The 44,417-nt window shown below is 66.9% G+C and carries 44 protein-coding genes (1 of these 44 running past the window's edge); 24 read left to right on the top strand and 20 right to left on the bottom strand.

Annotation, left to right across the window (positions count from 1 at the left end):
• Nucleotides 1-43: 43 nt before the first annotated feature.
• The 5 genes from WAS25_RS12255 to WAS25_RS12235 are packed head-to-tail and all read left to right on the top strand — an operon-like array spanning nucleotide 44 to nucleotide 4,039.
• Nucleotides 44-613, top strand: a complete 570-nt coding sequence (locus WAS25_RS12255) for a DNA-3-methyladenine glycosylase I (RefSeq protein ID WP_422312480.1) — start codon at nucleotides 44-46, stop codon at nucleotides 611-613.
• A 59-nt stretch (nucleotides 614-672) separates the two neighbouring features.
• The gene (gene metG, locus WAS25_RS12250) at nucleotides 673-2,574 is read left to right on the top strand and encodes a methionine--tRNA ligase (RefSeq protein WP_422312478.1); all 1,902 of its coding nucleotides are present in this window, start codon (nucleotides 673-675) and stop codon (nucleotides 2,572-2,574) included.
• Nucleotides 2,571-2,915 (top strand): hypothetical protein, encoded by a 345-nt coding sequence (locus tag WAS25_RS12245; protein WP_422312476.1) that lies wholly within the window; start codon nucleotides 2,571-2,573, stop codon nucleotides 2,913-2,915. Before metG ends, WAS25_RS12245 begins: the two co-directional genes overlap by 4 nt.
• Complete coding sequence (locus tag WAS25_RS12240) at nucleotides 2,912-3,253, top strand: arsenate reductase family protein (RefSeq protein ID WP_422312474.1); 342 nt, start codon at nucleotides 2,912-2,914, stop codon at nucleotides 3,251-3,253. The genes WAS25_RS12245 and WAS25_RS12240 overlap by 4 nt, the downstream gene beginning before the upstream one ends.
• Before the next feature lie 9 nt (nucleotides 3,254-3,262).
• Nucleotides 3,263-4,039 carry an exodeoxyribonuclease III gene (locus WAS25_RS12235; protein WP_422312472.1) on the top strand — a complete coding sequence of 259 codons (777 nt, stop codon included), beginning with the start codon at nucleotides 3,263-3,265 and terminating at the stop codon, nucleotides 4,037-4,039.
• Between the two features lie 45 nt (nucleotides 4,040-4,084).
• On the opposite strand, the gene WAS25_RS12230 is transcribed toward WAS25_RS12235, so the two are convergent.
• Nucleotides 4,085-5,107: a carboxypeptidase regulatory-like domain-containing protein gene (locus tag WAS25_RS12230; protein ID WP_422312470.1), complete on the bottom strand. Its 1,023-nt coding sequence runs from the start codon at nucleotides 5,105-5,107 to the stop codon at nucleotides 4,085-4,087.
• Nucleotides 5,108-5,293: 186 nt separating this feature from the next.
• Between WAS25_RS12230 and WAS25_RS12225 the strand changes: the two genes are divergently transcribed.
• The 5 genes from WAS25_RS12225 (at nucleotide 5,294) to WAS25_RS12205 (ending at nucleotide 10,596) form a co-directional block, all read left to right on the top strand.
• Entirely contained in the window at nucleotides 5,294-5,581 is a 288-nt protein-coding gene (locus WAS25_RS12225) for a DUF1844 domain-containing protein (RefSeq protein ID WP_422312468.1), read from the top strand.
• Nucleotides 5,582-5,598: 17 nt separating this feature from the next.
• Nucleotides 5,599-7,458 carry a tetratricopeptide repeat protein gene (locus WAS25_RS12220; RefSeq protein WP_422312466.1) on the top strand — a complete coding sequence of 620 codons (1,860 nt, stop codon included), beginning with the start codon at nucleotides 5,599-5,601 and terminating at the stop codon, nucleotides 7,456-7,458.
• 1 nt (nucleotide 7,459) lies between these two features.
• Nucleotides 7,460-8,629, top strand: coding sequence for a DUF4388 domain-containing protein (locus WAS25_RS12215; protein WP_422312464.1), 1,170 nt, complete (start codon nucleotides 7,460-7,462; stop codon nucleotides 8,627-8,629).
• 9 nt (nucleotides 8,630-8,638) lie between these two features.
• Nucleotides 8,639-9,238, top strand: coding sequence for a thymidine kinase (locus tag WAS25_RS12210; protein ID WP_422312462.1), 600 nt, complete (start codon nucleotides 8,639-8,641; stop codon nucleotides 9,236-9,238).
• A gap of 167 nt (nucleotides 9,239-9,405) precedes the next feature.
• Nucleotides 9,406-10,596: an acyl-CoA dehydrogenase family protein gene (locus WAS25_RS12205; protein WP_422312460.1), complete on the top strand. Its 1,191-nt coding sequence runs from the start codon at nucleotides 9,406-9,408 to the stop codon at nucleotides 10,594-10,596.
• Nucleotides 10,597-10,666: 70 nt separating this feature from the next.
• Here the strand turns inward: WAS25_RS12205 and WAS25_RS12200 are convergent, their stop codons facing one another.
• A complete protein-coding gene (locus WAS25_RS12200; protein ID WP_422312458.1) occupies nucleotides 10,667-11,095 on the bottom strand; it encodes a universal stress protein in 429 nt (142 codons plus the stop codon).
• Nucleotides 11,096-11,211: 116 nt separating this feature from the next.
• Here WAS25_RS12200 and WAS25_RS12195 point away from each other — a divergent pair, with 116 nt between their 5' ends.
• Genes WAS25_RS12195 through WAS25_RS12185 form a run of 3 tightly spaced genes read left to right on the top strand, consistent with a single transcriptional unit; the run spans nucleotide 11,212 to nucleotide 14,415 of the window.
• The gene (locus WAS25_RS12195) at nucleotides 11,212-11,910 is read left to right on the top strand and encodes a pirin family protein (protein WP_422312456.1); all 699 of its coding nucleotides are present in this window, start codon (nucleotides 11,212-11,214) and stop codon (nucleotides 11,908-11,910) included.
• 10 nt (nucleotides 11,911-11,920) lie between these two features.
• Nucleotides 11,921-12,787, top strand: a complete 867-nt coding sequence (locus WAS25_RS12190) for a pirin family protein (protein ID WP_422312454.1) — start codon at nucleotides 11,921-11,923, stop codon at nucleotides 12,785-12,787.
• 53 nt (nucleotides 12,788-12,840) lie between these two features.
• Complete coding sequence (locus WAS25_RS12185) at nucleotides 12,841-14,415, top strand: methyl-accepting chemotaxis protein (RefSeq protein WP_422312452.1); 1,575 nt, start codon at nucleotides 12,841-12,843, stop codon at nucleotides 14,413-14,415.
• 3 nt (nucleotides 14,416-14,418) lie between these two features.
• Here the strand turns inward: WAS25_RS12185 and WAS25_RS12180 are convergent, their stop codons facing one another.
• A complete protein-coding gene (locus WAS25_RS12180; protein WP_422312450.1) occupies nucleotides 14,419-15,810 on the bottom strand; it encodes a replication-associated recombination protein A in 1,392 nt (463 codons plus the stop codon).
• A 55-nt stretch (nucleotides 15,811-15,865) separates the two neighbouring features.
• Here WAS25_RS12180 and WAS25_RS12175 point away from each other — a divergent pair, with 55 nt between their 5' ends.
• The 4 genes from WAS25_RS12175 (at nucleotide 15,866) to WAS25_RS12160 (ending at nucleotide 20,964) form a co-directional block, all read left to right on the top strand.
• Nucleotides 15,866-17,188: a hypothetical protein gene (locus WAS25_RS12175; RefSeq protein WP_422312448.1), complete on the top strand. Its 1,323-nt coding sequence runs from the start codon at nucleotides 15,866-15,868 to the stop codon at nucleotides 17,186-17,188.
• Nucleotides 17,189-17,241: 53 nt separating this feature from the next.
• The gene (locus tag WAS25_RS12170; protein WP_422312446.1) at nucleotides 17,242-18,429 is read left to right on the top strand and encodes an alanyl-tRNA editing protein; all 1,188 of its coding nucleotides are present in this window, start codon (nucleotides 17,242-17,244) and stop codon (nucleotides 18,427-18,429) included.
• A gap of 7 nt (nucleotides 18,430-18,436) precedes the next feature.
• Complete coding sequence (locus WAS25_RS12165; protein ID WP_422312444.1) at nucleotides 18,437-19,597, top strand: cysteine desulfurase family protein; 1,161 nt, start codon at nucleotides 18,437-18,439, stop codon at nucleotides 19,595-19,597.
• A gap of 110 nt (nucleotides 19,598-19,707) precedes the next feature.
• On the top strand, nucleotides 19,708-20,964 hold the full coding sequence (locus WAS25_RS12160; protein ID WP_422312442.1) for a hypothetical protein: 1,257 nt from the start codon (nucleotides 19,708-19,710) through the stop codon (nucleotides 20,962-20,964).
• Nucleotides 20,965-20,985: 21 nt separating this feature from the next.
• Here WAS25_RS12160 and WAS25_RS12155 read toward each other — a convergent pair whose 3' ends face one another.
• Both WAS25_RS12155 and WAS25_RS12150 read right to left on the bottom strand, forming a co-directional pair.
• Nucleotides 20,986-21,957 carry a YheT family hydrolase gene (locus WAS25_RS12155; RefSeq protein WP_422312440.1) on the bottom strand — a complete coding sequence of 324 codons (972 nt, stop codon included), beginning with the start codon at nucleotides 21,955-21,957 and terminating at the stop codon, nucleotides 20,986-20,988.
• A 25-nt stretch (nucleotides 21,958-21,982) separates the two neighbouring features.
• Nucleotides 21,983-22,531: a hypothetical protein gene (locus WAS25_RS12150; RefSeq protein ID WP_422312438.1), complete on the bottom strand. Its 549-nt coding sequence runs from the start codon at nucleotides 22,529-22,531 to the stop codon at nucleotides 21,983-21,985.
• 182 nt (nucleotides 22,532-22,713) lie between these two features.
• On the opposite strand from WAS25_RS12150, the gene WAS25_RS12145 reads away from it, so the two are divergent.
• Nucleotides 22,714-24,963, top strand: a complete 2,250-nt coding sequence (locus WAS25_RS12145) for an NADP-dependent malic enzyme (protein WP_422312436.1) — start codon at nucleotides 22,714-22,716, stop codon at nucleotides 24,961-24,963.
• A 47-nt stretch (nucleotides 24,964-25,010) separates the two neighbouring features.
• Here the strand turns inward: WAS25_RS12145 and WAS25_RS12140 are convergent, their stop codons facing one another.
• Genes WAS25_RS12140 through WAS25_RS12125 form a run of 4 tightly spaced genes read right to left on the bottom strand, consistent with a single transcriptional unit; the run spans nucleotide 25,011 to nucleotide 29,476 of the window.
• Nucleotides 25,011-25,601 (bottom strand): DUF4136 domain-containing protein, encoded by a 591-nt coding sequence (locus tag WAS25_RS12140; RefSeq protein ID WP_422312434.1) that lies wholly within the window; start codon nucleotides 25,599-25,601, stop codon nucleotides 25,011-25,013.
• Between the two features lie 34 nt (nucleotides 25,602-25,635).
• Nucleotides 25,636-26,430: a SirB1 family protein gene (locus WAS25_RS12135; RefSeq protein ID WP_422312432.1), complete on the bottom strand. Its 795-nt coding sequence runs from the start codon at nucleotides 26,428-26,430 to the stop codon at nucleotides 25,636-25,638.
• On the bottom strand, nucleotides 26,430-26,921 hold the full coding sequence (locus WAS25_RS12130; RefSeq protein ID WP_422312430.1) for a hypothetical protein: 492 nt from the start codon (nucleotides 26,919-26,921) through the stop codon (nucleotides 26,430-26,432). Before WAS25_RS12130 ends, WAS25_RS12135 begins: the two co-directional genes overlap by 1 nt.
• Entirely contained in the window at nucleotides 26,921-29,476 is a 2,556-nt protein-coding gene (locus WAS25_RS12125; protein ID WP_422312428.1) for a SpoIIE family protein phosphatase, read from the bottom strand. The genes WAS25_RS12130 and WAS25_RS12125 overlap by 1 nt, the downstream gene beginning before the upstream one ends.
• A gap of 25 nt (nucleotides 29,477-29,501) precedes the next feature.
• Between WAS25_RS12125 and WAS25_RS12120 the strand changes: the two genes are divergently transcribed.
• From WAS25_RS12120 to WAS25_RS12100, 5 genes are all read left to right on the top strand, one after another.
• A complete protein-coding gene (locus WAS25_RS12120) occupies nucleotides 29,502-30,236 on the top strand; it encodes an SDR family oxidoreductase (protein ID WP_422312426.1) in 735 nt (244 codons plus the stop codon).
• On the top strand, nucleotides 30,233-30,901 hold the full coding sequence (locus WAS25_RS12115; protein WP_422312424.1) for a radical SAM protein: 669 nt from the start codon (nucleotides 30,233-30,235) through the stop codon (nucleotides 30,899-30,901). Before WAS25_RS12120 ends, WAS25_RS12115 begins: the two co-directional genes overlap by 4 nt.
• Nucleotides 30,902-31,086: 185 nt before the next feature.
• Entirely contained in the window at nucleotides 31,087-32,706 is a 1,620-nt protein-coding gene (locus WAS25_RS12110) for a methyl-accepting chemotaxis protein (RefSeq protein WP_422312422.1), read from the top strand.
• Nucleotides 32,707-32,762: 56 nt separating this feature from the next.
• Entirely contained in the window at nucleotides 32,763-33,158 is a 396-nt protein-coding gene (locus tag WAS25_RS12105) for a hypothetical protein (RefSeq protein WP_422312420.1), read from the top strand.
• Between the two features lie 141 nt (nucleotides 33,159-33,299).
• Complete coding sequence (locus tag WAS25_RS12100) at nucleotides 33,300-33,749, top strand: hypothetical protein (RefSeq protein WP_422312418.1); 450 nt, start codon at nucleotides 33,300-33,302, stop codon at nucleotides 33,747-33,749.
• Between the two features lie 18 nt (nucleotides 33,750-33,767).
• Here WAS25_RS12100 and WAS25_RS12095 read toward each other — a convergent pair whose 3' ends face one another.
• From WAS25_RS12095 to WAS25_RS12060, 8 genes are all read right to left on the bottom strand, one after another.
• Nucleotides 33,768-34,628 carry a DUF2911 domain-containing protein gene (locus WAS25_RS12095; RefSeq protein ID WP_422312416.1) on the bottom strand — a complete coding sequence of 287 codons (861 nt, stop codon included), beginning with the start codon at nucleotides 34,626-34,628 and terminating at the stop codon, nucleotides 33,768-33,770.
• The gene (locus tag WAS25_RS12090) at nucleotides 34,621-36,549 is read right to left on the bottom strand and encodes a hypothetical protein (RefSeq protein ID WP_422312414.1); all 1,929 of its coding nucleotides are present in this window, start codon (nucleotides 36,547-36,549) and stop codon (nucleotides 34,621-34,623) included. Before WAS25_RS12090 ends, WAS25_RS12095 begins: the two co-directional genes overlap by 8 nt.
• 35 nt (nucleotides 36,550-36,584) lie before the next feature.
• Nucleotides 36,585-37,076 carry a hypothetical protein gene (locus tag WAS25_RS12085; RefSeq protein WP_422312412.1) on the bottom strand — a complete coding sequence of 164 codons (492 nt, stop codon included), beginning with the start codon at nucleotides 37,074-37,076 and terminating at the stop codon, nucleotides 36,585-36,587.
• A 7-nt stretch (nucleotides 37,077-37,083) separates the two neighbouring features.
• Complete coding sequence (locus WAS25_RS12080) at nucleotides 37,084-38,022, bottom strand: arginase family protein (RefSeq protein ID WP_422312410.1); 939 nt, start codon at nucleotides 38,020-38,022, stop codon at nucleotides 37,084-37,086.
• On the bottom strand, nucleotides 38,012-38,692 hold the full coding sequence (locus WAS25_RS12075) for a lysophospholipid acyltransferase family protein (protein ID WP_422312408.1): 681 nt from the start codon (nucleotides 38,690-38,692) through the stop codon (nucleotides 38,012-38,014). Before WAS25_RS12075 ends, WAS25_RS12080 begins: the two co-directional genes overlap by 11 nt.
• Nucleotides 38,693-38,701: 9 nt before the next feature.
• A complete protein-coding gene (locus tag WAS25_RS12070) occupies nucleotides 38,702-39,238 on the bottom strand; it encodes a GNAT family N-acetyltransferase (RefSeq protein ID WP_422312406.1) in 537 nt (178 codons plus the stop codon).
• 187 nt (nucleotides 39,239-39,425) lie between these two features.
• Nucleotides 39,426-40,442, bottom strand: a complete 1,017-nt coding sequence (locus WAS25_RS12065) for an inorganic phosphate transporter (RefSeq protein WP_422312404.1) — start codon at nucleotides 40,440-40,442, stop codon at nucleotides 39,426-39,428.
• 7 nt (nucleotides 40,443-40,449) lie between these two features.
• Nucleotides 40,450-41,097 (bottom strand): DUF47 domain-containing protein, encoded by a 648-nt coding sequence (locus WAS25_RS12060; RefSeq protein WP_422312402.1) that lies wholly within the window; start codon nucleotides 41,095-41,097, stop codon nucleotides 40,450-40,452.
• A gap of 194 nt (nucleotides 41,098-41,291) precedes the next feature.
• Between WAS25_RS12060 and WAS25_RS12055 the strand changes: the two genes are divergently transcribed.
• On the top strand, nucleotides 41,292-42,587 hold the full coding sequence (locus tag WAS25_RS12055) for a sensor histidine kinase (RefSeq protein ID WP_422312400.1): 1,296 nt from the start codon (nucleotides 41,292-41,294) through the stop codon (nucleotides 42,585-42,587).
• Between the two features lie 199 nt (nucleotides 42,588-42,786).
• Here the strand turns inward: WAS25_RS12055 and WAS25_RS12050 are convergent, their stop codons facing one another.
• The 3 genes in view from WAS25_RS12050 to pstB are tightly spaced (at most 7 nt apart) and all read right to left on the bottom strand, a layout consistent with a single transcriptional unit that may run on beyond the window.
• Nucleotides 42,787-43,491, bottom strand: a complete 705-nt coding sequence (locus WAS25_RS12050) for a response regulator transcription factor (RefSeq protein ID WP_422312398.1) — start codon at nucleotides 43,489-43,491, stop codon at nucleotides 42,787-42,789.
• 7 nt (nucleotides 43,492-43,498) lie between these two features.
• Nucleotides 43,499-44,164, bottom strand: a complete 666-nt coding sequence (gene phoU / locus WAS25_RS12045; RefSeq protein WP_422312396.1) for a phosphate signaling complex protein PhoU — start codon at nucleotides 44,162-44,164, stop codon at nucleotides 43,499-43,501.
• Nucleotides 44,164-44,417, bottom strand: the 3' portion of a protein-coding gene (gene pstB, locus WAS25_RS12040; RefSeq protein ID WP_422312484.1) for a phosphate ABC transporter ATP-binding protein PstB. It continues 493 nt past the right edge of the window; 254 of the gene's 747 nt are visible here — the last part of the coding sequence; its start codon lies beyond the right edge, outside the window — the gene reads right to left on this strand; its stop codon occupies nucleotides 44,164-44,166. The genes phoU and pstB overlap by 1 nt, the downstream gene beginning before the upstream one ends.

Genomic DNA, 44,417 nt, shown 5'->3' with positions numbered 1-44,417 from the left:
CCCCCCGATTCTGCGTGATGAAGGATGGTTGGACGAGGGAATCATGGCTGTGATTGAGAAACCCCGCTGTGGCTGGTGTGGCAGCGATCCGCTCTACATCGCCTACCACGATGACGAGTGGGGCATTCCCCAGCACGATGACCGACGGCTTTTCGAGAAGCTGATCCTCGAGGGGGCCCAGGCGGGCCTGAGCTGGATCACGGTCCTGCGCAAGCGGGAGGCCTATCGGAAGGCCTTCCACTGCTTTGATCCGGTGAAGGTCGCGGCGATGACCGATGCCGAACTCGAGACAGTCCTCCTGGATCCGGGCATCGTGCGGAACCGGCTGAAGGTCTTCTCGGCCCGCAAGAACGCCCTGGCCTTCCTGGCCGTGCAGCGCGAGTTCGGCAGCTTCGACGCCTTCCTTTGGTCCTTCGTCGGGGGGAAGACGAGGGTGAACCACCCCAGGACCCTTGCGGAAGTGCCGGCAGTGACTCACGAAGCCGAGGGCCTGAGCAAGGCCCTCAAGAAACGCGGCTTCACGTTTGTGGGGCCCACGATCATGTACGCCTACATGCAGTCGATGGGGCTGGTGGACGACCATGTCACCAGTTGCTGGCGCAAGCGAGCCTAGCTCTTTTCGCGACCGCGACAGGAGCCAGGAAACGCTAGACTGGAGGATCCGGAGCCCCTGTGTCCAAGCCCTTCTACGTCACCACGCCCATCTACTACGTGAACGACCGGCCCCACATCGGCCACACCTACACCACGGTGCTGGCGGACGTGATCGCCCGGTTCCACCGCATGCGTGGCGAGCAGGTCTATTTCCTCACGGGCACCGATGAGCACGGCCAGAAGGTGGAGAAGGCCGCCGCGGCCCGGAGTATCACTCCGAAACAGCTGGCCGACGAGGTCGTGGCCAACTACACGGAGCTCTGGAAGCAGATGGGCATGACCCACTTCCGCTTCATCCGCACCACCGACGAGGACCACAAGGCCCAGGTGCAGCGCCTCTTCAAGCGGCTGCTGGACAAGGGCGACATCTACAAGGCCACCTACAAGGGCCTCTATTCGGTGAGCGACGAGGCCTACGTCACTGAGACCCAGGCCAAGGAGCTGCAGGCCCAGGGACTGGCACACCAGCTCATCGAGCTGGAGGAAGAGACCTACTTCTTCCGCCTCAGCGCCTACCAGGACCGCCTGCTGAAGCTCTACGAGGAGCACCCCGAGTTCGTGCAGCCCGACTTTCGCTTCAACGAGGTGAAGCGCTTCGTGGAGGGTGGCCTGCAGGATCTCTCCATCAGCCGCACCAGCATCAGCTGGGGCATCCCCGTGCCCGGCGACGAGAAGCACGTCATCTACGTGTGGTTCGACGCCCTGCTGAACTACCTGACGGGTTGCCCCGCCAACAGCTGGCCGCCGGATCTGCAGATCGTCGGCAAGGACATCCTACGCTTCCACGCCGTCTACTGGCCCGCCTTCCTCATGGCCGCGGGTATGTTCCTGCCCACCACCATCCTGGCCCACGGCTGGTGGCTCATGGGCGACGACAAGATGTCCAAGAGCAAGGGCAACGTGGTCCGCCCCGACACGCTGCTCCGCTTCGGCAACGATGCCCTGCGCTTCTACTTCATGCGTGACATGCAGGTGGGCCACGACCGCGGCTTCAGCTACGAGGGCTTCATGGACCGGCTCAATGCCGACCTGGCCAACGGCCTGGGCAACCTGGCCTCCCGAACCCTGAGCATGATCCAGCGCTACCGGGGCGGCGTGGTGCCGATGCCCACCGTCATGGATGAGTTGGACCAGGAGATGGCCACCCAGCTGCTGGCGGTATTCCCGGAGTACCTGGAGCAGGCCCGGGCCAGCAACTTCCACGGCGCCCTGGATGTCCTGTGGACCTACCTGCGCACCCTCGACGGCTACATCGTGAAGGCCGAACCCTGGAAGCTGGCCAAGGATCCTGCCAACGATCCCAAGCTCGACGCAGTGCTGGCCAACCTCTACCGGGCTCTGCGCGCCACGGCGTTGCTGGTGGCACCCGTGATGCCCGAGCTGGCCCAGACCCTCTGGGAAGGTCTCGGCCACACCACGAAGGTGGCTGAGACCACCTTCCACGGCTTCGCTCTGGATGGCCCGGCCATCGGCCCCATCGGTGAATCGAAGCCCCTGTTCCAGCGCATCGACAAGGAGAAGGAAATGAGTGATCTCATGGCTGATCCGGCCCCTGCCGTGGCCAAACCCAGCCTCGACGTGCCGGAGATTCGCGAAACCGTGGACGCTGACACCTTCTTCAAGGTGGACCTGCGCGTCGGCAAGATCCTCGAAGCGGAGCGTGTTCCCAAGAGCGACAAGCTCATCAGGATGAAGGTGGACATCGGCCTGGAGCAGCGCACCATCGTGGGCGGTATCGGCAAGGCCTACGAGCCTGCCGACCTGCTGAACCGGCTGGTGGTGGTGGTGGCCAACCTCGCGCCCCGGAAGCTCATGGGCATCGAAAGCCACGGCATGTTGCTGGCGGCCAGCGACAACGCCAGCAAGCCCTACCTCATCGCCCCCCCCGCCGATGCCATGCCCGGGTTCCTGGTGAAGTGAGGCAGCCCGTCTTCAGCTTTGAGGCTGAACTCCTCACGGATGCGCCTTTCGAGCACATCACAGGGCGACTCCAGGGCCTGGACCCGCTAGGCGGCTTCCGATGCCTGAAGCAGCTCCGAAGCTGGCTACCCATGGAGCAGGGCCCGGAGGAGATTCATCTCCGCTGGGAACGGCACCTGGTGGGTGCCTTGGAGCAGGGAACCCTTTGCATCCGGAAGGATGCGAAAGGGGCACACCTCCACCTGTCGGGCCGCATGAAGGGTTGGTCCAGCTTCATCTTCTTCGGCCTGGTGCGCTGGCGGACGGATCGATTGCTGGATCGCTTCGTGGAGGAACTGTGAAGTCCGTGCTCTGGATGAAATCGAGCTGCACCACCTGCCGCAATGCCAAGGCGAAGCTGGCGGAATTGGGGATCGAGGTGGAGATCCGGGACTACTTCAAGACGCCGCTGGGGACCGCCGAGTTGGAGCGCCTTCTGCCCGCGGATCCCGGCCCCATGCTGGGGACCAAGAGTCCCAAATACAAGGAACTCGGCCTGAAGGACCGCAGGTTGACCAGGGCCGAGGCTATCGCGCTGATGGTGTCGGACAACAACCTGCTCAAGCGGCCCATCCTGGTGCACGCCAAAGGCTTGATCATTGGCTTCGATGTCGATGCCTATGAGAAGCTGGTGCCCTGAGGGGGTCTCATGCGCTTGTACAGCTGGAACGTGAACGGTTTCCGCTCGGTCCTGAAGAAAGGCTTCATGGACTGGCTGGAAGAGGCGGAACCAGACATGCTCTCGCTGCAGGAGATCCGTTCTGATTGGGAGGAAGTGGATCTCGGCGTCCGCCGGCAGTTGGAGAGCGGCTACGACATCTGCTGGTTCCCCGCCACAAGCAAGAAGGGCTACGCGGGCTCGGCCACCCTCGCCAAAAAGGACCTGGGCTTCAAGCACACCAAGGGCCTGGGCATCGAGGGCTACGATGCCGAAGGGCGCATGATCGTGTCCCGGAAGGACAAGCTGGTCTTCATCGCGGGCTACTTCCCGAACGCCTCCCAGGGCCTGGTGCGGCTGCCCTTCAAGCGCCAGTTCGCCAGGGACCTGGCCGCGCTCGTGGCGAAGCACCACAACGCCGGGGACCAGGTGATCCTGACCGGCGACATGAACGTGGCCCCAGAGGAGATCGACCTCGCCCGCCCCAAGGACAACACCAAGAACCCGGGGTTCACACCGGAGGAACGCGAGGACTTCAAGCTCTACCTGGGCGCCGGATTGGCTGACGTGCTGCGGGAGCGGAACCCTGAGGTGCCGGGCCTCTACACCTGGTGGACGGCCCGGGGTGGTGCGCGGGAACGGAACGTGGGGTGGCGGATCGACCTGTTCCTGGCCAGCCGCGACCTGCTGAATCAGGTGAAGGATGCCCGCATTCATGCCGACGTGCTTGGCTCGGATCACTGTCCCATCAGCCTCGAACTGGCATGAGAAAGGGCCCCGATCGGGGCCCTTTCTCATGGCGCGCAGAGCGACCTACTTGATGTTCTTCAAAGAAGGGTCCTTCAGCATTTCCTTGGCGGTGGCAGCGTTTTTCCCCGCGGGAGCCAGCTCCAGGTACTTCTGCAGGTTGTGCTTGGTGCCCTTCAGGTTGTTCTCGCCGAACTCGACCATGGCCAGAAGGTAGTGGGCCTCGGCGTATTTGGGATCGACCTCGAGAGCCTTGGTCAGGTGGGCCTTGGCCTCCTTGGTCTTGCCGGCGTTGAAGGCCTCCACGCCCTTGTTGTAGATCAGGTCGGGGTTCGGTCCCTGGAGGGTCTCGAGCATCGCGACGTACTTCTGTTCAGCGGCCTTGTCGCCCTTGGCCTTGCTGGTCTCGATCAGGCCGACGACCGCGCGTTCGTCCTTGGGGTTCCGCTCCAGGGCCTTCAGGAGGTAGGGCTCGGCCTCCTCCTTCTTGGAGCCGGCCTGGGCGATGCAGATCCCCAGCACACGCTCGATCTTGAGCAACTCCGGGATCAAGTCGGCCTTGGCCTGTTCATCCTTCAGCGTCTTGCTGGCTTCGGTGAGGGTCTTATAGGCCTTGTCCACGAGGGGGAGGGCTTCATCGTATTTGCCGTCGTTGTAGAGAGGAATGGCAGAGTTGAAGGCATCGCGGCCAGCGATGTCCAGGGCGGCGCCTGGATCTTCCGGGATGGCCTGAGCGCCTCCTGTGGGAGCCTGGGTCCTGGCTTCCGCAGGCGTCAGGAGGGTGATGTTCTTCACGATGACGTCGGCAAGGGGGATTTTCACCGGTGATTCCGTGTACGTCACGTAGCCTTCGGCGGTGACGGTCATGGTGAATTCCTTGGGCTCAAGCCCGACCTGGAGGAAGTTGCCATTCTTGTCAGGAATCAGATCCTTGCTCCAGTTGCGATCAATGCGCTTGAGGTTGACCTTGGCGCCGGGGATGGGCTTGCCCTCCTTGTTGAGGACCTTTCCGGAAATCCGGCCCGTCTGTTCCGCGTGGAGCGAAACGCAGATGGCGGGGAGCATAAGCGCGAGAGCGAGGCGTCGCATGGGTCTTCCTCCAAACCTCATCATCGTTCCACAGGGCTGTCCTGATACCGAGTGCTTTTCGTCAAGAATCTGCCTCACCATCGGCTCCAGATTCCTGGAGGGGCGCGAATCCGTGCCGGATGCAGGAAAATTCGGGCTGTGGTAGGCTTCCCCGCAGACAAGTCCTGAAAGTGTTCGAGGTAGCCCATGACTCCAGCGGTGCCGGAAGCCTCCTTGACGGCCCTGATGCAATTCCTGGCCGAAATGGCGCTCCTCTGCATGGGTGGTCAGAATCCAATGACGAAGGAACCGCTCCCGGCAAACCCTGCCATGGCAAGGTTCTACGTGGATCTCCTCAGTGTCCTGAAGGCGAAGACGGAAGGTTCGAGAACGGAAACCGAGACCGCCCAGCTGGACGAAATTCTGTACCAGCTGCGTATGCGCGTGATGGATCTCAAACCCGCGGCGGAATCGCCAGCGGTCCCGAAGTCATGAGCGCCAGGAGGATCAGCATGGGACTCTTGCAGGCCATCCGGACCTCTTTCCTGCTGGCGGTCCTGGGGGCCACCCTCGTCGCGGCGCCACCCGCCCCGGCGGCCCCTTCCGCGACACCTCCAGTCAGTGGGCCACTGTCCGCGATCGCGCTCAGCCACAGGGCTGAGCACTTGATGGCGGCCCTCTCCAAGCGGGACGCGGAGGCCGTCCGTGCTGCTCAGCTGGAGGTGGAGGCACTTCGCCGCACCTACTCCACCCTCGACGTGGCTCCCCTGGTGGAGGCCATGTCCCTCTGGGCCCGCAAACAGGGCATGGACGGGAAGGTGGCCCTGGGCCTGGAGGGACTGCAGGCCGTCGAGCGCTGGGCCCCGGAACACCCGACCCTCCTGGGCACCCGCATCACCCTCATGCGGCAGCAGGGGGTCCAGGGCTGGCTCTGGAGCTTTCCCGACCTGTTGAGGCTGACCAGGCATCGCATGGAACACCCAGCCCACCGTTGGCTCTGGATGATCCAGCACCTGGGCATGCTCCGCCTTGCTGCGACCCTGCTGCTGTGGGGCTGGGCGCTGACCATGGGGCTCCGCTACCGGAATGTCCTACGACACCTCTGGGAGGAGCCCCTCAAGCACAAGGGTGTTTCTCCACTCCTGGCCGCCATTCTGGGCGGGCTGATCCTGACTGCGCCCGTCATCCTGGGTCTAGACCCGATGGTGGCGGCCGTCCTCTGGCTCTTCCTGCTCGCCCCCTTCCTGCTTGCCCCCGAAGTGAAGGTGACGGTCTTCATCCTCGTCCTGCAGCTGGTCCACCCGGCCCTGGCGGCCCTCGAGCCCTGGGCGGCCAGGGAACCCCAGCCCAGCCTCATGACGCTGCAACTGCAACCCCAGGTCCAGCCGATCGCTCCATCGGTCCTCCGGTTCCTTCCGCCTTCCGATCAGGCCTTCCTGGCTGGTTGGGGCCAGCTCCAGAATCAGGACTGGAAGGCCGCTGAGGCCACGTTCCAGGGCCTCGTTGGGCGGCACCCCGATCAGACCGCCGTGCTCAACAACCTCGGCGTGGCCAAGTGCCAGTCGGGTGATGGACCCGGTGCCGACAAGGCCTTCGAGATGGCCCTCCTGGCCGGACCCAAGATGGAGGTCCTGCTCAACCAGAGCATCCTTGCCTTCAACCGGCTGGACACGGCTCTGGGGGCCTCCAAGCGGGATGAGGCCCAGGCCGCAGGGCCCGAGGCGTATGCGCTCCTGATCGCGCTGAACGATGCCCAGAAGGATGTCCGGACCTATCCGATTCCCCTTCCGGACACGCCCGATCGGGTGCAGGCCCTGGCGGATGCCGCCGGAGGAACCGAGGGGACCGGGACGTTCCATCTGATGGAGCGGGCCTTCCTCTTCGCCCTCCTGCTGCCCATCCTCGGGCTCATCATCTTCCTCGCGAGGGTCAGGGCCAGTGTCCGCATGGCCCATCCCACCCAGTGCGTACGGTGCGGTGAGCCCTTCCACACCACGGACAGCCCGGATACCGAGGTCTGCCAGAAATGCCACCACCTCTTCGTCCTGCGGGATGGGCTCCACGCGGAGAACCGCCGGAAGAAGCTCGACGAGGTGGCGGAGCACCAACAGGCCACCCGCTGGATGCACAAGTCGCTCATCGTGCTGCTGCCAGGCTGCGACCTTGCGTTCCTGGGAGAGACCCGAGAAGGTCTGGTTGAGTTCCTGCCCTTCTGCCTGGCGGTGGGGATGGTCCTGGCCACCGGGCGCTCCGTGCGCTATCCCGGGGAGATCCTGGCGGATCCCACCTCCACCTGGCTGGCCGTGGGCGCAGCGCTCGTGGCCCTCTACTATGTCCGTTCCTGGCTGAAGCTCGTCCTGAGGAGGGCCTGATATGGCACTGGAAGGATCCCTTCGGGACTTCGACCTCTTCTCCCTGTTCAACATGATCAAGATCCAGGGGAAGAACGGCACCCTGGTGCTCTCCCAGGGCCAGGAGTTCGTCAAAGTCTTCTTCGAGAATGGCGAGATCGTCGGCTGCGATTCAAACCAAGTCCGCATGGAGGACCGGCTGGGCACGATGCTCGTTCGGCTGGGGCGGCTGACCGGGGAGGAACTCCTGGGCATGGTTCAGGTCCAGCGCCAGACCCTTAAGCGCATGGGAACCCTGCTCCTGGAGAGCGGCAAGGTCACGGCTTCCGATCTGCAGGATGCCCTCTTCAACCAGGCCACTTCGATCCTGCACCGCACCTTCCGCTGGGTGGAGGGCGACTACCGCTTCGACTCCATGCTGCCCCCGGACCTCGATCGCGACCACTTCGTGCCGATTCCGGTGGACACGGTGCTGATGGAGGCTGCGCGGATCCAGGACGAATGGCCCGAAGTGGAGCGCCGCCTGCCTGGCCTGGACGTGCCACTGGGCAAGTCCCCGCGCGCCCAGTCCCTCCACCTCGACATCGACCGGGACGTGTCCTCCGTCCTGGACGGCAAGGGGCAGATGCAGCACGGCACTTCGGGGCTCACCCATGAGCAGGAGATGGTGCTCTCCTATTTCGACCACGCCCAGGCCATCAAGGACGTCATCCAGGTCAGTCGCTACGAGGAATTGGACACCTGCAAGGCCATCGCTGATCTCCTCGAAGCCGGCCTGCTCGAACCCATCACTGGCGACGCCCCGAAGGTGGTGCGGCCGTGGGTGGTCGATGGCCATCCCGACTTGGCGCCCAGGGAATGGGAGGCCAGCCGTTTCCTCTGGCCCATGGTGGCGCTGGCGTTCGCGGTGCCCCTCGCCATCTACGTTCCCCACCACCGTGGCTCCATGAACATGGGCCTCGCCAGCCTTCAGCCGGTGGATCTGCGCGTGGTGCCGGAAGGCCCCACGCGGCTCCGGCAGGCCTGGGCCCTGCGGCTGGCCTCGCCCAAGGACGGTGGTGTCATGCTCGCCAAGGCCCTGGGACGACCCCTGGATGGCAAGAACCCAGTTCCGGATCTCTCGACGTTCCCGGACCCCATGGCCCAGCCGGTCGCCCCACCTCCGGAATCCGCCCCGACCCCCAAGAAGTAAGGACCCCCAATGTTCGTGCACCAGCGCCAGGGTTCCCTGGAGGTGATCTGCGGCCCCATGTTCTCCGGCAAGTCCGAGGAACTCATCCGCCGCATCAAGCGGGCCCTCATCGGCAAGCAGAAGGTCCAGGTGTTCAAGCCGGCCCTGGACGACCGCTACGATGCCTCCGCCATTGCGAGCCACAGCCAGCGCAAGCACGAGGCCATTCCGGTGAAGGACACGGTGGAACTGGCCCGCCTCCTAGACCCCGAGGCCCAGGTCGTGGCCCTGGACGAAGTGCAGTTCATGGACGATGGCCTCATCCCGATCATCGAGGATCTGGCCAACCGCGGCGTGCGCGTCATTGCCGGGGGCCTTGACCAGGACTCTAACGGTGAACCCTTTGGCATCATGCCGCTGCTGCTGGCAAAGGCGGAGTACGTCACCAAGCTTCAGGCCATCTGCATGGTCTGTGGGGCCCTGGCTGGTCGCACCCAGCGCATGGTGCACACGGGAGGGCAGGTGCTGGTCGGAGCAGCCGAGGCCTACGAGGCCCGCTGCCGCCACTGCCACGAGGTGCCCCACGCCACGGGGGACCGGCTGCTGGAGGACCTTACCTCCGGGTCGTGATTTTCCAGATCGTCAAGCTGATGGGCGACATGACAGGCATCCTCCCGGTGGAGCGGGATGCGCCCCTGGCCCGGTTTTGACGCAGCGGTAGACTGGCCCCGGCGCGCTGCTGCAGCGCTGATTCTGTCAACCAACGCCCGAGGCTTCAGGGCATCCAGGAGGTCCCCATGGCTGGCGCCTACGCCACCTTCACCCACATCACCGACTACATGGGCTTCGAGGGCCTGCTCACGGACGAAGAGAGGATGATCCGCGAGTCGGCGCGCAAGTTCATCAATGCGGAAGTCCTTCCCATCATCGAGCAGCACGCCCAGGCCCAGACCTTCCCCAAGCACCTCATCCCCATGATGGGCGAGCTGGGCTTCTACGGCCCTTCGCTGCCCGAGGAATACGGCTGCATGGGCGTGTCCAACGTGGCCTATGGCCTCCTGATGTACGAGCTGGAGCGCGGCGATTCGGGCCTGCGATCCTTCGCCTCCGTGCAGGGCAGCTTGGTCATGTGGCCCATCTACGCCTACGGCAGCGAGGAGCAGCGGAAGCACTGGCTGCCCAGGCTGGCCACCGGCGAGAAGATCGGCTGCTTCGGCCTCACCGAGCCCGATTTCGGCTCCAACCCGGGGGGCATGCTCACCAAGGCCGTGCGCGAACCCGGTGGCAAGTGGCGCATCAACGGCACCAAGATGTGGATCACCAACGGCACCGTGGCCGATGTGGCCGTGGTGTGGGCCCAGACCGAGGACGGCATCCGCGGCTTCCTGGTGGAGAAGGGCACCCCCGGCTTCAGCGCCCCCGAGATGAAGGGCAAGTGGAGCCTGCGCGCCAGCACCACCTCCGAGCTGGTGCTGGAGGACGTGATCGTGGACGAAGCCACGTCCCTGCTGCCCAACGTGAAGGGCCTGAAGGGGCCGCTGGGCTGCTTGACCCAGGCCCGCTATGGCATCGCCTGGGGTGCCCTCGGCGCCGCGGACGCCTGCTACCAGTGCGCACTGGACTACGCCAAGAGCCGCATCCAGTTCGACAAGCCCATCGCCAGCTACCAGCTTCAGCAGGAGAAGCTGGCCTGGATGGTCACCGAGCTCACCAAGGGGCAGCTGCTGGTGCATCAGCTGGGCCGCCTCAAGGACGCCAAGACCTACACCACCGCGCAGGTCTCCATGGCCAAGATGAACAACGTGAACGTGTCCCTCGAGATCTGCCGCAAGGCCCGCACCATCCTGGGCGCCAACGGCATCCTCGACGAGTACCCGGTCATGCGCCACATGGCCAACCTCGAGAGCGTCTACACCTACGAAGGCACGCATGACATGCACACCCTCATCATCGGCCAGGAAGTGACCGGGATTCCGGCCTACCGCTAAAGGTTGGTGCTGGCGCAGAAAAGCAGGCCATCCGGCCCGCTTTTCTGCGCATGGGTGAAGACAGCCCCAGTTATTTTGCCTTCTCCGTGCACACCACCAGCACGTCGCAGGGCGACAGGCGCACCACTCGTGCAGCGGTGCTGCCGAAGAGCAGGCGCTCCAGGGTGGAGTGGCCCACCTGGGCCACCACCAGCAGGGTCTGGGGATCGGCCTCGGAGACCAGCTCCTCCGCCGGGCCGCCCCACTTCACGATGGCGGAGGCCCCGGCATAGGGCCTGATCCAGGCTTCCAGCTGCTCCCGGGCGTGGTCCTCCATGGTGTGCAGCCAGGCGGGGTCGGGCAGGGCGATCTGGGCTTCCGGCAGCATGGGGGCGGGTGGCTGCAGCACGTGCATGGCCACCAGAGGCACCCCGCACTGGGTCGCCCAGCTGCCGGCCCGTTCCAGGGCCTGTTTCGAGGCTTCGGAAAAATCCACCCCCACCAGCACCCGCGTGATCATGGCGACCTCCGATCGGACACCTCAAAGATAAGTCATGGGTCTTCAATGAACCGGGATTTTTCTGGTGGGGGCTTGTAATACGAGTTGTAACACCTAAAATGGACACGGGAGGCAGCATGATCACCCTTCGTCCTTCTGATTCCAGGGGCCACTTCGATTTCGGATGGCTGGACACCCATCACACCTTCTCCTTCGGCGACTACTTTGAACCGGAGCATGAGCAGTTCCGGGCCCTGCGGGTCCTGAACGAGGACCGGGTCCAGCCCGGCAAGGGCTTCGGCACCCACGGTCACCGCGACATGGAAATCCTGACCTGGGTGCTGTCCGGGGCCCTGGAGCACCGGGACAGCCTGGGCACCCATGGCGTCATCCGGCCCGGAGAAGCCCAGGTCATGAGCGCGGGCACGGGCATCCGGCACAGCGAGCTCAATGCCTCGGCCACGGAGCCGGTCCACTTCCTCCAGATCTGGATCCTGCCGAACCGGCAGGGCCTCCCGCCCCGCTACGACCAGGTGGCCTTCCAGGAGGCGGATCTGCGCAACCATCTGCGGCTGATCGCCAGTTCGGATGGTGCCGACGGCTCCGTCCGGCTGTTCCAGGATGTGAAGGTCTTCGCCGCCCGCCTGGACGCTGGGTGCGGGGTGGAGGTGGCCATCCCGGCAGGTCGGGCGGGCTTCCTTCAAGTGGCCGCGGGGTCCGTCACGCTTCAGGAGCGGCCCCTGAACGCTGGGGACGGCGCGCGCATCGAAGGAGAACCGTCCTTCCAAGTGGAGGCTGGAACGCCGGCCGAGATCCTGTTCTTCGACCTTGCCTGAGGAGCTTCCCATGAGCCCCAAACCCGTCGCTTCCCTCGTGACCGGCCTTCCCACCCAGGACGGCAACCGTGTGCCCCTCGTCCGGCTGGTTCCGGGCCGGGGGCAGCATGGCAGCGAGGCCTTCCGCGCCATGGACCCCTTCCTGCTCATGGACCACTTCGGCCCCATGGTGCTGCCGCCGGGCACGGATGCGGGCTTCCCGCCGCATCCGCACCGGGGCTTCCAGACCCTCACCTACCTCATCCAGGGCGCCTTTCGGCATCGGGACAGCACGGGCGGGGCCGGACTGCTGCGGCCCGGCGGCGCCCAGCTAATGAACGCGGGCGCGGGCATCGTCCACGAGGAGATGCCTGTGCCTGAGCAGCTGGAGACGGGCGGGCCCATCGAAGGGGTCCAGCTCTGGATCAACCTACCGAAGGCGGACAAGGGGAGCCAGCCCGGCTACACGGACCTGCAGCCCGAGAGTCTGCCCTGGACGACCCTTCCGGGCGGTCGCATTCGCGTGCTGGCGGGCACCTTGGCCGGCGTCACTGGCCCGGCCCACACTCCCGCCCGGATCGCCTACGCCCACCTGGAACTGGAGGCGGGCGCGTGCTTCCAGCAGAGCGTCCCGGAGGGCTGGACTGCGGCCGTGGTGCCCCTGCATGGCTCCGTGCGCCTCGAAGGCACCGAAGTGCCCGCGGATACGGTAGCCCTGCTAGGGGTGGGCGACTCGCTGGCGCTGGAGGCCACCATGCCGGTGAGCCTCATGCTGCTGGCGGGCGAGCCCCTCCGCGAGCCCATCGCCCACTACGGACCCTTCGTGATGAACACCCGGGAGGCACTCGAGCAGGCGGTCCTGGACTATCAGCAGGGGCGCATGGGCCACCTGGACTGAACTGGAGTCCTGGGGCAGCCTGCCGATAGAACGGCAACCATGAAAGGTCAGGCATGTCCGAGTTCGCCCAGAGACCCGCTTTGGATGGCACCAGGCCAGGCGCTGCGGACCAGCTCGGTCGGGATCTCGCCGGTCTGGAGAAGGTGATCAATCATTCCGCCGCCGGAGCCGCGAGGACCTCCGTGCGGGTGCAGACCCTGGCGCGGGAGATCGATCAGATCCTCGCAGGCACCCGCTCCATGCAGGAGACCCTGGACGACCTGGGGGGGAACATCTCGCTGTCGGCCATCGCCACGGAGGAGGCGGCCGAGTCCACTCGTCGCATGGCAGACCAGACGAATCAGGGCCGCCAGGAAAGCGATCAGGCCGTGGCCACGGTACGACATCTCCAGCAGCAGACGACCGTGACGGCCGAGCGCCTGGAGTCGCTGCTGGGGCACATTGTGAAAGTCAACGAGGTGTCCCAGGTCATCGGCGAGATCGCCGACCGCACCGGAATGCTGAGCCTCAACGCCGCCATCGAGGCGGCCCATGCCGGGGCTGCGGGCCGCGGGTTCGCCGTGGTGGCCGAGGAGGTCCGGAAGCTGGCGGATCGGACGTCGCTCCAGACCCAGGAAATCGCCACCCTCCTCGAAGCCATCAGGAAGGACCTGGATCCGGCGCGGGAGGCCATGGAGCAAAGTCTGGGGCTGGCCGCCACCACCCGCACCCAGGTCGAAGCTGTCGAGAAACGCCTCTCGGAGATTGCCGACCTGGCAGAATCCACCGCCGGGAATGTGTCCAGCCTTGCCAGGACCGCCACTGAAGAGCAGGAGGCGGCCCAGACCCTGGTGGAGGCCTCGGGGAGGCTGCTGGAGTCCACAGGCACCTTGAAGTCCGCGGCCGAGGCCGTGGCCCAGGATGCCTTCGCGGTCACCTCGCTCACGGAGGAAGGCCACCGCCACCTGGCCGCCTACGACACAGGCTCCCTCTTCCATCGTGCCCTGGGCCTGGCCCGGGACCTCGCCACCACCAGCGCCACCATCCTCGAAGGTCCTGTCCAGGATGGGCGCATCAGCGCCGAGCAGCTGCTGGCCCTCGACTACACCGAGATCCGAGGTTCCGAGATCCAGAGCCTGTCCCGGTTCTTCAACGTCCTGCGGGTGCCCCCGGAGGGGTTCACTCCGCCCAAGTTCCGCACGGCCTATGACGGCCTGGTGGACCGGACCCTGCAGGAGGCCTTCGACCGCGTCCTGGAGCAGGAGCCGCGGCTGACCTTCGCCCTGATCATCGATTTGAACTCCTACGGCCCCTCGCACAACAAGGCCTTCGCAAAGGACTGGACCGGTCAGCCGGACAAAGACCTGGCCGGCAACCGCGTGAAGCGCTTCTTCACGGACAACCGGGTGCTGGTCCGCGGTGCGCGGCACGGGCTGGGCGAAGCGGCCGAGGCTCTGCCGGATCGGGTGGATCGGGCCACCTTCCAGCGGGTGGCCGATCTCAGTGAGAAGGCCGCCAGCCGCCAGGAGTTCCTGGTGCAGACCTATGCCCGGGACACTGGCGCCATCATCACCGTCCTCACTGTGCCGCTCTTCGTCCGGGGCCAGCGCTACGGCGTCAGCCTCCTGGGCTGGAGCAGCGACGGCTGAGGTTCAGACGATGGGTCTCGCCTCGAGTCTCCGCTGCAGCGTGAAGCGCCCCGAAGCCAGCTTGCCCAAGGCCCGGGCTAGGGCCTCTCGGCTGCAGGCCAGTTCCCCGCTCCAGGCTTCCAGCGGGAGCTCACCCCCCTCCGGATGGGCGTCCACCCAGGCCTGCCAGAGGGTGGTCAGGGCCCTGATCTCGGGTTCCTGGCGATCCCGCCAGCTGCGCTCCTGGGGCCGCTTCGGCTCGTAGAAGGCGGTGCCGCGCAGCTTGTCGGGCAGGAAGGCCTGCACGCGGTCGTAGTCGTCGTGGGAGTAGTGATAGCCCGCGCCACGCCCCGCCTTGCGGGCCGTGGCCGTGTGGGCGTCGCGGATGGCCTCGGGAATGGGCGCGTCGTCGGCCGCCATCGCCGCGTCCACGGCCAGGATGGTGGCGTTGCTCTTGGGGGCGTTGGCCACATAGATGATGGCCTGGGCCAGGGGGATGCGGGCCTCGGGCCAGCCGATCTGCTCCACGGCACGGCTGGCGGCCTCGCAGAGGAGGAAGGCTTGTGGGTCCGCGTTGCCCACGTCTTCGGCGGCGCAGACCATGAGGCGCCGGGCGATGAAGCGGGGATCCTCGCCGCCGCGGATCATCCGGCTGAGGTAGTAGAGGGCGGCGTCGGCGTCCGAGCCGCGCAGGCTCTTCTGGAAGGCGCTGGCCAGGTCGTAGTGGCCGTCGGCGCGGTCGAACATCATGCGGCCGCCCAGGGCGCCCTGGAGGGACTCCAGGTCCGGTTCGGGCATCTCCAGCCAGGTCTCCAGGCCTGACAGGGCCGAGCGGAGGTCGCCGCCGGCCCAGTTCGAGAGCCATTCGAAGACCTGCGCCGGTTCGGGCTCGGCGCCGCGCTCCCTGGCCCAGGCCCGCTTCAGCACGATCAGAATGTGGGCTGGCTCCAGGGCCTTCAGGGCGATGAGCTGGCAGCGGCTGCGCAGCGCCGGATTCAGGTAGAAGGCCGGGTTCTCCGTGGTGGCGCCGACGAGGATGGCCTCCCCACGTTCGAGGTAGGGCAGCAGGATGTCCTGCTGGGCGCGGTTGAAGCGGTGTATCTCGTCGAGGAACACCACGGGCGGCACACTGCGGAACAGCGGCATCTCCCGGCTTTCCGCCAGGAACTTCTTCAGTTCCGCGGCGCTGCCGCTGACGCCCGAGAACTCGATGAAGCCGTGGCCCGTGGCCTCGGCCAGGATGCGGGCCAGGGTGGTCTTGCCGGTGCCGGGCGGGCCCCACATCACCATGGAAGGCAACCGCCCGCCCGCCGTGAGCCGCGTCAGAGCGCCCTTGGGACCGAGCAGGTGCGCCTGGCCCACCACCTCGTCGAGGGTGGTGGGGCGGAGGCGTTCGGGGAGGGGGATGTGGGACATGGCGATCCTTCCAGCCTATCGCGTACGATGAGCTCTGTCCCTCCAGCGAGCCCCGATGCACCGCATACATGCCAACCTCATGATGCTTCCCCTGTTGCTCTGGGTGTCCGAACCCGCAGCGCTCGCGCAGGAGGGGCCGGCCAACCCGCCAAAGGAGCCTGGCTCGGTGAGGGCATCCGGCATCCGCCTCTTCCTCGATGCCCAGCAGGTATTCGTGGATGTGAACTTCCTCCGCACGGAGATCACCTGGGTGGATTGGGTTCGGGATGCGAAGGATGCCAATGTGCACCTGATCCTGACCTCGCGCCCCACGGGCAGTGGGGGCACATCCTTCTCCCTCCGCTTCATTGGCCTCCAGGGATACCAGGGGTTGGATGATGCCTTCGTGAGCGCCACCCCGGGCGTCACCACGGCGGACGAAGTTCGCCGCAGCCTGGCCAGCCAGATCGCGCTGGGCCTGGCGCGGTATCTGGTTCGGGAGCCGGGTTCCCAGCACTACGGAGTGGTGGCCCACCGGGCCGAGGCGATGCCGCCGCAACCCACGGTGGATCCCTGGGACAGTTGGGTCTACCGGATGGGGGTCAGTGGATTTGCCAATGGGGAGTCCCAGTACTCCTCCATGTCGACCTCTGCAAACCTCGGCGCCAGCCGGATCACGAAGGAGGACATCTTCCGGGTCGGCCTCTCCGGAAATTGGAACCGGAACCGCTATGTCCTCTCCGACGGGACGCTCGACACGCGGATGGAGAGCTACAACGCGAGTGGTCTGCTCGCGCAAGGCCTCACGGACCACTGGACCAGTGGTTTGATGTTGGATGCGGACCGCTCAACCATGACCAACCTGAAGGGTTCGATCCGGCTGGCAGGTGGTGCGGAGTACAACGTGTGGAAATACTCCGAGGCCAGCCAGCGCCAGTGGACTTTCCGCTACGAATTGGGCGTGAAGCGGGTCCGCTACCTGGAAGAGACTTTGTTCGGGAAAACCAGCGAGACCCTCCTCGACCACGCCCTGATCACGACCCTCACGCTCAACCAACCCTGGGGCTCGGTCAATGTCTCGATGAGGGGCTCCACTTATCTGAACGATTGGAGCAAGTCCAGCCTTGGCCTCTTCAACTCGCTCTCGTTGAAGTTGGGGCAAGGGTTTTCCATGAACCTGTCCGGCAGCTATGCCCGGGTGCGTGACCAGCTCTCCCTGCCCAAGCAGGGTGCGACGCAGGACGAGGTCCTGCTTCGCCTGCGTCAACTGCAGACGAACTACAGCTACTTCGTGAGCCTTGGCTTGAACTACACCTTCGGGTCCATCTTCAACAACGCCGTGAATACGCGCTTCGGGGGAGCCGGCGGCGGGGGGACCACCATCATCATTTCGCAGTGACCGGGCTGGAGCTTCCAAACCTTGGCGCGGGCTATGATCAATCGGGTGATTCCATGACGTCGCTTCCTGCCTATGAACGAGATGCCAGGGCTGTGGTCCTGGAGACCCTCATCCTGCGCTGTGCCGAGGAGGAGGGACGACCCTTCGCCATCCTTGAAGATACCGTCTTCTATCCGGAGGGCGGCGGTCAGCCCTGCGACTTGGGCACCCTGAATGGCCTCGCCGTGGTGGATGTCCAGAAGCGCGAAGGCGAGATCCGGCACTACCTGGCAGCGACCGTGCCCGAAGGCCCCGCGTCGCTTCGGCTGGACTGGCCCCGCCGCTTCGACCACATGCAGCAGCACACGGGCCAGCACCTGCTCACGGCCGTGGCCCAGGACCAGTTCCACTGGGAGACCACGGCCTTCCACCTCGGGGCGTCGGTTTGTGACATCGAACTGAGTGCGCCCTCGATCTCCCCTGCGGAGATGGCCCGCCTGGAAGAAGCGGTGGCCGAGGAGATCCGCGCGCGCCGGGAGGTGACGGCCCGCTGGGTGAGCGCCGAGGCCTATGGTCAGGAGGCCGTGCGCTCTAGGGGCCTGCCGGTGGGCCACATGGGCGACATCCGTCTGGTGCAGATCGCAGGCCTGGACCTGAACACCTGCGGTGGCACACACCTGCGCCACACGGGCGAGATCGAGGCCCTCAAGCTGCTGGGCACGGAGAGCATCCGTGGGGGGACGCGCCTCTTCTATGTGGCTGGCAGGCGCGCAAGGCTCCGCCTGGAGGTACATGAACAGCGCAACACGGTGCTTCGCACCCTGCTGGGGGCGCCCGACGAGGACCTCGTCGCCGCCCTCCAGATCAAGCTGGACCAGCTGCTGGCCCTGGAGCGCCGCGGCCGGAAGCTGGAGGATGAACTCGCCGAATTCCAGGCGGCCGCCCTGGCGGCGCAGCCCGGAGCCCTGGCGGAAGCCCACTTCGAAGGCCGGGACATGGCCTTCCTGCAGAAGCTGGCCCGGGGCACCCTCGCCCTGGACGCCGCCAAGGCCGTATTCCTCACGGCCGATCTCGGCGGGCAGGGAATCTTCCTGTTGAGCGCCGGCCAGGGCTCGAGGCTGGACGTCCCGGTCGCCGGCAAGGCCGTGGCGGCCATCCTGGGCGCCAAGGGGGGCGGCGCTGGCAAGAGCTTCCAGGGGAAGGTTCCGAACTTCAAGGCGCGGGAACAGGCCTTGGCTGCCCTGCGTGAGATGGAACGATAGCCCAGCCATGGACCTGATCTACCTCGACCACAACGCCACCACGCCCCTGGATCCCGAGGCCTTCGAGGCCATGCGCCCCTGGTTCACGGAGCGCTTCGGCAATGCCAGCTCGGCCTACGCCCTGGGCCACCTCTCGGATGGCGCGGTGGTCGCGGCGCGGGAGCAGGTGGCGGCCCTGGTAGGCTGCACGCCGGCGGAGATCGTCTTCACCAGCGGGGGCACCGAGAGCCTGAACCATGCGGTGAAGGGCGTCTGGGAGGCCTTTCCAACCAAGCGCCACCTGGTCACCACCACCGTGGAGCATCCTGCGCTGCGGGCCCTCGTGGCGTGGTGGAAGGGGCAGGGTGGCACGGTCACGGAGGTGGGCGTCGATGCCGAGGGCCAACTCGATCTGGCAGCCCTGGAGGCCGCAATGCGGCCGGACACCGCCCTGGTGGCCGTCATGGCCGCCAACAATGAGTCCGGCGTGCTGTTTCCCGTGGCCGAAGCGGCCCGCCTCGCCAAGGCCCGGGGCGCGCTCTTCCTGGTGGATGCCACGCAGGCCGCCGGGAAGGTCCCTGTGGACGCCGCGGCCTGGGGTGCGGACCTGCTCTGTCTCAGCGGCCACAAGCTACACGGACCCAAGGGCACGGGCCTGCTCATGATCCGCCGGGGTGTGCGTCTGAAGCCGCTGATGCTCGGTGGTTCCCAGGAACGCGGGCGGCGGGGTGGCACCGAGAACGTGCCGGGCATCGTGGGGCTTGGCAAGGCGGCCGAGCTCGCGGTACTCAGGCTTCCCGCGATGGAGGGCGTGCGCAGGCTGCGGGATGACCTGGAACTGCGCCTGCTCTCCGAGATTCCGGAGACCCGCATCCACGGTCATGCCGCCCCGCGCCTGCCCAACACTGCCCTGGTGGGATTCGCGGGCCTCGAAGGCGAGGCGCTCCAGCTCAGGCTCGGGGAGCACGGCATCTGCGTCTCCACAGGCAGCGCGTGCAGCACCGGCATGCGCGAGCCCAGCCACGTGCTTCGCGCCATGCAGGTGCCGGAGACCTACGCCACCGGCACGGTGCGTTTCAGCCTGGGGCGTGCCACCACCCCGGCCGAACTGGGCCGGGTCATGGACCTGCTGCCGGGCCTAGTCGCCGGACTGCGAGAAAATCCCACTTTCAAGCGCCAGGCGCGGTAATTGCCCAGTATCATCCTCGAATTGATTGCCTTTGAGATCTCCCAGGGCATTGCCAGTCGGGCACCCTCCCTGGGGATGCATTCGAGAGAAGTTGGCGGAAGGGACATGTCATGGCCATGGAAAGCCTGAGGCGCCTCGCGCAAAGCCTCCGCCCGGGCAAGGCCAAGGCGCTGACGCCCTGGCGCACGCCCGTGACCCTGGATCGAGGGGCCCTCGGAGGAGCCTGCCTGGCCCTGGACGGGCATGGCCACGGGGCGGCCCTGTGGGAGAGCGGCGGCCGGCTCTGGACCATGCCCATCGGGCCCCACTCGGCCCCGGGCATCGTCCGCCTGCCCCTTGGCGAAGGGACGGAGCCCCGCATGCTCCTGAATCCGGAGGGACGTGGGCTAGCTCTCTGGCAGACAGTGGCCGGGGAGGAACGGCAGGTCCTGGGCAGGATCCTGGGCGGCGCGGAGGGTGCATCCCAGACCCTCTACCGGACCCAGGGCTTGATCCATCACCTCCAGGCGGCCGTGGACCGGCGCGGCAACACCCTGGTGGTGTGGCTCCTGGAGGCGGACGGGCGCTTCGAGGTGATGGCCCAGTCGTTCGATACCCGCGGCCAGGTCTGGGAGCAGGCCCCCACCACCTTGGGCTTCCCCACCGCCGGGATGGTGGAGCCGCGCCTCGCCGCCAATCACCGCGAACACGCCATGGTGCTCTGGGAGGCCGAAGGCGACGGCCAGGAGGGGCTCGTGGCCAGCCACTACTGGCCATCAGATCGCATCTGGTCCGACCGGCCTGTGCCCGTGGTGTCCCATGCCACGCGCCACCACCAGGTGGCCATGGACGACCTGGGGAATGCACTGGCGCTGTGGGTCCATGCGCCGCGGGGCCAGCGGAGCCACCTCGAAGCCAGCTACTACGATGGCCAGCGTTGTGAATGGGGTGCGCCGGAAGCGCTCAGCTCGGCCCAGACCTTCTCGCATCCGCGGCTGGTGATGAGGGGCGATGGCATGGCGGTGGCCGCCTGGTGCCAGGCGGAGGGCCACGGTGCCTCGCGGCTGATCACCAAGGACTTCGCGAGGGGGCGGTGGGAAGAGGGCGTGGAGTGCCTGGAGCTGGGCCAGGCGCCCGTCCGGGAATTCGGACTCGACCTCGGCCCGGAAGGGAAGGCCGCCCTGATCGCCGTGCAGCATGGCGCCGAGGGGGACTGGGTGACCGCCCGCCTCCGGCAGGGCTCCTGGGGCGAGGCCTTCACCCTGGCTCCCGCCTCGTCCCAGCCGTGTGCGCTTCCCCAGGTCCGCCTCTGTCCTCAGGGGGCCTCCGCCATCTGGGTGCAGGGAACAGGCCGGGACGGGAAGCTGATGCTGGTCGAGACTTGGTGACCCTCTATCTCCCTGGCCTTGCTAGTCCAGCAGCTGCCGTGCGTAGTGTCCGATCGCATAGGGGAGCCACCGATGCCCCGGGAGATCCCGGCTGAGGTAGCCCATGTGGCCCCCGTGGGCCTCGAGATGGAGATGCACGCTGCTGGAGGGATGGGATTCGACGGCGTGCCGCCAGGGGATGAAAGGATCGTCCTTGGCCATGAGCATCACGGTGGGAACGGTGATCTTCGCCAGGTGATGCCGGGCCGAACATCTGGTGTAGTAGTCGTCGGCATTCTGGAAGCCACCGGCCCTGGTGGTGTAGGCGTCGTCGAACTCGCGCAGGCTCATGAGGGGCCAGGTCCGGTAGCCATCCTGGATGAGGCCATCCTCCACCCGCTGGCGGATCGCCGCGCGGCAGCGCCGGATGAAGCGGAGCTCGTACAGGCGGCTCAGGCCGCTGTGGATGGACTCGGCGCAGGCGCCCAGGTCCACGGGCGGGTTGACGGCGATGGCGGCGTCAGGTCGCGCAGCCGGATGGGAAAGGCCGCCGCCCAGGTTCAGCAGCAGGGCGTTGGCGGAGAGGGAGTAGCCGATCGCCAGCTGGCGCAGGCCCGGGTGCCGTTCGCGGGCCGCGGCGAAGACGGCCCCCAGGTCATCGCCGGACCCGCTGTGGTAGGGCTTCCGGGCCAGACCCCGCCCCTCGCCGCAGCCCCGGTGGTTGACGGTCCAGACATGGTGGCCCAGGGCGCGGGCCAGGGCCACCGTCCGCAGGACGTAGTGGGCCTGGTCGTCTCCACCCAGGCCATGGAAGACCAGCGTCAGGATCGGCTGCTCACCGGGGTAGTGGCGCGCCGCGAGCTGATCACCGTCCGGCAGCGCGATGCGCAGGGGCACGGAGGGATGGCCGGGCGGTTCCCCGGGGAGGTAGTTGCCCAGGATCGTCTGCAGGTGGCCTGAAGGCGCCCACCACGGAGGGCGGCAGGGCAGGGGCGGCGGGGCGAGCTGGCGCATCGTTCCAGTGTGGTCCACCCGCCCGTCACTCCTTGCGCTTGAAGACGAGCTTGTAAGAGAAGGGATTGTCCAGTTTCGGGTGGGTGTAGGTGACCTGCAGGGCCAGGGAACTGCCGTCCTTCCGCATGGAATAGACCTGCTTCAGCACATAGCTCTCGGCCGTGAGGGTCTGCACGAGGGTCGGTCCCTGACCGCTGAGCGAGACCTTGAAGGTCTCGCCATCGCTGCGCTTCCAGGCTTCCTCCGTGCCGTCGAAGGGCGTGTCGATGGAACGCTCCTTGTCGGGAGTCACGGAGAAGGTGCCGCCGGCCAGGATGTCGAGCTGGCCGTACGATCGGCAGGCCGACTGGAGCTTCTTCTTCCAGACCAGCCTGAGCCCGAAGTTCAGGTCCTTGAGGTGGGACTCGATCTGCTCGTCGATCTTGTCACTTTGTGAAGCGTGCAAGGTCCATTCGCCGTCCCAGGCGACCTTGGCCTCCTTGGCAGGTTCGACCTTGGCGGGGGCCGGTTTGGCTTTCTGGGCGCAAACGGGAAGGGCCAGGAAACAAGGCAGCAGCAAGGCATGGACGCGCATGGGGACCTCCAGATGGAGCCTACGCCCGCCCATGGACTTCTGGAAGTTTTGAAAACAGTCCATGTGATCGGTGCAACAAAGGAGGGGATTGATGACCTTCCAGGAAAGATCGCGTGTGACGAGGTGTAAGCTGGGGGCATTCAGCCCACAGACAGGGCACTCATAATCCAAGGAGTGTGGCCATGAAGAAACAGGAAGCCCTCGATTACCATTCGATGGGACGGAAGGGGAAGATCGAGGTCATCGCCACGAAGCCCTGTTCCACCGCCCGCGATCTGTCCCTCGCCTACTCCCCCGGCGTTGCCGAGCCCTGCCTGGCCATCGAGAAGGACCCGGAGCTGGCCTATGAATACACCGCCAAGGGCAACCTGGTGGCTGTGATCTCCAACGGCACGGCGGTGCTGGGCCTCGGCAACATCGGCGCCCTGGCCGGCAAGCCCGTGATGGAGGGCAAGGGCGTGCTCTTCAAGCGCTTCGCCGACATCGACGTGTTCGACATCGAAGTGAACGAGCTCGACATCGACAAGTTCTGCCAGGTGGTCAAGGCGCTCGAACCCACCTTTGGTGGCGTGAACCTGGAGGACATCAAGGCGCCCGAGTGCTTCGAGATCGAGACCCGCCTCAAGAAGGAAATGAACATCCCCGTCTTCCATGACGACCAGCACGGCACCGCCATCATCAGCACGGCGGCCCTGATGAACGCCTCCGGGATCGTGGGCAAGAAGCTCGAGGACATGAAGGTGGTGTTCAGCGGCGCTGGTGCCTCCGCCATCGCCTGCGCGGACATGATGATCGCCGCCGGCGTGAAGCTTGAGAACCTCTGGCTGTGTGACACCAAGGGGCTGGTCTACACCGGCCGCACCGAGGGCAACAACAAGTACAAGGACAAGTTCGCCAAGCCGAGCGAGTGGCGCACCCTGGCCGACACCATCAAGGATGCCGACGTGTTCGTGGGCTGCTCCAGCAAGGGCGCGCTGTCGCCCGAGATGCTGCTGAGCATGGCGAAGAACCCCATCGTGTTCGCCCTGGCGAACCCCGATCCCGAAATCGACTACCCCACCGCCAAGGCCACCCGCGACGACATCATCCTGGCCACGGGCCGCAGCGACTACCCCAACCAGGTGAACAACGTCCTGGGCTTCCCCTTCATCTTCCGTGGCGCCCTGGACGTGCGCGCCTCCGAGATCAACGAGCCCATGAAGCTGGCGGCCGCCCAGGCGCTCGCTGCCCTGGCCAAGGAGGAAGTGCCGGATTCCGTGGTGAAGGCCTACTCCGGCCAGAAGTTCACCTTCGGCCCCGACTACATCATCCCCAAGCCCTTCGACCCCCGTGTGCTCCTCTGGGTGGCTCCGGCCGTCGCCAAGGCCGCCATGGATACCGGCGTGGCCCGCAAGCCCATCGCCGACATGAAGGCCTATGTCGAGCGCCTCGAGGGTCTCCAGGGCCGCAGCAAGGACGTGATCCGGAGCGTGGTGCATCGCGCCAAGGAGAACCCCAAGCGCGTGGTCTTCCCCGAAGGCGACCATCCCCTGATCCTCCAGGCCGTCTCCCAGATGGTGGACGAGGGTATCTGCATCCCGATCCTGCTGGGCGATCCTGCAAAGATCAAGGCCGTGGCCGCCGATCACGGCATCGGCCTCGAGGGCATCGAGATTCTCGATCCCGGCACTGTGGCCTGGCGGAAGGAAGCGGAAGACGCCTTCTATGACCTGCGCAAGCGCCGCGGCGTCACCCGCTTCGAGGCCAGGCGCCAGATCCACCGCCGCATCTACTTCGGCGCCATGATGTGCCGCCTGGGCAAGGCCGACGGCCTCATCGCCGGTCTGACGATGTACTACCCCGAGACCATCCGACCCTGTCTGGAAGTCATCGGCACCCGCAAGGGCGTGAAGAAGGTCTGCGGCGTCTACACCATGGTCCTGAAGAACCGCGTGCTGTTCTTCTCCGACACGACCATGAACATCGAGCCCACGGGCGAGGAGCTGGCAGAGATCGCCATGCTCACCTCGGATCTCGTGAAGGACACCTTCAACATGGAACCCAAGGTGGCCATGCTCTCCTTCTCCAGCTTCGGCAGCGTCGAGCACCCGCTGGTCCGCAAGGTCCAGAAGGCGGTGGAGATCATCAAGGCCACGCGCCCCGAGCTCAAGTGCGACGGGGAAATGCAGGCCGACACGGCCCTGGGCGAAGGCATCCTGGCCGAGAACTACCCCTGGGTGGACCTGCCGGGTGGCCCGAACGTCCTGATCTTCCCCGACCTGACCAGCGGCAACATCGCCTACAAGCTGGTCCAGCGGCTGGCCGGAGCCGAAGTCATCGGCCCCATCACCTGCGGCATGGCGGCCCCTGTCCACGTCCTGCAGCGGCACAGTGACCTGCATGACATCATCCACCTCACGGCGCTCACCGTCGTCGAGGCGCAGCAGAAGTAGGCCGTTCTCATTGGAGCAGCGGGGGCCCATGGCCCCCGCTGCCTGTTTTAGGGCTGAGCCGGGAGTGGTCGCATCAGCTGCTGCACGGCTTGTTCGATGCTGAGGGGGTGCCCATCGGGACCCTTCTCCCGGTGGTCGAGATTCGCCTCGCCCTGCCAGACGGGACGGCCGGAGCGGCGGTCCTGCAGCTGCACGATGACGGTGAAGGTGCCCCTTGCGCTCCCCTCCCGCTCCGCGGCGGCATCGCCACCGGCCTCCGGGCCGCCGCGGCCGCCACCGCGAGGGCCTTCGCCACCCCCGCGGTGGGAGCTCTTGCCAGGGTGGTTCCCGCCGCCCTCCGGTCGGCCCCCGGTCAGGACGTAGACGGCCACCCACAGATCAGCCTCTGCCGTCGGGACCAGCCGGTACTTCCGCGCTACCAGCTCCGCCTGCACGGCCTGGAGGTGCAGGTCAGGGTTCAGCGGCCGCATCCCCTCCCGGATGAGGATGCGGTCCCTCCGTGGATCGGGGGCCACCGTTGCGTAGTGGCCGGACTGGTAGGCCGGGTCCACATCATAGACGAACCTGGGATGGGCGCACCCGGCGGCGGCTAGCAGGGTCAGAGGATGCAGCCAGGACCATGGGGGTGTGGATCGCATGACGGAAGGATGCCCCCAGCCGGGCTGGCGTTCCTCAGGATTGTTCGATCTGGGCCAACCAGGCCTGGATCTCGGGATCGGGGTCCGGGCTCAAGCGCAGGGCCTCCCGCAGGTCCAGCAGGGCCGGTCCGGGCTCGTCGCGCTGGAGGTGGATGAAGGCGCGCTCCTTGTGGACCCTTGGGTTGCCGGGCTCGAGCAGGATGAGGTGGGTTCCGGTCCAGAGGGCTTCTTCCCAGTCCTCGGCGTGCATGAACCGCAAGTGGAGGTTCCTCACCAGACGGATGAGGGTCTCCCGGTTGGTGGCGGGCTTCAGCATGTCGCGCTGGAAGGCCACCCGCCCCGCAGTGGCGGACTTCACCAGCGCCGCCCCGAGTTCTTCGCCCACGGCCCGGCCTTTGTGGAATGGATCGAAGCAGAGGAGGCCGAAGTCCGTACGCAGCGCGGCGATGTAGTGTCCGGGGAGGCCCACGCCCACGGCATCGAAGCCCATGCGGCGGGCCAGGTCCACCCACAGGATGGAGAGGGAGATGGGCAGGCCCTTCCGGCGGGCGATGACGGCCGGCAGCAGGGCGTTGAGGGGGTCGTCGTAGGTGTCGCGGTCGCCCTCGAAGCCCAGCTCCTCGAAGAGCAGGTGGTTCAGGGCGTCGATGGCCTTGTGGGTGTTCCAGGGCAGGGGCATGCGCCCGGCAAGGGTGAACGCCCACTCGTTCAACTGCATGGACACCTGGTCGGGATCCGGGTCGTCCAGGGCCGGAGCCACGGCGTGTACCGCCCCTTCCGCCAGGTTCACGCAGGCAGGATCCTCGCGGAGGTAGTCGAGCAGGGACATCAGGCGCGCCGTCGGATCACCGAGCGGCCCACCAGCGCCAGGGCCACCAGGCCGACGGCCACCCAGACCCAGGTCAGCCAGGAGCTGGTCGCAGCCTGGACCTTCCTGGCCTCCTCGGCCTTGCGCGAGTTCTCCTCGAGCGACAGCTTGGACTGCGCTTCCCGGGCGTCCTTCACGGCCTTGTCCGCGGAATCGCGGGTGGCCTTGAGCTCCTTGGCCACGGATTCCTGCTCCTCCTCGGCGCCCAGAACGGCCACCTGCCGGGGGGGAGTGGCCGGCGGACCGAAGCTTGCCGGAACGGCCTCGCCTTCCTCCTGGAAGGCGGCGGGGGACTGGCTGCCTTCGATGGATTCCGTGAGCGCCTGGATGTCCTCCCGGAGGCCCACCAGCACCTGGTTCTGCCGGTGGAGCTGGGCACCCTGGATCCAGAGCAGGCCCAGCTGGAGGGCCAGGAAGGTCGGAATGAGCCATCGAAAGGGTGAGCGTCGCACTAGGCCTCCCTTCCCAGGATAAACAGGGTCCGGTCATCGCGGTTCTGGGTATCGAAGGCGGCGACGTCGTGGAAGACCGCCTCACAGGCGGCGCGGGGGCTGCCCGTCCCCCAGAGGCGGCCCAGCTGGGCGCTGAGCCGCTCCAGACCGTAGAGCTCGCCGTCCCGGTTCATGGCCTCAGAGAGGCCATCACTGTAGAGCACCATCCACCCCTTGGGTGGGAGCACCCCTTCGATGACCTGCCAGTCGCCTGGGCCCGCGGGCCGCAGGCCCAGGCCGCGACCATGGGGGACCACCTCGCGGTGGCCGTCCCCACCGGGGGCCTCGAACACCAGCGCTCCGGGATGGCCAGCTCGCGCCAGCCGGTAGTTCCCGGCGTCGTCCCACTCCAGCAGGATCAGCGTGAGGAAGCCCCGGTGGCCCAGCAGCTGCCTCAGGGTGAGGTCCAGCGAGCAGAGGATCTCTTCCAGCCGCTGGTGCTCCGTCTGGGCGGCCTGTTCGAGCAGGGCCGTGGCCTGGGCCATGTAGAGGGCGGCGGCGAGGCCCTTGCCGCAGACGTCGCCCACGGCCGCCAGCCACTTGCCGCTGGGGCGACGCTTCACGAAGAGAAGGTCGCCCCCGGTCTCCAGGGCCGGCTCCAGGCGCAGAGCCACATGGAAGCCGGGGATGGGCGGCACGTGGGAAGTGACCAGCCCTTCCTGGATGCGCCGGGCCGTTTCCAGCTCCTGGCTCAGACGCTCCTGGGCCACCAGCCGTTGGTGCATCACGGCCGTCTCGATCACCTGGCCCGCAGCGAGGGCCACCTCCCGCAGCAGCTCACGGTCCTCGCGACCGTAGTTCAGCTCGGCGTACTTTCCACCCAGGAGCACCACGCTGTGCGGGCTGTCACCGGCGAGGATGAGCAGCAGCAGCTGAGCTTCCAGGGCATCCACGTGGGCCCGCAGGGTGCCACCCTGCTCCCGGATCCAGTCCGCCTCCTCGCTGCCGAGCCCCAGCACCAGCTCGCGGTTCTCCCGGGCCAGGCGGAGGAGGCCCGGGGGGATCCGGAGCGGCTGGGGCGGGAAGTACATCCGGCGGTCCTCCCGGTCCGAGGCCTCGGCTGCGGGCAGCAAAATCTGGCGGTCCTCGATGGGCAGGATCTCGAGCAGCTGGGGCTGGAAGGCTTCGCCCAGGGCGCGGCGGAGAGACTTGACCAGGGACTCCTCACTGAAGCGCTTCCTGGGCTCGCGCACGGCGCTGAGGGCGATGTCGCGGGTGCTGGAGAAGTCCCGCCGGAACCGGCGCCGGATGCCCTTCAGCAGGCGCCGCAGGGCCCAGCCGAGCGGCAGGGCGAGGACGCCGATGAGGGCCCCGGCCCAGCCGGGGGGAATCGCCGAGAGGTGGGAGAAGGCCCAGGCCAGGCCCCCCAGGTAGGCCGCCACCGTGAGCGCCAGGATGGCCATGTAGCTCACCCAGCGCAGCAGCACCTTCTGCACGTCGAAGAGCCCATGGCGGAAGATGGCGTAGGCGAAGCTGATGGGGATGAGCGGCGCCGGCAGCATGAAGATGAAGATCTGGCGACGGAACAGGAGGCTGTTCCCGTACTTGGCCGACAGGATCGTCCAGGCCAGCAGGTCGAGGCAGATGGCCGCCGTCACGATCAGGGAGGGCAGGAGGGCCTTCCGGAGGCGTTCGGGCGCTTTGAACGTCCCGGCGATGAAGAACCCGAGGCCGGTGAGCGCGGCCGCGATGTAGAGCGGAATGGCCACGAACCCGAAGGCGTTGAGCACGAGCTTCAGCAGGCCCTCGGGAGGCTTGCCGGCGAGGGTCCTCAGGACGCCGTCTCCCGCGATGGCCCAGAAGCGGACCAGCACCTGCACCAGGGCCAGCAGGGCGAAGGTCCCATAGACGGACTGGAGGAGGCGCCGATGCTTCCGCCATTCGGAAGGGTGCGGAAAACGCAGGAAGAAGTGGATCCAGAGCGGGGGCAGGAGGGCCGAGGCGACCCCGGCCATGAGCGTCACCAGCACCAGCATGACCACGGGCGGGTTGCCGGAGATGGCCGCCCCCGACATCAGCAGGACCGTGGCCGCCAGATAGAAGAAGTGGCGGGAGGATTTCCGCTCGGGGGCCGAGAGCACCACCAGCAGGCCCACGGCCCAGGCGAGGATGCCGTTCGCCAGCAGCGCCAGCTGCACCCAGTCGAGGGGCTTCACCAGGCGGATGGGCAGGAGGATCTGGCGTCCCTGACGCTTGACCGTGTAGATGAGGATGGCGCCTTCAGGCTTGCTGTTGATGAAGCGCTGGGCCCTCTGCGTGCCCTCCAGGGTGGCCTCGTAGGCCCGGCCCTGGATCTTCACCAGTTCGTCGCCCTCGAGCAGCCCGGCCTCTTCGGCCACGCCATCCGGCAGGATCTCCCGGATGACGATCTTTCCGTTCTCCACCACCCAGGAGCACTGGTCATCCGAGCCCGCGTAGACCCACTGGTTGAGGGCGAAGGAACCCAGGGCCAAGGTCAGGCACGCGAAGCTGATCCACAGCAGGCGCCACCGGATGCGTTTCAGGTAGGGATTCATGGAGCCTTTGTGAAAGAATGCCCAGATGGAGCGGAATTCCGGGAATGACAGGGCCTGCTGGGTTCTGGTCGGGGGAAGGCGACGGCTGGGCCGGGCCTTGGCGGAGGATCTGGCCCAGGATCACGATCTGGTGTTGACCAGCTCCGAGCCCTGGACCGGGGAAACCTGGGTGGATGGCTTGTCGAAGACGGGGAGGATCCGGACGCTTCAGTGGAATGCCGAGAGCCCGGACCTGGTTTCCCGCATGATGGCAGATCTGGACACGTTGGAGACGCAGGGCTGGGTTATTTCCGGGGCCGTGATTGTGGCTGGCTCTTTTCCGGAGGAACCCTTCGGAACCTGGACAGCAGCGTCACTGGAGGCCACCTGGCGCCTGAACCTGGGCTTCCCTTTCCTCTGCGCCCAGGCCCTCGCCCCACGGCTGTCCGAGGGTTCCTGTCTCCAGCTCCTGCTGGACACCTCGATCCATCGCCCCTGGCTGCAGCGGCTGCCCTACAGCGCCGCCAAGGCAGGCCTGGCCAGTCTGGTGCCGGGGCTGGCCCAGCTGCTGGCGCCGGAGGTGCGGGTGGTGGGCCATGCCCTGGGGGTCCTCCTGCCCCAGGAGGGCAGTGATGCCACCTGGCTGGGCAGCCGCACCCTGCTCAACCGCATCGGCGATCCCGCCGACCTCTGCCGGGCCGTGCGCTTCGCCGCCAACAGCCCCTTCCTCACCGGGGAGATCCTGACCCAGGACGGCGGACGGCGTTGGATCGATCGATGAAGTTCAAGGTCAACGAAGTTTTCCATTCGGTCCAGGGGGAGGGCGCCCGGATCGGCCGCCCCTGCCTCTTCATCCGCCTCACCGGCTGCCCCTTGCGGTGCGTCTACTGCGACACCGAATACGCCTTCTACGATGGGGCCATGCGGGAACTGGACGACCTGCTGGACGAGGTGCGGCAGCGGCTTGGTCCCCCGGGCCCTGGCCCCAACGCCCCCTTCGTGGAGCTCACGGGCGGCGAGCCCCTGGCCCACCCCCAGGCCCCGGAGCTGCTGCGGGCCCTGCTGGACCTCGGTTATGAGGTTGCCCTGGAGACTGCCGGCAGCCACGACCTGGCCCCGGTGCCCCGCGCGGTGGTCAAGATCGTGGACCGCAAGACCCCGGGGAGCGGTGAGGTCCACCGCTGGCTCGAAGCCAACCTCGACCACATGGTGCCCGGCCAGGATGAGCTGAAGTTTGTGCTGTGCGACGAGGCCGACTACGCCTGGGCCAAGGCCTGGTGCGCCGAAAGGGCCATCTGGGACCGGCTGGAAGTCCTCTTCAGCCCCGTCTGGGGCCGCCTCGACCCGGCCTGGCTCGCCGAGAAGGTCGTCACGGATGGCCTGCCCGTGCGGGTCCAGGTGCAACTGCACAAGATCCTCTGGGGCGCGGAGCGGAAGGGCGTCTGATCCTTGTTCGATGGCTGGGTGAACCAGGCAGACGATTCGGAGTTCCCGTCTGCACCATGCTCTGAAAACAGGAATGTTTGGTCCGTTTTAACAAGCCATGAGGCTGGACTCCTGCTCACCCTCGATTTTCAAGATGTACTGACATGGAACCGATCCATCTGGGCAGGAAGATAGGGAGATTCGCCATGCGCTTGTCATATCTGGATCGCATCTCCGTTCGAAAAAAGCTCTGGCTGCTCTCGGGCAGCCTGATGCTGGCGGCGCTGGTCCTGGCCTGGGCAGGTTTCTATGTGGCCCATCGGCTGACGGACCAGGCCACGGAGCTGAGTGAGACCATGGCCAAAGTGGCGAAGGCCGGGGACATGGCCCGGGAAGCCCAGAACGACTTCAAGACCCAGGTGCAGGAGTGGAAGAACATCCTGGTCCGCGGCCACGACCCGGCGCAGATGACCAAGTACAAGGCCGCCTTCGACAAGACCGAGAAGGAGGTGCAGGAGGACTTCGCCAAGCTGAAGGCTCAGCTGAAGGTCCTTGAGTTGCCTACGGATGGCGTGGACAAGGCCGTGGGGGAGCACCAGAAGCTTGGCGCGAAGTACCGGGAGGCGCTGGCCACCTGGAAGGACAAGGATCCCCTAGCCTACCGGACCGTGGACGGCCTGCTGAAGGGCGTGGATCGGCCCATGAACGAAGCCATCGGCGGCCTGGCCGAGAGCATCTTCAAGGAGTCGAAGCAAATCGAAGCGCGTGAGCAGGCCGAGATGGCCGCGGTCGTCCGCTTCGGCGCCCTCCTCAAATCCACCATCCTGCTGGTGAGCCTGGCGTTGGGAGTTCTCATCGCCCGGGCGGTCATGAGCCGCCTCCAGAACGCGATCAAGGAGGTTTCAGAAGGCATGGAGCGCATGGTGGCCGGTGACTTCTCACGCGGTGTCGAGGTCCGATCAGACGACGAACTGGGTCGCATGGCCAAGGACTTCAATGCCATGGTGGCCCGCTTTCAGGAGCTGTTCGGCCAGTTGCGGGATGCCAGCAGCCGCGTCGCCTCTGGCTCCACGGAGCTCAGCGCCACGGCCAGCGAGGTGGCCCGGGCCACGGGCGAGATCGCCCAGTTCTCAGAAAACCAGCGCCTGGCCTCCGAGCTCACAGCGACGGCCATGACGCAGTTCGCGGCCTCCATCCAGATGGTGGGCGAGAACGTGCGGCGCAGCCATCAGCGGACCGAGACCATGGTCACAGCCGCCGAGGAGGGTGCCCACCAGGGCGAGGCCACGGTGGCCGCCATGCAGGCCATCCGCCAGGCCACGCAGGAGATGGTGAAGGCCGTGAAGGTGATCCAGGACCTGGCGCGCCAGACCAACCTCCTGGCCCTCAACGCCGCCATCGAGTCCGCCAAGGCAGGCGTCCACGGCAAGGGCTTCGCGGTGGTGGCCGAGGAGGTCCGCAAGCTGGCCGAGCACAGCGCCGGTGCCGCCAAGCAGATCGGCGACCTCATCAACCAGACCGAAGAGGCCATGCAGGAGGGCATCCGCACCGTGGAGGCCACCGATGCCACCATCCGGGTCATCCAGGAGAACATCACGGCCGTGGTGAGCGCCTCTCAGGAGATCGGCGCCGCCACTGAACAGCAGGGCCGCACCTCGGACGAGGTGGCCCGGCAGGTGGAGGAGTCCGCCCAGTCCACGGAGCGCAGCGCAGCTGCCTCCACTGAGCTGGCCCACACCGTGGAGGAGGTGAACCGCACCGCGGAGTACCTCTCGACCATCGCCGAGGAGCTGTCCACCTCGCTGGCACGGTTCAAGACACACTGAACCCTTCAGGCACCGACCATCGCCCCCCCCTCTCCGGCAATCCCCAGGAGCAGCCCGTGCCATATTCCGGAGAACCCATCCATGACGGTACTGGCTTCCTCTGGATCGGGCAGGGATTGGTGACAGGCCAGGAACTGATTGATGGCGGCGCGGGTGCTGTGGTTCGCTTGCAGGCCCACGAGAACATCACCCACATGATCGCGGACTTCACACTCGCCACCTCCTTCCAGGTCAGTGTCGAGGAGGTGATGAAGGTGGGTGAGATCGACAGAAGGAATGCTGAATTCCTCCCGAACCAGCACATCGCCCTCGTGGTGCCCACGGGCCTTGGGCAATACCTGGCCAGTATCTACGGGCAACTGAAGGCGCCGCAGGGCTGGACCATCCGCATCTTCCACACCAGGACGGAAGCCGACGCCTGGCTGGCCACGGTGGTCCCCATCAAGGGCTGACCCGGGCAGGATCCTCGCGCTGTGGAAGGTCCCGGGACCAGTTGGGCAGACCATCCCCGCAGCGGGAAAAGTTACGCCCCCGTCACTGGCCAGATCCCCTCAGTTCAAGGGTGGGGCCGATAAAGGTGGTCGGAGCCTTCCATGCTGCGACTCGCCAGTCCCCACGCCCGTGCTGTCTACCGCTACCTGGGGGTGGCGATGGTCCTCGTCTCTGCGGTCGTGCCCCTTCTGGCCGAGGGCGTCCCGGTGGAGGAGGCGGCGAAATTTCTCCTGATCTTGGCCAACAGCGCCGGTTCCGAAGGCCGGGTGGCCTGCAAGGAACTCGACATGGTCATGCAGATGAAGAAATCCGAGATCTCAGTGGATGCGAAGGCCAATGTTGCGTGGGCCTTCACGCCGGACCAGACCCGGTTCTATGCCGGGCAGGGCAAGCTGGTGGTCTGTAGCAGCCGGAAGCTGTTCGCTGACGGCGGGGCCATCGCCTTCGAGCGGATCGGCGGCCGGCTGACCATCTTCGTGCACCAGGCGAACCTGGGCCGGAGTGGCGTCACATTGCCAGAGTCCTTCCTTCGGATCGCGGTGAAGCAGTAGGCAAAGGGCGCCAGACGCCTACTTCTGCCCCTTCCAGACCGCCAGCTCCTTCTCCAGGTTGTCGGTGTATTCCTTCGGCGCTCCGCCGGGCTTGGAGAGGTCGATGGCCTTCTGGAGGTGGGTGAGGGCCTCGGGCATGCGCTTGGCGTCCTTGTAGATCCGGGCGGCGGTCTCGTGATTCCAGAAGCTGTCGCCGGCCTTCAGGCTCTTCTCGATCCAGGCCAGGGCCTTCTGGGGCTCGATGCCCTGGTCCTGGCAATACTTGGCGGCCTGGTACCAGGGCACCCAGTCGGTCTCCGGGGCCTGCGTCAACTTGGCCTCCAGGTGGGCCCAGTAGAGGGCCTTGGTGTCGAAGGCCACGGGGAAGCTCACGCGCAGCTTCTCCCAGGCAAGCTCGACCACCGCGCCATCCAGACCGGTTGGCAGCACCCGGTAGTCCAGGTACTCCTGGCTCGGCCCTGCCTGGGGTGTGGCCTCCCAGCGCAGCACATCCTCCTCCTTCTTGTAGTCGTAGGCGCCCCACTGCTTGGCCTTCTTGTTCAGGATCAGCGTCCAGGACTTCTCGCCGGGGATCACGAAGAAGCCGTAGCTCCCGGAAGGCACATCCTTGCCGGCGACCTTGGCGGCATGGCTGAGGGTGAGCACCGTGGCGCTGTTGGCGCCGGCGCGCCAGACCTGGCCGAAGGGCACCACCTCGCCCCAGATCTTCCGCCCCTTCACGGCTGGACGGGCGAAGGCGAGCTCGATCTTGCTGATGCCGATCTCCTGGGACAGCGTGCTGGCGGGGCTCACGCGCAGGGGGGTCAGCCGCACGGGGGCCGGCTTGTCCTGGGCGACCAGGGAGCAGGCGATGAGGGCGGGGAGCAGAAGGTTACGCATGGGGGTCTCCTGGGTGGGGGAAGTCGAGATTAGCACTGGTGGCCGGGGGCAGGAGGAACCGCCCGGGCTGGCGGTTGAAGGCCCGGAGGATGTTCCACCAGAGGTGACGGCTGGCGCGGCCGCTGAGCCCCCGGGCGCGCAGGGCGGTCCAGAGGGCCAGGGCGAAGGACACAGCGAAGTTTAGGGCGCCGATGAGGGCGACGCCCAGGAGGCCCCAGAGCACCTCCCCCCAGGGCAAGGTCCCCTGGGCCCAGAGGCTCGCAGAGGCCAGGGCCAGGGCCGCGGACTGGAGGGTCACATGGCGCACTTCCAGGTGGATTCCGGCGAAGGCGAAGGCCATGGGCACGAAGACCAGCAGGCCACCGAGGACGGCATAGCCGACGAAGCCGGAGATGTGGCGGTGGACGAAGCGGCCCAGGGCGGTGGCGCGGTCGGTGCCAAGGAGGGCCCGGATCCGGTGGCTCTGGGCCAGGGCCTCCGGTAGCCGGCGGTAGGCGCTCCAGTTGGCGGCCCAGCCGGAGGCCAGGCTGGACAGCCAGAGCAGCACGCCCGTGGCCGCGGCGAAGACCAGCGTCCAGCCATGGAAGGGGTGGTTGCCATGGAGGCTGTGCAGGGCGGTGTCCGGGCCGAGGGGGCCGTGTCCACTGATTCCGATCCACAGGGCGGCGATGCCCAGGGCGGCCGGGATGGCGGCGAAGACATTGCCCAGGGTGGCGATGACCTGGGTGCGCGTGATGGCCGCGACGAGTTCGATCTCGCGCGTCTGGTCGGCGTCGGATTCCAGCGCCCTGGCGAGGGCCGCGGCCGTCATGGCGGGCTGCTTGGAGGCTAGGCTGAAGCCCAGCAGCTGCATCAGGAAGAAGCTCCCCGCGTAGTTGAAGGCGAGGGAGAGGCCCAGCAGCAGGGGCGCCAGGGGTAGGGCCGAGAGGCCGTACTTGAACAGGGCCGTGCCGGCCGTGAGGACGCCACCCCCGGCGGCGGACCAGCCCATGGCCCGCCACTCGCGGCGGTCCCGGGCAATGTAGTGCTCGCCCGTCTCTCCGGTGTGTTCGACCACTTTCCGGGTGAGGCGCTTGACGGTGGTGCGGAGCAGGGTCATGAAGCCGTGCTGGGAGGCACTGCCGCGCACCAGCTCCGCGGTGAAGGCGGTCCCGTCGCCATCACCCGACACGAAGGCCAGCAGCTGGGCGATGCGCTCGAGCTGCGCCTCCAGCAGTTCGAGGCGGAAGACGAGGTCGGTGGAGACCCCCTTCTCCTCGATCCGGTCGTGGGCCTGGTCCAGGGCCCGGGCGCACTCGGCGCGGCAGTGCTCCCAGGCCAGCCGGGCTTCGGGATCCTGGGGCCGCTCGCCCCGCTCCCTCACGGCACGGGACAGGTTGAAGAAGGGGGAATCCGCATCACTGCCGGCCGGATCCAGGCTGAGCAGGTCCCGGGAGAGCCCCACGGCGGCGGCCCGGTGGGCGAGCAGCCGCGCCGCATGCACCCAGATCTCCTGGGGCGGGTTCAGCAGGGCCCCCCAGGCGGTCCGCAGGTCCCCGGGCAGACCTTCGATCCAGGCCGCATCGGCCTCATCCAGATCCAGCCGGTCCAGCAGGGCGTAGAGGTCGCCTTCGGCATCGAGCCGGGGAATGAGCCGATCCACCAGCCGGAGGAAGCCTTCGCCCACCAGGGAGGTCCGGTCTGGCAGGCCCGTCTCGGCCAGGAGCCGGATGGCCGAGGCATGGTTCCACTCCTCGGCCAGGGCGGCGGCCAGTCCCCGCTCGGCCAAGGCCTCCTGCAGCCGCCTCAGGCGACTGGTGCGTCGGGCCTCCCCATCCACGGACGCCACCGGAGAAGCCCCCAGCACCCAGCGGAGCAGCGGCTCCAGCTTGGGCCCGTTGCCGCTGAGCAGGCTGTCCAACCTGGGGTCTGACAAGGCCATGGGCGCTCCGGAGGTCCTCCAGAGTGCCACAGGCCCTAGGATGCCGCCCCGAAGCGCCGGCTTCCGATGCGCGAGCGTTCCAGGAAGCGCTGGACGGCCGTGGGATCCACCGTGGCCGGCGTGCCCGACCAGGCCTGGGACGGTCTCAGCATGCCCAGCATGTCCTCGGGGCAGCCCACCTGTTCGTAGAGCCGCTCGACCCGCGCGGCCAGCTGGGCCGCGGTGCTCTCGGTGGCCAGGGCTTCCCGCAGGAGGGCCTCGCGCCAACGATCCTGGGCCTGGGACCAGCGGGAGCTGCCGGGCCTGGGAGTCTTCCCCACAGCCTCGACGCAGGCGGCCCAGAGGTTGGCCTCGAAGGTCTTGAGGCCCTCACCGGCCAGCTCGCGCAGCCGGAGGCTGGCAGGACCCCCCTCGGGCACCCAGGCCTGGATCTCGGCCTGGTCCAGGAACCCGAAATCGTGGCCGGTGACCATGTCGTCCCAGGTGGGCTCGCCGTGGGTCTTGCGGAAGGCGTTCAGGCTGGTCATGGCAACCTCAGGCAAGCAGGTGGAGGGCGAGGTGGACGGCGACCCGGGCGCTGGCCTCGGCGCCGTCCAGGGTGGGAGCGAGTTCCATGAGGTCGGCACCCACCCAGGGTTCGGGCCACTGCCGGGCGGCGTGGATGAGGCGCAGGGTCTCGGCCAGGCTCAGGCCCCCCGGCACGGGCTCGGCCACGGCGGGAACGAGGATGGGGTCGAGGGCGTCCAGGTCCAGGCTAAGGTAGGCGGGTCCCTGGCCCACGGTGGCCAGGTCCTCCCTCAGGCGGAGCGACAGCAGGGGGTCGCGCAGGTCCGCCGGCGTCCACATGCGCACGCCGAGGCCCTGCAGGAAGGACAGTTCCTCGTCGTCGAAGCGGGGCGCCCGGAGGCCCGCCTGCATCACGCGTTCGGGATCCAGCAGGTCCTCTTCGATGGCCTGCCGCAGCCAGGTGCCGTGGTGGATGTCCGTGCCCCAGGCCGCGCCGTCCGCCGCGTCGGGGTGGGCGTCCACGTGGAGGAGACCCAGGGGGCCATGCTGGCGGGCTAGGGCGCGCAGGGCGCCGAGGGTGAGGGAGTGGTCGCCGCCGAGCAGCAGGGTGCGGCAGCCGGTCATGGCCCAGGCACCCACGGTGGCCTGCACCGTCTCGAGGGCTTCCCGCAGAGAGAAGGGCAGGGTGGGGATGTTGCCGCCGTCGAGCCAGCCGGCAGCGGCCGCAGGGCCGAGCTCGGGGCACCCTTCCCGGAGCCGCTCGGGCATGGGATGGGAGCCCATCCCCATGGAGGCGGCCCGCATGGCCCAGGGGCCGAGCCGCGCGCCGGGTCGGTTGATGACGCCTGCATCGCAGGGCACGCCCAGCACCACGCCTGCGGCTGGACGGGGGTCGATGCACAGCGGCAGCCCGAGGAAGGGCGTCAGCCCCGTGCGGAGGCCTTGCATGAGGACTTCAGCGGACATCGGTGCTCCGGGGGACGAGGGCAGCTCTGAATGCGGCGATCCAGGAAGCGGGATCGCAGAAGTCGGCCGGGTAGAGCGTCTCCTCGGCGGTGACCGTGACGTGCGTGTGATTACCGAAAAGGGTCCGCAGATGGGGCAGGAGCGTTTCGTTGCCGGTCCAGGGATAGTGCGGCGCGGGACTGGAGATCCGCAGCGGTTGGGCCGGAAGGCCCAGGTCGAAGGCTGCGCGCAGGCCGCCCTCGTAGAAGCCGGCCAGGCGATCGCCGCGGGTGGTGGTGCCTTCCGGGAACAGCAGCATGTCCCGCCCACCGTGGAGCGAGGCGGTGAAGCTGGCGAGGGCGGCGGCGCGACTGGTGGCGTCCGCCCGGTCCACGAAGTGGATGCCGGACTTCTGCGCCCAGCGACCGATGAGGGGATAACAGGCGACCTCCCCCTTGGCGATGGTGCCCATGGGGCGCAGGCTCATGAGGAGCACCGGATCCACCCAGCTGAGGTGGTTCGATACCCAGAGCTGGATGTCAGGCCTCGGGTGGCCGATGACTTCCAGCTCGACCCCGAGGGCTGGCACCAAGCGCCGGGCCCAGCGGTGCATGCCGGACTGGGGTTCCGCGCCAGCCGCGAGGCGTGGCAGGAGGGCGAAGGTGGGCCAGAGGACGCCGGTCCAGCTCATCCGGGGCTCCTAGCTGACCAGCTTTAGACGGGTGTAACGGGCTCGCACCCGCTCGAGGTCCTTCCGGGTGATGGCGGACCAGAGGCGCGTGTCGCCGGGGCCATAGAAGTCCTTGACCTCCTCCACCACGCGGGCCCCGAGGGCGTTGTGCACGCTGCGGGCGTCGTCGTTCCCGGGCTCGACCAGGAAGCGGCATTCCTCGACGTTCTCGTTGAGGAGCTTGGAGACCGTGGCGCGGATGAGCAGGTAGTTGACCCGGCCCTTCTGGTACTCGGGATGCACGGCCAGGGTGGCGCAGTAGACCGTGGTGCCGGCCACGAAGTTCAGCACGTAGCCCACGGGGCGCTCGCCGTCAAAGGCCAGGAAGCACCAGTCCCGGTACAACTCCGTGCAGAGTCGCAGGTAGTGGGGGCAGAGCTCGCCGGCGCCATCGCCGGACCAGATCTCGGTCTCCAGGCGGCGGAGGTGGACATAGTCCGAGCTGCCCAGCGAGCGGACGCTGTAGCGCGCACCTTCCGGATGAGGGGTGAGGGTCTCGATCGTCATGGTCGTGCCTCCCTGGGTTCTGAACCAGGGTCGGCCTTGGCGGTGACGGCTGCATGGCGGCGGCGCCAACATCGCGGAAATACGGTGAAACCAAGCGGTGACGGGCATCCGCAGAGTAGGGAAGGCAAGTGTCGGGCTGAGGTGTTGCGAGAAATTGTCCAGCCCGTCACTTCTCGGGAACATCTAATCAGAAGAAGGGCGCCACCAGCTTGAGGAACCCGGCGGCCAGGAGCGCGCTAATGGGAATGGTCAGAACCCAGGCCACCACGATGTTGCCAGCCACGCCCCAGCGCACGGCGCTGGCGTTCATGGTCGCGCCGACGCCCATGATGGCGCCCGTGATGCTGTGCGTGGTGCTGACCGGGATGCCGAAGTGCGCGGTGGTGAAGAGCACCGCGGCGGCGGCGGTCTCGGCCGCGAACCCGTGGATCGGGCGGAGCTTCACGATCTTCGAGCCCATGGTCTTGATGATCTTCCAGCCACCGGAAGCCGTGCCCAGGGCCATGAAGGTGGCGCTGCCGATCTTCACCCAGAGTGGGACGATCACTTTCAGCTTCTCATCCAGGGGCAGATGGAACTTGTAGGCGATCAGGGCCAGGCAGATGATCCCCATGGCCTTCTGGGCATCGTTCTGGCCGTGGGTGAAGGACATGGCCGCGGCGCTGACCAGCTGCGCCTTCCGGAAGACGATGTTGACCTTGTGGCCGGACCTCCGTCGCACGACCCACAGGATGATCAGGATGAGGAGCATGCCCACCAGGAAGCCCATGGCCGGGGAGATGATGATGAAGGCTCCGATCTCTTTGAGCTTCTTCATGTGCAGCGCATCGAAGCCGGCGTGCGCCACCACGGCGCCGGCCAGACCACCCAGCAGGGTGTGGCTGGTGCTGGAGGGGATGCCGAACCACCAGGTGAGGAGGTCCCAGGTGATGGCCGCCATCAGGGCGGCCGCGATGACCGCTGGGACCACCTGGTTGCTGTCGGCGATGCCCTTGGCGATGGTGGTGGCGACGGAGGTCCCGGCCAAGGCGCCGGCGAAGTTCAAGGTTGCGGACATGACCAGCGCGTACTTGGCCGGCAGCACGCCCGTGCTCACGACCGTGGCGATGGAGTTGGCTGTGTCGTGGAACCCGTTGATGTAGTCGATGCCCCAGGACAGCAGCACCAGCACCGCCAGGGAGGGGATGAGAAAGGCTTCGATCATCAGGGGCTCAGGCGTTCTTCATGACCGTGGAGCCCACCACCTTGGCGACGAGCTCGATCCTGTCGGTCGCCTCCTCGATGCGGTTGAGGAGCTCCTTCCACTTGATGAGTTCGATGGCATCCGTGGGGTTCTCGAAGACCTGCGCCAGGGCTGCGTGATAGATGGAGTCGGCCTTGTTCTCCAGGGTGTGGACCCGCCGGATGCGATCCCGGATCTCCTTCTGGTTGGACATGTTCCGCAGAGACCGGATGAGGTGCAGGATTTCGCCGGAGCCCTCGACGATGATGGAGCTGATCTCCGTGACGGCCGGCATGATGTGGGTGATGCGGTAGAGGATGAGGCGTTCGCAGACCGCATGGAGCGAATCGACCACATCGTCGAGGGCATGGGCCAGGGCCATGATGTCCTCCCGCTCGATGGGGGTGACGAAGGTCTGGTTCAGCCGGTCCATGATCTCGCGGGTGAGGTCGTCGCCGATGTGTTCCAGGTCCTTCATCTGCCGTCGCAACTCGGCAAAGCGGACTGGGTCCCCCGTGCGGATCTCCAGGTCGAACAGCTGAGAGGCCTGGTAGGCATTGGCGGCAGCGGATTCGAGGAGGTCGAAGAAGACCATCTCCCGGGGTTTGAGCCAGCGCATCAGGGCGTTCAAGGACATGGGGATCTCCAACAGTCAACCTTCAACTGTAGTGGGTCCCAGGGTGTAACCGCAGGGTAAATTTGACCACCCCCGCTGGGCGCGGAACCTGCCCCGGTGTATGGTCGGAAGGCATGGATGAGCCTGAATCTGAGCGTGGTGACAGATCCGGAATACCGGTCTTCTTCGGCCGTGCGCTGATCTGCATGGTTTCCATGACCTTCCTGGGTTTTGGCCTGGGCTTGAGCGTTCACAAGGGGGCGTCCTTTCTATGGACGGCGGGGTTCCTCATCATCCTGGCGCTGGTCCTGGTGCTCATGGCGCGCTGGCAGGTCTGGCCCCTGGCTGAACCCCTGGGACAGATCCTCGGCGGTAGCCGCCCCCAGGCCATCGAGGATCTCCCCGGGGCCTGGTTCGCGCTGGAGCGCGAAAACGACGACCTCAAGGAACGAGCCGCGAGGGAGGATCGGCTGCTACCGGGCATCATGGCGCGGCTGGAGGAGGGGGTCCTTCTGTTCGGGCCAGCCGGGGCCCTGGAACAATTCAACCCTGCTGCCCAGCGGCACCTGGGCCTGGGGGCACCCCTGGCCAAGGGCATGCGCCAGGGGGAGGTCTTCCGCGACCAGGAGGGCGCCGACGCCATCCAGAAGGCCTTTCGCGGGATCTCCTGTGAGTGGCGCATTGTCCGGGTCGGGCGGACCCTCCGTGTCCGGGCCATCCCCTTCGCACCGCTTGGGCCTGTGAGCGGCGTGCTCCTCACCCTGGACGACGTCACCAGCCAGGAGGCCCTGGAGACCACCCGCCAGAAGTTCATCTCCAACGTCAGCCATGAGCTGAAAACACCGGTCACCGCCATCCGGATCGCGGCGGAGAACCTCCAGGAGGAACCGCTCCCGGACTCAGCCAGGGCCAGCGCCCAGTCCATCATGCGCTCGGTGGATCGGCTCACGCTGCTGCTGGGGGATCTGTCCGAGCTGAGCAGGATCGAGAGCGGCGCCCTTCATCTCGCCCCGGTGACGTTGGATCTGGGGGCATTCCTGGAGACCCTGCTGCGGGACTTCCAGCCACGGGCGGCGGCCTGTGATGTGGGGTTGGTGGTGAAGGTCGAGGCACCAGAAGAGGCGATGATCCAGGCCGATCCCCTTCGGCTCCATCAGGTGCTGGAGAACCTCCTCTCGAATGCCCTGAAGTTCAGTCCAGCCCGGGCGCAGGTCGAGCTGAGCGTCAGGGTCACCAGTCAGGGGCAGATCTGGGAGGTGTGTGATCAGGGCCCCGGCATCCCCGAGGCGGAGCAGGGCCGGATCTTCGAGCGGTTCTACCGCGCCCAGGCAGCCAAGGCCAAGCCGGGTACCGGCCTGGGCTTGGCCATCGTGAAGCACCTCTGCCGGCTCATGGGGGGGGAAGTGGCGGTGGAGAGCCGCCCTGGAGAAGGCGCCACGTTCCGGGTGATCCTCCCGCCCCAGGTGGAAGCTCAGGAATCTCCTCAGGAAGACCCACGTTCAGGGCGATAGAAGGATCCTCATCATCATGGAGCATCTGGCGAGCCCAGGACGGATCGCTCGAATCGCTCTGAGTGCTAAAGAATCTCTAACCACCGATTAACGCCGATGAACACCGATAAATGAATGAGGAAGAGGAAGGGCAGCCTTCGATCGTCCCTGTCTTTATCCGTTTTTTATCGGTGTTCATCGGTGGCAAAAATGGTTCTTTTCAAGAGCCCGCGGGCCCACCCAGCCGGTAGCCGACGCCCACCACGGTCTCTATGAACTCGGCGGCCGCTTCGCCGATCTTGGCCCGGACCCGCCGGACGTGGGCGTCGATGGTGCGGCTCTCGCCCAGGTATTCGAGCCCCCAGACCTGCTGCAAGATCTTCTCGCGGGTGAGCACCCGGCGCGGGTTGGCCAGGAAGTAGGCCAGCAGCTCGAACTCCCGGCGAGTCAGCTCCACCAACTGGCCGTCCACCCGGGCGGTGTGCATGTCCAGGTCCACGGCGATGGGACCGAAGGACAGCTGGGGGGCGCGTTCGGTGCCTTCGAAGGGCGAGGACCTGCGGAGGATCGCCCGGAGCCGGGCCGCCAGCTCTCGGGCGGAGAAGGGCTTGGAGATGTAGTCGTCCGCTCCCAGTTCGAGGCCGAGCACCCGGTCGATCTCCTCGCTTCGGGCCGTCACCAGGAGGACGGGCAGGGCCCGGAGGGTCGGGTGGGTCCGGATGGCCCGGAGGACATCGAGGCCATCCATGTCGGGCAGGCTCAGGTCGAGCAGCGCCGCGTCCAGCTTGGGTCCGCTGGCGTTGAGGGCCAGCAGGGCATCGCGGCCCGTGCCGACGGGGATGAGGCTGAAGCCCTCCCGGCGGAGATGCTGCTCAAGGCCCAGGCGGATTTCGGTGTCGTCTTCGAGGAGGAGGATGCGCGGCATGGTGTTCCTATTCTGAGGTATCGCCCTGGAGGTAGGTGTGTTTGGCGCTCCGGCCTTCCAGGATGAAAAGCACCTCTTCGGCGATGTTGGTGGCCTGGTCGGCGATGCGCTCCCAGTTCTTGATCACCAGGATGAGGTGGCTGGCCCGCTCGATGCAGAGGGGATCCGACATCATCAGGCGCAGCAGCTCCCGGTAGATCGAGCCGTAGAGCTCGTCCACGGAGTCGTCAGCCCGGATCACGGTGCGGGCCAGGCCCGCGTCGCTGCCGATGAAGGCGTCCACGGCCATCCGGACCATGCCCCGAGTCTCCTGGCCCAGGCGCTCGAGGGAGCCACCGGAGAGGATCGGCGGGTGCACATAGGTGGCCCGGCGGGCGATGTTGCAGCAGTGGTCACCGATGCGCTCCAGCTCGGGGACGATCTTGAGGCTGGAGGCGATGAGTCGCAGGTCGCCTGCCGCGGGGGCCCGCAGGGCGAGCAGGTCCACGCAGAGGCGGTCCAGCTTGAGCTCCCATTCATCCAGACCGCGGTCCATGGTCATCACCTGGTCGGCCTTGGCCTTGGAGCGCTCGGTGAGGGCCTGGATGGTGAGGTCGATCATCTCCTCCGCGAGGCCGGCCATGGCGAGGATGCCTTCCCGCAGATCCCTCAGTTCCTGGTCGAATTGACGCATCAGCCGAACCTCCCTGTGATGTAATCCTCGGTCATGCGGTGTCCCGGATTGGTGAACATCTTCTCGGTGAGCCCGGTCTCGATGAGCTTACCCATCCAGAAGAAGGCCGTGTGGTCGCTGACCCGGGCCGCCTGCTGCATGTTGTGGGTGACGATGACGATGGTGAACTCCCGCTTCAGCTCGAGGATCAACTCCTCGACGCGGGCGGTGGCGATGGGGTCCAGGGCGGAGCAGGGCTCATCCATGAGGATCA

This window comes from Geothrix sp., from assembly GCF_049292215.1.
GTDB lineage: Bacteria > Acidobacteriota > Holophagae > Holophagales > Holophagaceae > Geothrix.
The sequence above is the reverse complement of the archived record's forward strand: the minus strand, read 5'-3'. Positions and strand labels throughout refer to the sequence as shown.

What these genes read in the sequence shown, in the direction of transcription:
- WAS25_RS12255 (WP_422312480.1), top strand. Translation starts at nt 44, where the DNA reads ATGGCTGTGATTGAGAAACCCCGCTGTGGCTGGTGTGGCAGCGATCCG.
- WAS25_RS12120 (WP_422312426.1), top strand. Translation starts at nt 29,502, where the DNA reads ATGGAGCGGAATTCCGGGAATGACAGGGCCTGCTGGGTTCTGGTCGGG.
- WAS25_RS12075 (WP_422312408.1), bottom strand. Translation starts at nt 38,692, where the DNA reads ATGAGCTGGACCGGCGTCCTCTGGCCCACCTTCGCCCTCCTGCCACGC.
- WAS25_RS12055 (WP_422312400.1), top strand. Translation starts at nt 41,292, where the DNA reads ATGACCTTCCTGGGTTTTGGCCTGGGCTTGAGCGTTCACAAGGGGGCG.
- WAS25_RS12050 (WP_422312398.1), bottom strand. Translation starts at nt 43,491, where the DNA reads ATGCCGCGCATCCTCCTCCTCGAAGACGACACCGAAATCCGCCTGGGC.
- WAS25_RS12060 (WP_422312402.1), bottom strand. Translation starts at nt 41,097, where the DNA reads ATGTCCTTGAACGCCCTGATGCGCTGGCTCAAACCCCGGGAGATGGTC.
- WAS25_RS12200 (WP_422312458.1), bottom strand. Translation starts at nt 11,095, where the DNA reads ATGATCACGCGGGTGCTGGTGGGGGTGGATTTTTCCGAAGCCTCGAAA.
- WAS25_RS12095 (WP_422312416.1), bottom strand. Translation starts at nt 34,628, where the DNA reads ATGCGTAACCTTCTGCTCCCCGCCCTCATCGCCTGCTCCCTGGTCGCC.
- WAS25_RS12220 (WP_422312466.1), top strand. Translation starts at nt 5,599, where the DNA reads ATGGGACTCTTGCAGGCCATCCGGACCTCTTTCCTGCTGGCGGTCCTG.
- WAS25_RS12165 (WP_422312444.1), top strand. Translation starts at nt 18,437, where the DNA reads ATGGACCTGATCTACCTCGACCACAACGCCACCACGCCCCTGGATCCC.
- WAS25_RS12185 (WP_422312452.1), top strand. Translation starts at nt 12,841, where the DNA reads ATGTCCGAGTTCGCCCAGAGACCCGCTTTGGATGGCACCAGGCCAGGC.
- WAS25_RS12235 (WP_422312472.1), top strand. Translation starts at nt 3,263, where the DNA reads ATGCGCTTGTACAGCTGGAACGTGAACGGTTTCCGCTCGGTCCTGAAG.
- WAS25_RS12125 (WP_422312428.1), bottom strand. Translation starts at nt 29,476, where the DNA reads ATGAATCCCTACCTGAAACGCATCCGGTGGCGCCTGCTGTGGATCAGC.
- WAS25_RS12155 (WP_422312440.1), bottom strand. Translation starts at nt 21,957, where the DNA reads ATGCGCCAGCTCGCCCCGCCGCCCCTGCCCTGCCGCCCTCCGTGGTGG.
- WAS25_RS12145 (WP_422312436.1), top strand. Translation starts at nt 22,714, where the DNA reads ATGAAGAAACAGGAAGCCCTCGATTACCATTCGATGGGACGGAAGGGG.
- WAS25_RS12190 (WP_422312454.1), top strand. Translation starts at nt 11,921, where the DNA reads ATGAGCCCCAAACCCGTCGCTTCCCTCGTGACCGGCCTTCCCACCCAG.
- WAS25_RS12065 (WP_422312404.1), bottom strand. Translation starts at nt 40,442, where the DNA reads ATGATCGAAGCCTTTCTCATCCCCTCCCTGGCGGTGCTGGTGCTGCTG.
- WAS25_RS12210 (WP_422312462.1), top strand. Translation starts at nt 8,639, where the DNA reads ATGTTCGTGCACCAGCGCCAGGGTTCCCTGGAGGTGATCTGCGGCCCC.
- WAS25_RS12115 (WP_422312424.1), top strand. Translation starts at nt 30,233, where the DNA reads ATGAAGTTCAAGGTCAACGAAGTTTTCCATTCGGTCCAGGGGGAGGGC.
- WAS25_RS12230 (WP_422312470.1), bottom strand. Translation starts at nt 5,107, where the DNA reads ATGCGACGCCTCGCTCTCGCGCTTATGCTCCCCGCCATCTGCGTTTCG.
- WAS25_RS12135 (WP_422312432.1), bottom strand. Translation starts at nt 26,430, where the DNA reads ATGTCCCTGCTCGACTACCTCCGCGAGGATCCTGCCTGCGTGAACCTG.
- WAS25_RS12070 (WP_422312406.1), bottom strand. Translation starts at nt 39,238, where the DNA reads ATGACGATCGAGACCCTCACCCCTCATCCGGAAGGTGCGCGCTACAGC.
- WAS25_RS12090 (WP_422312414.1), bottom strand. Translation starts at nt 36,549, where the DNA reads ATGGCCTTGTCAGACCCCAGGTTGGACAGCCTGCTCAGCGGCAACGGG.
- WAS25_RS12150 (WP_422312438.1), bottom strand. Translation starts at nt 22,531, where the DNA reads ATGCGCGTCCATGCCTTGCTGCTGCCTTGTTTCCTGGCCCTTCCCGTT.
- WAS25_RS12085 (WP_422312412.1), bottom strand. Translation starts at nt 37,076, where the DNA reads ATGACCAGCCTGAACGCCTTCCGCAAGACCCACGGCGAGCCCACCTGG.
- WAS25_RS12215 (WP_422312464.1), top strand. Translation starts at nt 7,460, where the DNA reads ATGGCACTGGAAGGATCCCTTCGGGACTTCGACCTCTTCTCCCTGTTC.
- WAS25_RS12180 (WP_422312450.1), bottom strand. Translation starts at nt 15,810, where the DNA reads ATGTCCCACATCCCCCTCCCCGAACGCCTCCGCCCCACCACCCTCGAC.
- WAS25_RS12110 (WP_422312422.1), top strand. Translation starts at nt 31,087, where the DNA reads ATGCGCTTGTCATATCTGGATCGCATCTCCGTTCGAAAAAAGCTCTGG.
- WAS25_RS12080 (WP_422312410.1), bottom strand. Translation starts at nt 38,022, where the DNA reads ATGTCCGCTGAAGTCCTCATGCAAGGCCTCCGCACGGGGCTGACGCCC.
- WAS25_RS12225 (WP_422312468.1), top strand. Translation starts at nt 5,294, where the DNA reads ATGACTCCAGCGGTGCCGGAAGCCTCCTTGACGGCCCTGATGCAATTC.
- WAS25_RS12170 (WP_422312446.1), top strand. Translation starts at nt 17,242, where the DNA reads ATGACGTCGCTTCCTGCCTATGAACGAGATGCCAGGGCTGTGGTCCTG.
- WAS25_RS12175 (WP_422312448.1), top strand. Translation starts at nt 15,866, where the DNA reads ATGCACCGCATACATGCCAACCTCATGATGCTTCCCCTGTTGCTCTGG.
- WAS25_RS12140 (WP_422312434.1), bottom strand. Translation starts at nt 25,601, where the DNA reads ATGCGATCCACACCCCCATGGTCCTGGCTGCATCCTCTGACCCTGCTA.
- WAS25_RS12160 (WP_422312442.1), top strand. Translation starts at nt 19,708, where the DNA reads ATGGCCATGGAAAGCCTGAGGCGCCTCGCGCAAAGCCTCCGCCCGGGC.
- phoU (WP_422312396.1), bottom strand. Translation starts at nt 44,164, where the DNA reads ATGCGTCAATTCGACCAGGAACTGAGGGATCTGCGGGAAGGCATCCTC.
- WAS25_RS12205 (WP_422312460.1), top strand. Translation starts at nt 9,406, where the DNA reads ATGGCTGGCGCCTACGCCACCTTCACCCACATCACCGACTACATGGGC.
- WAS25_RS12100 (WP_422312418.1), top strand. Translation starts at nt 33,300, where the DNA reads ATGCTGCGACTCGCCAGTCCCCACGCCCGTGCTGTCTACCGCTACCTG.
- WAS25_RS12195 (WP_422312456.1), top strand. Translation starts at nt 11,212, where the DNA reads ATGATCACCCTTCGTCCTTCTGATTCCAGGGGCCACTTCGATTTCGGA.